This is a genomic window from Streptomyces sp. GQFP, assembly GCF_021545335.1.
Taxonomy (GTDB): domain Bacteria; phylum Actinomycetota; class Actinomycetes; order Streptomycetales; family Streptomycetaceae; genus Streptomyces.
Genome location: NZ_CP089312.1, coordinates 4,237,608 through 4,293,238, shown reverse-complemented (window position 1 = coordinate 4,293,238; position 55,631 = coordinate 4,237,608). Strand labels below are relative to the sequence as shown.

Annotated in this window: 55 protein-coding genes and 2 pseudogenes (2 of these 57 cut by a window edge); 30 read left to right on the top strand and 27 right to left on the bottom strand. The window is 70.6% G+C overall.

Annotated features, from left to right (window positions below; all coding sequences use genetic code 11):
* Both LUX31_RS37695 and LUX31_RS19110 read right to left on the bottom strand, forming a co-directional pair.
* Positions 1-1,007, bottom strand: partial view of a CaiB/BaiF CoA transferase family protein gene (locus tag LUX31_RS37695; protein ID WP_328285672.1) — the 5' portion only. It extends 259 nt beyond the left edge of the window; 1,007 of the gene's 1,266 nt are visible here — the first part of the coding sequence; its start codon is at positions 1,005-1,007; the stop codon falls past the left edge of the window.
* Complete coding sequence (locus LUX31_RS19110; protein ID WP_235475993.1) at positions 1,007-2,188, bottom strand: acyl-CoA dehydrogenase family protein; 1,182 nt, start codon at positions 2,186-2,188, stop codon at positions 1,007-1,009. Before LUX31_RS19110 ends, LUX31_RS37695 begins: the two co-directional genes overlap by 1 nt.
* Before the next feature lie 197 nt (positions 2,189-2,385).
* On the opposite strand from LUX31_RS19110, the gene LUX31_RS19105 reads away from it, so the two are divergent.
* The gene (locus LUX31_RS19105) at positions 2,386-3,075 is read left to right on the top strand and encodes a TetR/AcrR family transcriptional regulator (RefSeq protein ID WP_235475992.1); all 690 of its coding nucleotides are present in this window, start codon (positions 2,386-2,388) and stop codon (positions 3,073-3,075) included.
* On the opposite strand, the gene LUX31_RS19100 is transcribed toward LUX31_RS19105, so the two are convergent.
* Complete coding sequence (locus LUX31_RS19100; protein ID WP_235475991.1) at positions 3,051-4,550, bottom strand: carotenoid oxygenase family protein; 1,500 nt, start codon at positions 4,548-4,550, stop codon at positions 3,051-3,053. The genes LUX31_RS19105 and LUX31_RS19100 overlap by 25 nt on opposite strands.
* Before the next feature lie 292 nt (positions 4,551-4,842).
* Between LUX31_RS19100 and LUX31_RS19095 the strand changes: the two genes are divergently transcribed.
* The 6 genes from LUX31_RS19095 to LUX31_RS19070 are packed head-to-tail and all read left to right on the top strand — an operon-like array spanning position 4,843 to position 10,953.
* Positions 4,843-6,783, top strand: a complete 1,941-nt coding sequence (locus tag LUX31_RS19095) for a flavin-containing monooxygenase (protein WP_235475990.1) — start codon at positions 4,843-4,845, stop codon at positions 6,781-6,783.
* On the top strand, positions 6,780-7,274 hold the full coding sequence (locus LUX31_RS19090; protein ID WP_235475989.1) for a nuclear transport factor 2 family protein: 495 nt from the start codon (positions 6,780-6,782) through the stop codon (positions 7,272-7,274). The genes LUX31_RS19095 and LUX31_RS19090 overlap by 4 nt, the downstream gene beginning before the upstream one ends.
* A complete protein-coding gene (locus LUX31_RS19085) occupies positions 7,271-7,741 on the top strand; it encodes a Zn-ribbon domain-containing OB-fold protein (RefSeq protein WP_235475988.1) in 471 nt (156 codons plus the stop codon). The genes LUX31_RS19090 and LUX31_RS19085 overlap by 4 nt, the downstream gene beginning before the upstream one ends.
* Positions 7,738-8,931 (top strand): lipid-transfer protein, encoded by a 1,194-nt coding sequence (locus tag LUX31_RS19080; RefSeq protein WP_235475987.1) that lies wholly within the window; start codon positions 7,738-7,740, stop codon positions 8,929-8,931. Before LUX31_RS19085 ends, LUX31_RS19080 begins: the two co-directional genes overlap by 4 nt.
* Before the next feature lie 8 nt (positions 8,932-8,939).
* Complete coding sequence (locus LUX31_RS19075) at positions 8,940-9,896, top strand: hypothetical protein (RefSeq protein ID WP_235475986.1); 957 nt, start codon at positions 8,940-8,942, stop codon at positions 9,894-9,896.
* Positions 9,889-10,953: an ecdysteroid 22-kinase family protein gene (locus LUX31_RS19070; RefSeq protein WP_235475985.1), complete on the top strand. Its 1,065-nt coding sequence runs from the start codon at positions 9,889-9,891 to the stop codon at positions 10,951-10,953. The genes LUX31_RS19075 and LUX31_RS19070 overlap by 8 nt, the downstream gene beginning before the upstream one ends.
* 219 nt (positions 10,954-11,172) lie before the next feature.
* Here the strand turns inward: LUX31_RS19070 and LUX31_RS19065 are convergent, their stop codons facing one another.
* The 5 genes from LUX31_RS19065 to LUX31_RS19045 all read right to left on the bottom strand — a co-directional run bounded on the left by LUX31_RS19065 (position 11,173) and on the right by LUX31_RS19045 (position 17,289).
* Positions 11,173-12,087, bottom strand: coding sequence for a TIGR03619 family F420-dependent LLM class oxidoreductase (locus LUX31_RS19065; RefSeq protein WP_235475984.1), 915 nt, complete (start codon positions 12,085-12,087; stop codon positions 11,173-11,175).
* A 1-nt stretch (position 12,088) separates the two neighbouring features.
* Entirely contained in the window at positions 12,089-13,750 is a 1,662-nt protein-coding gene (locus LUX31_RS19060; protein WP_235475983.1) for an AMP-binding protein, read from the bottom strand.
* 167 nt (positions 13,751-13,917) lie between these two features.
* Complete coding sequence (locus LUX31_RS19055; protein ID WP_235475982.1) at positions 13,918-14,211, bottom strand: hypothetical protein; 294 nt, start codon at positions 14,209-14,211, stop codon at positions 13,918-13,920.
* Between the two features lie 86 nt (positions 14,212-14,297).
* Complete coding sequence (locus LUX31_RS19050) at positions 14,298-16,481, bottom strand: acyl-CoA dehydrogenase family protein (protein WP_235475981.1); 2,184 nt, start codon at positions 16,479-16,481, stop codon at positions 14,298-14,300.
* Between the two features lie 301 nt (positions 16,482-16,782).
* Positions 16,783-17,289 (bottom strand): PaaI family thioesterase, encoded by a 507-nt coding sequence (locus LUX31_RS19045; RefSeq protein ID WP_235475980.1) that lies wholly within the window; start codon positions 17,287-17,289, stop codon positions 16,783-16,785.
* Between the two features lie 206 nt (positions 17,290-17,495).
* Between LUX31_RS19045 and LUX31_RS19040 the strand changes: the two genes are divergently transcribed.
* On the top strand, positions 17,496-18,077 hold the full coding sequence (locus LUX31_RS19040; RefSeq protein ID WP_235475979.1) for a TetR/AcrR family transcriptional regulator: 582 nt from the start codon (positions 17,496-17,498) through the stop codon (positions 18,075-18,077).
* Positions 18,078-18,461: 384 nt separating this feature from the next.
* On the opposite strand, the gene LUX31_RS19035 is transcribed toward LUX31_RS19040, so the two are convergent.
* From LUX31_RS19035 to LUX31_RS19015, 5 genes are read right to left on the bottom strand one after another with little or no spacing between them, the layout of a single operon-like run.
* Complete coding sequence (locus tag LUX31_RS19035) at positions 18,462-19,289, bottom strand: alpha/beta fold hydrolase (RefSeq protein ID WP_235475978.1); 828 nt, start codon at positions 19,287-19,289, stop codon at positions 18,462-18,464.
* Positions 19,286-19,717, bottom strand: a complete 432-nt coding sequence (locus LUX31_RS19030) for a nuclear transport factor 2 family protein (protein ID WP_235475977.1) — start codon at positions 19,715-19,717, stop codon at positions 19,286-19,288. The genes LUX31_RS19035 and LUX31_RS19030 overlap by 4 nt, the downstream gene beginning before the upstream one ends.
* The gene (locus LUX31_RS19025; protein WP_235475976.1) at positions 19,714-20,718 is read right to left on the bottom strand and encodes an acyl-CoA dehydrogenase family protein; all 1,005 of its coding nucleotides are present in this window, start codon (positions 20,716-20,718) and stop codon (positions 19,714-19,716) included. Before LUX31_RS19025 ends, LUX31_RS19030 begins: the two co-directional genes overlap by 4 nt.
* Position 20,719: 1 nt before the next feature.
* On the bottom strand, positions 20,720-21,856 hold the full coding sequence (locus tag LUX31_RS19020) for an acyl-CoA dehydrogenase family protein (RefSeq protein ID WP_235475975.1): 1,137 nt from the start codon (positions 21,854-21,856) through the stop codon (positions 20,720-20,722).
* A gap of 21 nt (positions 21,857-21,877) precedes the next feature.
* Positions 21,878-22,816: a hypothetical protein gene (locus LUX31_RS19015; RefSeq protein WP_235475974.1), complete on the bottom strand. Its 939-nt coding sequence runs from the start codon at positions 22,814-22,816 to the stop codon at positions 21,878-21,880.
* Positions 22,817-22,925: 109 nt separating this feature from the next.
* Between LUX31_RS19015 and LUX31_RS19010 the strand changes: the two genes are divergently transcribed.
* Both LUX31_RS19010 and LUX31_RS19005 read left to right on the top strand, forming a co-directional pair.
* Positions 22,926-24,086, top strand: a complete 1,161-nt coding sequence (locus LUX31_RS19010; RefSeq protein ID WP_235475973.1) for a thiolase family protein — start codon at positions 22,926-22,928, stop codon at positions 24,084-24,086.
* Between the two features lie 55 nt (positions 24,087-24,141).
* Positions 24,142-24,924, top strand: a complete 783-nt coding sequence (locus tag LUX31_RS19005) for an enoyl-CoA hydratase (protein ID WP_235475972.1) — start codon at positions 24,142-24,144, stop codon at positions 24,922-24,924.
* Here LUX31_RS19005 and LUX31_RS19000 read toward each other — a convergent pair.
* Positions 24,848-25,168, bottom strand: coding sequence for an FAD-dependent monooxygenase (locus LUX31_RS19000; protein ID WP_235475971.1), 321 nt, complete (start codon positions 25,166-25,168; stop codon positions 24,848-24,850). The genes LUX31_RS19005 and LUX31_RS19000 overlap by 77 nt on opposite strands.
* 107 nt (positions 25,169-25,275) lie before the next feature.
* Positions 25,276-25,797, bottom strand: a complete 522-nt coding sequence (locus LUX31_RS18995) for a MarR family winged helix-turn-helix transcriptional regulator (RefSeq protein WP_235475970.1) — start codon at positions 25,795-25,797, stop codon at positions 25,276-25,278.
* Positions 25,798-25,998: 201 nt separating this feature from the next.
* Here LUX31_RS18995 and LUX31_RS18990 point away from each other — a divergent pair, with 201 nt between their 5' ends.
* Together LUX31_RS18990 and LUX31_RS18985 are read left to right on the top strand one after the other, a co-directional pair.
* On the top strand, positions 25,999-26,793 hold the full coding sequence (locus LUX31_RS18990; RefSeq protein ID WP_235475969.1) for a maleylpyruvate isomerase N-terminal domain-containing protein: 795 nt from the start codon (positions 25,999-26,001) through the stop codon (positions 26,791-26,793).
* A 162-nt stretch (positions 26,794-26,955) separates the two neighbouring features.
* The gene (locus LUX31_RS18985; protein ID WP_235475968.1) at positions 26,956-27,780 is read left to right on the top strand and encodes an aldo/keto reductase; all 825 of its coding nucleotides are present in this window, start codon (positions 26,956-26,958) and stop codon (positions 27,778-27,780) included.
* Between the two features lie 156 nt (positions 27,781-27,936).
* On the opposite strand, the gene LUX31_RS18980 is transcribed toward LUX31_RS18985, so the two are convergent.
* From LUX31_RS18980 to LUX31_RS18965, 4 genes are read right to left on the bottom strand one after another with little or no spacing between them, the layout of a single operon-like run.
* Positions 27,937-28,404: a MarR family winged helix-turn-helix transcriptional regulator gene (locus LUX31_RS18980; RefSeq protein ID WP_235475967.1), complete on the bottom strand. Its 468-nt coding sequence runs from the start codon at positions 28,402-28,404 to the stop codon at positions 27,937-27,939.
* A gap of 28 nt (positions 28,405-28,432) precedes the next feature.
* The gene (locus tag LUX31_RS18975) at positions 28,433-28,972 is read right to left on the bottom strand and encodes a MarR family winged helix-turn-helix transcriptional regulator (RefSeq protein WP_235475966.1); all 540 of its coding nucleotides are present in this window, start codon (positions 28,970-28,972) and stop codon (positions 28,433-28,435) included.
* 14 nt (positions 28,973-28,986) lie between these two features.
* Entirely contained in the window at positions 28,987-31,248 is a 2,262-nt protein-coding gene (locus LUX31_RS18970; protein ID WP_235475965.1) for an LLM class flavin-dependent oxidoreductase, read from the bottom strand.
* A 51-nt stretch (positions 31,249-31,299) separates the two neighbouring features.
* On the bottom strand, positions 31,300-32,379 hold the full coding sequence (locus LUX31_RS18965; RefSeq protein ID WP_235475964.1) for an ABC transporter permease: 1,080 nt from the start codon (positions 32,377-32,379) through the stop codon (positions 31,300-31,302).
* Positions 32,380-32,604: 225 nt separating this feature from the next.
* On the opposite strand from LUX31_RS18965, the gene LUX31_RS18960 reads away from it, so the two are divergent.
* Positions 32,605-33,129, top strand: a complete 525-nt coding sequence (locus LUX31_RS18960) for a hemerythrin domain-containing protein (protein WP_235475963.1) — start codon at positions 32,605-32,607, stop codon at positions 33,127-33,129.
* Positions 33,130-33,286: 157 nt separating this feature from the next.
* Here LUX31_RS18960 and LUX31_RS18955 read toward each other — a convergent pair whose 3' ends face one another.
* Positions 33,287-33,838: a MarR family winged helix-turn-helix transcriptional regulator gene (locus LUX31_RS18955; protein ID WP_235475962.1), complete on the bottom strand. Its 552-nt coding sequence runs from the start codon at positions 33,836-33,838 to the stop codon at positions 33,287-33,289.
* 388 nt (positions 33,839-34,226) lie between these two features.
* On the opposite strand from LUX31_RS18955, the gene LUX31_RS18950 reads away from it, so the two are divergent.
* The 8 genes and pseudogenes from LUX31_RS18950 to LUX31_RS18915 all read left to right on the top strand — a co-directional run bounded on the left by LUX31_RS18950 (position 34,227) and on the right by LUX31_RS18915 (position 41,357).
* Positions 34,227-35,345 (top strand): NAD(P)-dependent alcohol dehydrogenase, encoded by a 1,119-nt coding sequence (locus tag LUX31_RS18950; protein ID WP_235475961.1) that lies wholly within the window; start codon positions 34,227-34,229, stop codon positions 35,343-35,345.
* Positions 35,346-35,397: 52 nt separating this feature from the next.
* Positions 35,398-36,444 carry an MBL fold metallo-hydrolase gene (locus tag LUX31_RS18945; RefSeq protein ID WP_235475960.1) on the top strand — a complete coding sequence of 349 codons (1,047 nt, stop codon included), beginning with the start codon at positions 35,398-35,400 and terminating at the stop codon, positions 36,442-36,444.
* A gap of 106 nt (positions 36,445-36,550) precedes the next feature.
* Positions 36,551-37,117, top strand: coding sequence for an NADPH-dependent FMN reductase (locus tag LUX31_RS18940; protein ID WP_235475959.1), 567 nt, complete (start codon positions 36,551-36,553; stop codon positions 37,115-37,117).
* Between the two features lie 363 nt (positions 37,118-37,480).
* Positions 37,481-38,945 (top strand): annotated as a pseudogene (locus LUX31_RS18935) (aldehyde dehydrogenase family protein).
* Between the two features lie 33 nt (positions 38,946-38,978).
* Positions 38,979-39,611 (top strand): malonic semialdehyde reductase, encoded by a 633-nt coding sequence (locus tag LUX31_RS18930; protein ID WP_235475958.1) that lies wholly within the window; start codon positions 38,979-38,981, stop codon positions 39,609-39,611.
* A gap of 778 nt (positions 39,612-40,389) precedes the next feature.
* Entirely contained in the window at positions 40,390-40,713 is a 324-nt protein-coding gene (locus LUX31_RS18925; RefSeq protein WP_235475957.1) for a hypothetical protein, read from the top strand.
* Positions 40,713-41,006 carry a hypothetical protein gene (locus tag LUX31_RS18920; RefSeq protein WP_235475956.1) on the top strand — a complete coding sequence of 98 codons (294 nt, stop codon included), beginning with the start codon at positions 40,713-40,715 and terminating at the stop codon, positions 41,004-41,006. The genes LUX31_RS18925 and LUX31_RS18920 overlap by 1 nt, the downstream gene beginning before the upstream one ends.
* 36 nt (positions 41,007-41,042) lie before the next feature.
* Positions 41,043-41,357, top strand: coding sequence for a nucleotidyl transferase AbiEii/AbiGii toxin family protein (locus LUX31_RS18915; RefSeq protein ID WP_235475955.1), 315 nt, complete (start codon positions 41,043-41,045; stop codon positions 41,355-41,357).
* Between the two features lie 604 nt (positions 41,358-41,961).
* Here LUX31_RS18915 and LUX31_RS18910 read toward each other — a convergent pair.
* The 4 genes and pseudogenes from LUX31_RS18910 to LUX31_RS37890 all read right to left on the bottom strand — a co-directional run.
* Entirely contained in the window at positions 41,962-42,333 is a 372-nt protein-coding gene (locus tag LUX31_RS18910; protein WP_235475954.1) for a DUF6907 domain-containing protein, read from the bottom strand.
* A gap of 147 nt (positions 42,334-42,480) precedes the next feature.
* Complete coding sequence (locus LUX31_RS18905) at positions 42,481-42,726, bottom strand: hypothetical protein (protein WP_235475953.1); 246 nt, start codon at positions 42,724-42,726, stop codon at positions 42,481-42,483.
* A 7-nt stretch (positions 42,727-42,733) separates the two neighbouring features.
* Positions 42,734-43,192, bottom strand: coding sequence for a hypothetical protein (locus LUX31_RS18900; protein WP_235475952.1), 459 nt, complete (start codon positions 43,190-43,192; stop codon positions 42,734-42,736).
* 176 nt (positions 43,193-43,368) lie between these two features.
* Positions 43,369-43,478 (bottom strand): annotated as a pseudogene (locus tag LUX31_RS37890) (aldehyde dehydrogenase family protein); the annotation flags it as partial.
* 258 nt (positions 43,479-43,736) lie between these two features.
* Between LUX31_RS37890 and glnT the strand changes: the two are divergent.
* The 6 genes from glnT to LUX31_RS18870 all read left to right on the top strand — a co-directional run bounded on the left by glnT (position 43,737) and on the right by LUX31_RS18870 (position 49,861).
* A complete protein-coding gene (gene glnT, locus LUX31_RS18895) occupies positions 43,737-45,080 on the top strand; it encodes a type III glutamate--ammonia ligase (RefSeq protein WP_235475951.1) in 1,344 nt (447 codons plus the stop codon).
* A 104-nt stretch (positions 45,081-45,184) separates the two neighbouring features.
* Positions 45,185-46,042, top strand: coding sequence for a glutamine amidotransferase (locus LUX31_RS18890; protein ID WP_235475950.1), 858 nt, complete (start codon positions 45,185-45,187; stop codon positions 46,040-46,042).
* Entirely contained in the window at positions 46,030-46,707 is a 678-nt protein-coding gene (locus tag LUX31_RS18885) for a glutamate synthase (RefSeq protein ID WP_235475949.1), read from the top strand. Before LUX31_RS18890 ends, LUX31_RS18885 begins: the two co-directional genes overlap by 13 nt.
* A 119-nt stretch (positions 46,708-46,826) precedes the next feature.
* Positions 46,827-48,146 (top strand): FMN-binding glutamate synthase family protein, encoded by a 1,320-nt coding sequence (locus LUX31_RS18880; RefSeq protein ID WP_235475948.1) that lies wholly within the window; start codon positions 46,827-46,829, stop codon positions 48,144-48,146.
* Entirely contained in the window at positions 48,143-49,228 is a 1,086-nt protein-coding gene (locus LUX31_RS18875) for an FAD-dependent oxidoreductase (protein ID WP_235475947.1), read from the top strand. The genes LUX31_RS18880 and LUX31_RS18875 overlap by 4 nt, the downstream gene beginning before the upstream one ends.
* A gap of 9 nt (positions 49,229-49,237) precedes the next feature.
* Positions 49,238-49,861 (top strand): helix-turn-helix domain-containing protein, encoded by a 624-nt coding sequence (locus LUX31_RS18870; protein WP_235475946.1) that lies wholly within the window; start codon positions 49,238-49,240, stop codon positions 49,859-49,861.
* Positions 49,862-49,876: 15 nt separating this feature from the next.
* On the opposite strand, the gene LUX31_RS18865 is transcribed toward LUX31_RS18870, so the two are convergent.
* On the bottom strand, positions 49,877-50,464 hold the full coding sequence (locus LUX31_RS18865; RefSeq protein WP_235475945.1) for a TetR/AcrR family transcriptional regulator: 588 nt from the start codon (positions 50,462-50,464) through the stop codon (positions 49,877-49,879).
* Between the two features lie 100 nt (positions 50,465-50,564).
* Here LUX31_RS18865 and LUX31_RS18860 point away from each other — a divergent pair, with 100 nt between their 5' ends.
* Positions 50,565-51,497, top strand: coding sequence for an alpha/beta hydrolase family protein (locus LUX31_RS18860; RefSeq protein ID WP_235475944.1), 933 nt, complete (start codon positions 50,565-50,567; stop codon positions 51,495-51,497).
* Here LUX31_RS18860 and LUX31_RS18855 read toward each other — a convergent pair.
* Both LUX31_RS18855 and LUX31_RS18850 read right to left on the bottom strand, forming a co-directional pair.
* On the bottom strand, positions 51,395-51,766 hold the full coding sequence (locus tag LUX31_RS18855) for a hypothetical protein (protein ID WP_235475943.1): 372 nt from the start codon (positions 51,764-51,766) through the stop codon (positions 51,395-51,397). The two genes, LUX31_RS18860 and LUX31_RS18855, sit on opposite strands and share 103 nt — an antisense overlap.
* Positions 51,767-51,943: 177 nt before the next feature.
* Positions 51,944-53,701 (bottom strand): SpoIIE family protein phosphatase, encoded by a 1,758-nt coding sequence (locus tag LUX31_RS18850; RefSeq protein WP_235475942.1) that lies wholly within the window; start codon positions 53,699-53,701, stop codon positions 51,944-51,946.
* Between the two features lie 299 nt (positions 53,702-54,000).
* Between LUX31_RS18850 and LUX31_RS18845 the strand changes: the two genes are divergently transcribed.
* Together LUX31_RS18845 and LUX31_RS18840 are read left to right on the top strand one after the other, a co-directional pair.
* Positions 54,001-54,768 (top strand): maleylpyruvate isomerase family mycothiol-dependent enzyme, encoded by a 768-nt coding sequence (locus LUX31_RS18845; protein ID WP_235475941.1) that lies wholly within the window; start codon positions 54,001-54,003, stop codon positions 54,766-54,768.
* Positions 54,769-54,965: 197 nt separating this feature from the next.
* Positions 54,966-55,631 carry the 5' portion of a hypothetical protein gene (locus LUX31_RS18840; protein ID WP_235475940.1) on the top strand. Its footprint extends 432 nt past the window's final position, so 666 of the gene's 1,098 nt are visible here — the first part of the coding sequence; its start codon is at positions 54,966-54,968; its stop codon lies beyond the right edge, outside the window.

Genomic DNA, 55,631 nt, shown 5'->3' with positions numbered 1-55,631 from the left:
TCCTCCAGGAGCGTGCGCAGCCGCGCCCAGTCGGCCCGGTCGAACTGGTCGCCGACCGCTGCCGGATCGAGGCCGAGCGTGGCCACCAGCTGGGCGAAGAACGCGGGCTCCAGGGCTCCGACCGCGACGAAACCGCCGTCGGAGCAGGCATAGGTGTCGTAGAAGGGTGCGCCGCCGTCGATCAGGTTGGCGCCGCGCTCGTCGGTCCAGGTGCCACTGCCGCGCATCGACAGCAGGGGCTGCTGGAGTGCGACGATCCCGTCGACCATGGCGACGTCGAGCACGACCGGATCCTGAGAGCCTGTGTCACATCCCCGGCCGGGCGCCCGCCGCCTGGCACGCACGCTCGCCGCGTTGCCGAACCGCCCACGTGACTCCGCCACGAGGGCGCTCCGGCGCCTTGCGATCGCACGCACCAGACGACGTGCGCTGATCCGGCCGGGGATGTGACACAGGCTCTGAGCCGGCCGCCGTCCGACCAGGGCGGCGAGGATCCCGGTCACCAGGAACATCGAGCCACCGCCGAAGTCACCGATCAGGTTGAGCGGGACGGGCGGCGGGGTTCCGGGCCGGCCCATCGCGTGCAGGGCGCCGGTCAGGGAGAGGTAGTTGAGGTCGTGGCCGGCCGCCCGGGCCAGCGGACCGCTCTGGCCCCACCCGGTCATCCGTGCGTAGACGAGTTCGGGGTTGACCTTGTGGCAGTCGTGAGGACCGATGCCCAGCCGTTCGGCCACGCCGGGCCGGAAGCCCTCCACCAGTACGTCGGCCCCGGCGACGAGATCGAGCACCAGGCGCCGCCCGGCCTCGGCCTTGAGGTCCGCCCGGACCTGTCGGCGCCCGCGCAGCGTCGCGTCCTGCACATCGCTGAAGGCGTGGGCCACGGTCGAGACCGGGCGTGCCACGCGGACCACGTCCGCGCCCAGGTCGGCGAGGACCATCATCGCGTGCGGGACCGGGCCCAGAGCGCCGAGCTCGACCACGCGCACCCCGTCGAGCGGGGCGCCCATCAGTACGACCTCGGCAGGTTCAGGGTGTGCTCGGAGATGAAGTTGAGGATCATCTCGCGCGACACCGGGGCGATGAGCTGCAGCCGGGCCAGGAACCAGTAGTTGGCGAGCTGGTACTCCCGCGCCACGCCGTTGCCGCCGTGCGTCTGGATCGCCCGGTCGAGGCAGAACACGCCGGCCTCCGCGGCGGCCAGCTTCGCGATGTTGCTGGCCTCGCCCGCGTCGAGCCCCGCGTCGTACAACGCGGCGGCTCGCTGCATGGCGAAGCGGGCGAGGTCGTACTTCACCTTGGCCTCGGCCAGCGGGTGCGCGATCGCCTGGTGGGCGCCGATCGGAGTCGACCAGACCTTGCGGTCCCGGGCGTACTTCGTGGCCTTGTCCAGGGCGTAGCGCGCGACGCCGAGCGAGACGGCGGCGGAGAGGATCCGCTCGGGGTTGAGTCCGTCGAACGCGACGCGCAGCCCCTTCCCCTCTTCGCCTACGCGGTTCTCGGCGGGCACCTCGACGTTGTCGAAGAAGAGCGTGAACTGCTTCTCCGGCTCCTCGAGCACGGTCTCGATCGGCTGACGGGTCAGGCCGGGGGCGTTCGGGTCCACCATCAGCAGGGTGAGCTCGCCGCGGCCGTTCGCCGACCTGCCGGTGCGGACGACGAGGCAGATCAGGTCGCACTCGTCGACACCGGAGATGTAGTACTTCTGGCCGTTGACGACGTACGTGTCGCCCTGCCGGACCGCGGTCGTCTCGAGGTTGTGCGAGTTGGAGCCGGCGTTCGGCTCGGTGAGGCCGAAGGAGAACTTCATCGACCCGTCCGCGATCCGGCGCAGCCACTTGTCCTTCTGCTCCTGCGTTCCGTGCCGGGACAGGATCGTGCCGATGATCCCCGGCGAGACGAGCAGGCCCAGGAGCGGCACACCGGCGGCCCCGGTCTCCTCAAGGACCGCCGTCAGCTCCTGGAGACCCATACCGCCGCCCCCGTACTCCTCGGGAAGGTGGACACCGAGGAAGCCGCCGTCCGCCAGCGCGCTCCACAGCTCGACCGGCGAGCGCTTCTCGCGGTTCGCCTTCTCGTAGTACGCCGGGCCGAACGCCGCCGTCAGCGAAAAGACGGTCTCGCGCAGCGCGCGCTCCTCTTCGGTCATGACCAGGCGCAGCACGGGCTCGGCCTGCTGGGTGACGCTCATGGGTTCTCCTCGGATGGAATTCCGGCGTCGGACCACGTCCTCCGCTTTTTGAACATTACCGTCTCACTATCCGCTGGACAAGCAGTTCAGCGGTCGCTCTCCCGCTCCCGGCCTCCTCCGCGGGCCAGCGGGCCGGCCCGCGCCCGTCCAGGGTTAATGTGATCCTGACGAGCCAGGTCGACAGCGCAGGAGACACCATGACGGGACCGAGCCGGGACACCGCGCCCATCCCAGCCGACGACGACGCGCCTGTGTCCAAGCGCCCGGTCGGCCGGCCGCGTCGCGAGATCGACCTGGAGCGGGTCGCCGACGTCGCCGCGCGGCTCTACGCCGAGAAGGGGTACGACGCCGTCTCGATCGAGTCGGTCGCCGAGGAGCTCGGGGTCTCCCGCGCCACGCTGTATCGCACGGTGCGGACGATGGACGACCTGCACACCCTCCTGTTCGAGCGCAGCACCCGCAACGTCGAGGTCGGCGCCCGGCGTCTGCTGCGCGAGCACAAGGATTCCCGCGAGGCCCTGATAGCTCTGATCGCCTACCAGGTCGACGCGTCGATCCGGATGCGTCAGTACGTCGGCGTCTACTTCGGATGGGGCCTCCCCGCCGAGACCTACGAGCGGTGGCGGCACTGGGCCGCGGGCTACGAGAGCCTGTGGGCCAAGACGGTCGCGCGCGCGGTCGAGGACGGCCATCTGCACGCGCAGGACCCGCTGGTCGCCACCCGGCTGATCCTCGGGATGGTGAACTGGGTGTCGCGGTGGTACCGCTCGAGCGGCACGGACACCGCCGACTCGATCGCCCTCGAGGTGATCCGCCTCGTGCTCCACGACGGTCCCGTACCCGAACAGATCCAGAACGTCGATCAGTACCTGAAGTCCATCCAGTGACCGTGGGGCGTCCACCCCATCATGAACGGGATCTCGATGCGGCACACCGGACCCTTGGTGATGTCGTGCGTGTCGAAGATGAGGTACTCGCCCCGGCGCTCCGCCCACCACGACACGGGGACGATGATGTAGCCGTCGCCCTCGGGCGACTGCGGGTGACGGGGTGCGAACGTGGCCTCGAGCACGGCCGCCGCCTCCGTGGTGCGGATCTGGTAGACCTGCTCGGCCATGGTCGCCATGTCGGTCATCACCAGGCTGTTCATCGACATGCCGTTGCGCTTGACGACGCCGCCGACCTGGAAGCCGAAGCTGTAGCCCTTGCCGTAGAACCGCTCGTCGACCTTGGGCAGTTCGGACGGCCGGTCCGAGAGCTGCTCGGTCTTGGCGGTGCCCGTGTCGAGGTCGATGGTCCAGCGGCCGAGGAAGGACCGTGAGACCGAGAAGAACAGCGCGACGTCCTCGCCCTCGGCGAAGTCCTGGGGGAAGGGGAACGGCGGCCGGTTGAAGATCGGCGCGTCGAGCGTCAGCAGGTTCCCCTCGACGTTCGCCGACATCGTGTGCATCACGTACTCGGCCGGAAGGCCGGTGTTGATCCACCGGATCTCGCCGTGCAGGTCATGGCGCGGGATGAGCCCGATCACGATCGGCAGCGACTCGTCCCACCCCCAGATGCCGAGCTTCTTCTCGGTGATCTGCTTCCTGTCCGCCGTGAACGGCTGGAACGGCATCACGATCCACTCGGGAGTCAGCCAGATGTCGTGGGCGACGGTGTTGTAGGGCGCGTCGTGCAGATCGCGCGAGTCGACGGTGCCGTCGGGGCGGACGATGTGGATCGTGACGTACGGCGCCGTGTCGCGCCAGTTCCAGCCGTAGAGCGTGCCGGTGTCGTGGTCCCACTTCGGGTGCGCGGTGAACGAGGCGTCGCCGAAGGCCGACTTCTCGTGGATCCCGGCCGAGAGCTTCGACGACCAGTTGACGACCCCCTTGGTCTCCAGCGTGATCGGGTCGATCGCGATCGGCGGGCCGCCCTGTTCGCCGGAGGCGAGCATCTCGCCGGCGAACGGGAAGATGTTGATGTTGTTGGTGCCCTGGGGCACGCCGCAGGTGAACTCGTCGCGCTTGACGTCGCCGTACCCGTGGTCGCGCCAGTCGCCGAAGCCGCCGTCGGTCCACTCGAACAGCCCCCGGCCGGCCCGCTCCTCCGCGAGGAACTTGGGAGTGCGGATCCACCGGTTGCGGAAGTCGGCGCGGCCGTTGTCCAGGACCAGGCCCTGGACCATCCCGTCCATGCTGATCAGCGGCGTGGTGCCCTGCTTGCTGGGCCGCCGCCACGTCGGACCGGTGCGGTAGAACCCGCCGGAGAGCTCCTTGGGGATCTCGCCGTGGGTGACGATGCACTCCTCGACGGTCGCCTCGAAGCGCATCGGCTGAAACGGTCCGCGCAGTGAATTGCCCTTCGGCAACGGGTAGCCCATGACTCCTCTTTTCGTTCGTGAGACCGCCGTCGACGACTCCGTCTCCTCGGCGTCGCGGCGACGCTCGCATCCGCACCATTCGACGGAAACGATCGTTCACCTGACCGTCAGAATGGACGCTACCACCACCTACTTCAGTGCAACCCTCCCCAGTGAAGATTTCCTGCACGATCGTTCTCGCGGGCGGGGAGTACGTGGGGGATCGACCTCGCCAGGTTTATGACATAGGCTGTATCAAAACAGGTGGCCGGTCGTCCGCACAGCGGTCCGGTGTGCCCCATCGAGGAGTGCCATGAGCCATGAGGTCCCCCCGTTGTCGCCGTCCGAGGCCGCTTCCTTCCGCCGTGATCTGACCGCCGCCGTGCGCGAGGCGCACCTGCCGAGCCTGCTGGCGGTCATGGTGCAGCTGAGCGGCGACTTCACGCTGCTGGACGGCCCGTTCCGACCACGCCGGGTACGCGGCCCCGGCGACCACGACGGTGGCGGCCTGCCGGAGGAGGACCAGGAGCGGCTGCGCGAGCAGGCGGTCGACCTGCTGGTGGCCCACCGATGCGGCGAACTCGCCCCGGCTCCGGACCTGTCCCCCCAGGACGTGCTGACCGTCCTGAGCGCCTGCACAGGCGAGGAGGTCCCGGCGGAGGAGGCCGAGATGCTCGCCGAGGAGCTCGGCGTGCTGAGCCGCCAGGTCCCGGCCCTGGCGGCCGCCGAGGTCGAGGACGCTCCGCACGCCCTGATCATCGGAGCGGGGTTCTCGGGACTGTGCGCCGCCGTCCGGCTCGCGCAGGCGGGCTTCTCCTACACGATCGTCGAGAAGAACCCGGAGGTCGGCGGCACCTGGTTCGAGAACACCTATCCCGGCTGCGGCGTCGACACCCCGGTACACCTGTACTCGTTCTCGTTCACCCAGAGCGCGGACTGGCCGACGTACTTCGCCCGGCAGCCCGAGGTCCACAAGTACCTGATCGGCGTCGCCGACGAGTACGGGGTACGCGACCACATCCGCTTCGGCACCGAGGTCGAGGCGGCGACGTGGGACGACGAGTCGCAGCACTGGACCACCCGGCTCCGGCTCCCCGACGGGTCGACCGAGGAGATCTCGACGCCCGTCGTGATCAGCGCGGTCGGGCTGCTCAACCGGCCGGCGTATCCCTCGCTCCCGGGCCTGGACGACTTCGACGGCCCCGTCGTCCACACCGGTGACTGGGACAACAGCCTGGACCTCACCGGGAAGCGGGTGGCCGTGATCGGCACCGGGGCCTCGGCGATGCAGCTGGTCCCCGCGATCGTGGGCACTGCGGCACACATCAGCGTCTTCCAGCGCTCGCCCCAGTGGATCATCCCGAACCCCAACACGACCAAGAGCGTCACCGCGGCGACGCAGTTCCTGATGGCGGAGGTGCCCCACTACCTGGGCTGGTACCGGCTGCGGCAGGCGTGGACCTTCGGCGACCGGCTGCACCCGATGCTGCGCATCGACCCCGAGTGGCCGCACCAGGACCGCTCGATCAACGCCGCCAACGAGCGCCACCGGGTCTTCCTGACCCGCTACATCGAGCGGCAACTCGAGGGGCGCCCCGACCTCATAGCCGCCTGCGTGCCGACCTACCCGCCGTACGGCAAGCGCCCGCTGCTCGACCACGGCTGGTACGACGCGCTCAAGCGGCCGGACGTGACCCTGGTGGCCGACGGGGTGGCCCGTGTCGAGGGCAACACCGTCGTCGCCGCCGGCGGCGAGCGGGTGGAGGCCGACGTGATCGTCCTGGCGACCGGCTTCCAGACCCTCGACATGCTCGGTCCGATGGAGATCCGCGGCCGCAGCGGGGCGAGTCTGCGCGAGACATGGGGTCCCGACGACGCTCGCGCGCTGCTCGGCATGACGGTGCCCGACTTCCCCAACTTCTTCATCCTCTTCGGCCCGAACACCAACGCCGGGCACGGCGGCAGCCACGTGATGAGCGTCGAGATGCAGGTCCGCTACGTGCTCAAGCTCCTGGTCCGGATGACCCGCGAGCACCACGGCAGCGTGGAGGTCCGCACCGAGACATTCGAGGCCTTCAACGAGGAGCTCGACCGGGCCCTCGCCCGGTCGATCTGGTCGCACCCGGGGATGAACACCTACTACCGCAACGCGAAGGGCCGGATCGTGACGAATGTGCCCTGGACCAACGCCGAGTACTGGCACCGGACCCTGGAACCCGCCCCGGACGACTTCCGCATGACCGGCCCGCGATGACGGAGGACACCAAGGACACGGAGGACACCATGGACACGGCGGACACCCACCGGACCCGAGCACTGGTCGAGCGCTTCAACCAGGCGCGCGCCGCCAACGACGTGGAGGCCATCCGCGGCCTGCTCGCCGACGACGTGGAGTGGCACCCGCCGCAGAGCGTCAGGACCCGGCCGTTCCGCGGCCGAGACCGGGTGACCCTGGCGCTGACCGGCGGCAACACCAGCGGCGTCCTCGACGTCGCCTCGATCCGCCGCGAGATCGTCGATGTCGTCGTCGACGGGGACCGGGCCGTCGTACGGCAGCTGATGACGGCCACCCGGCTCGACGGCGTGCCGTACGCCAACGACTACTGCTGGGTCTACACGTTCCGCGACGGCCTGCTCGCCACGCTCGTCGAGTACGGCGACACGCTGCTCATCGCCCGCGCGGGCTTCATCCCCCTCGACGCGCCGCCCGCCCCGTCACCCGGCACCGAGAGGACCCCGGCATGACCGACGCCGCACTGCACGACCCCCTCGACCGGCCGGCCGCGAGCCGGTCCGCCAAGCCGGAGTGGTTCGACCCCGCCGGCCCCACCCTGCTCGGCCAGACCTGCACCACCTGCCGCGCGGTCTTCTTCCCGCCGACCTCGGAGTTCTGCCAGAACCCCGCTTGCGAGGGCGAGACCTTCGACATCGTCCCGCTGAGCCGGCGCGGCACGGTCTGGTCGTGGACGACCAACCACTACAAGCCGCCGGCGCCGGCCGTCAGCGCCGAGCCGTTCGTGCCCTACACGGTGGTCGCCGTCGAGCTGGCCGCCGAGGGCCTGGTGGTACTGGGCCAGCTCAGCGACACGACCCCCGCGGTCGCGGTCGGCGACGGCGTCGAACTCGTGGCGGAGACCCTGCTCGTCGACGACCTCGGTGAGCAACTGGTGTGGCGCTGGGCCCTGGAGCCGAAGGACGGTGGAGAGCGATGAACGCCGGGAACGACGTGGTGGTGGCCGGGATCGGCATGCACCCCTGGGGCAAGTTCGGCCGCAGCTTCGTCGAGTACGGCCGCACGGCCGCACGCGCGGCCCTGGCCGACGCCGGGATCGCCTGGGCGGACGTACAGATGGTCGCCGGGGCCAACACCTGGCGCGGCGGCTACCCCGGCCTGGTCAGCGGCTCGACCTTCGCCCACGCCCTCGGGTGGAACGGCGCCAGCATCAGCAGTTCGTTCGCCGCCTGCGCCTCGGGCGCCCAGGCCCTCGCGGTCGCCCGCGCCAACATCCTCGCCGGGCTGTGCGACGTGGCGCTGGTCGTCGGCTCGGACACCACCCCGAAGGGGTTCTTCGGCCCCTTCCAGTCCGGCGACGAGAACGACCCGGACTGGCTGCGCTTCCGCCTGCTCGGCGCCACCAACCCGACGTACTTCGGCCTCTACGCGCAGCGCCGGATCGCGCGGTACGGCGCCACCGAGCACGACTTCGCCCGCGTCAAGGCCAAGAACAGCCGGCACGGAGCTCTCAACCCCCTCGCCCGGTACCGCGCGGTCGTGACGGAGGAGGAGGTCCTCGCGTCGTCGTACGTCGCGCAGCCGCTGCACCTGCTCGACGTCTGCGCGACCAGTGACGGGGCCGCGGCCGTGGTGCTGACCAGCGCGGACTACGCGCGCACCAGGACCGGGCGTCCGGTGCGCCTGCGAGCGGTCGCCACCAACACGCCCGTCTACCCGAACACGCTGATCGAGATGCCCAACTTCGCCAGCGACTCGACCTCCGTCGTGGCGGCGCCCAAGATCGGTTTCAAGACCTCGCTCGCCACCACCGCTTACGCCGAGGCCGGCCTGGGCCCCGACGACCTGCATCTCGCGGAGGTCTACGACCTGTCCACCGCTCTCGAACTCGACTGGTACGAGCACATCGGCCTCTGCGCCGAGGGCGAGGCCGAGAAGATCCTGGCCGACGGACGCACGACCCTGGGGGGCAGCACCCCGGTCAACCCCAGCGGCGGGCTTGCGTCCTTCGGCGAGGCCGTCCCGGCACAGGCCATCGCACAGGTCTGCGAGCTGACCAGCCAGCTGCGCGGGGACGCCGGCGCCCGGCAGGTCGAGGGCGCCCGGGTGGGCCTGGCCGTCAACCAGGGCCTCTTCGGCCACGGATCCGCGTCGATCCTGAGCGTCTGAGGCCGGCGATGAGCACCCGGGCACCCGCACGGGCCGCGACACCGGCCGACGACGACCTGCACCCGCCGGCCACGGACGACCCGTTCTGGACCGAGACCGCGTGGTTCGCGTTCGCCGTGCCCGAGAGACGGCTGACCGGGTTCGTCTACCCCGTCTTCCGGGCCAACCAGCGGATCTGCTCCTCGGGGGTCTACCTCTGGGACGACACCGGGGAGACCGACCTCGACTGCCTGTACGCCCACAACTACTGGCACATCCCGCTTCCCGACTCGCTCACCTCGATGCGGCTCCCGAGCGGCCTGAGCTACGACGTCCTCGAACCGCTGCGCAGCTACCGCGTGCGGTACGACAGCCACGACCTGCGGGTGGACCTGACGTACGACGGCCTGGTCGAGCCGGTCCTGACCCCGCGGGCCGACCATCTCGACCAGCCGTGCCGTGTGCAGGGTGAGATCGTGCTGCTCGGAGAGCGGATCGAGGTGGACGGGTTCGAGTTCAGGGACAAGTCGTGGAGCGTGCGCTCCGACCACTCGCTGGTCCTGCCGGACGACGTCGCCCACGGCTCCTACATGTACGGCGTCACCGCGGAGACGGCCTTCCTGGCCCGGACGACGGGTGCCGACCCCGACCGGGACCAGGTCCGGCGCGGAGGCTGGTTGCTGCGCGACGGCGTGACCTCGCCCCTCGTCGAGGGCACCCGCCGGGCGGAGCGGGAGCCGGGTCGTCCTCCCACCCGCGTGGTGGTCGAGGGCCGCGACGAGCTGGGCCGGACCTTCACCGCGACCGGCGACACCGTCAACCACTTCGCCTTCCGCTCGACCCCTGCCATGAGCCCCTGGGTGAGCGGCGTCCAGTGGACGATCGACGGCGTACCCGCCTGGGGAGAGAACCAGGAGTGGAGCCTCACCGGCCGGGCGCGGCGCGCGCGACCCCCCGCGTCCCCGTCGAGGAGCCCGGATGCTTGACCTGACCACCGGCCTGCCCATGTCCGTGGAGGCGATCGACGCCGCCTGGCTCGGCGCGGCCCTGACCTCGGGTCTCGGCGAGACCGTCCGGGTCGACGACCTGCGCGTGACCCACATCGTGTGGGGGAACGCCACCAAGGTGTGCGTCGAGGCGACGTACGGCCGGGCTCCGGCGAGCCTGCCGGCCCGGCTGTGCGTCAAGGGCGGCTTCGACGACCGGGTCGCCGAGGTCGGTTCACCCGCCCAGCTGGTCCTGGAGGCGGAGTTCTACGGCACCGTCCGCTCCCACCTCACGGCCCGCCTGCCCCGCAGCTTCTACGCCGCCGGCTCGCCGTCCGGCGACCAGGGCATCGTGATCCTGGAGGACCTCACCACCCGCGGCGTCCGGTTCGTCGACGCCGGCCAGACCCTCGGGCCCGACGAGGTCGCCTCCGGCCTGGAGGCACAGGCGGCGTGGCACGCCTCGACCTGGGGATCGGTGCCGGGATCCATCCCGGGGGTGCGGGTCGGCGGCGCCGACCGCCGAGGGGCGCGGCTGTTCTTCAACGAGAAGTACTGGGCACGCCACTTCGCCGAGGAGGGCGCCCCGAAGCTTCCCGCCGGCCTCGACGACCGGGAGCGGGTCCGCGACGGCTTCCGCGCCCTGTGGGCGTACGACGACGCCGGCGTCCACTCGCTCCAGCACGGTGACGCGCACCCGGGCAACACCTACGTCGAGGCCGACGGGACGGTGGTGTTCCTCGACTGGGCGGCGTACTTCTGGGGCCACTGGGCCTACGACGTGGCGCTCTTCCTCACCGGTTCCCTGGAGACCGACGACCGACGCCGCCAGGAGGAGGGGCTGCTGCGCCACTACCTCGACGCCCTCGCCACGAACGGCGGACCCGCCCTGCCGTTCGCCGACGCGTGGCGCGAGTACGGCCGGCACCAGCTGCGGGGCCTGCTGTGGGCGGTGTCGCCCTCGGTCATGCAGCCGTTCGAACGCTCACGACCGATGTGCGACCGCCACGCGGCCGCCGTCGAGGACCACGGGACCCTGGCCCTGCTCGGCGTGTGAGGTCGCCGCACGGTCCCACGGCCGCGCGGGCCGTCTCAGAGCCTGTCGGGTGACCTCCGGTCTGGCGCCCGCCGCCTGGCACGCACTCCCCCAGAGGGGGACCCCCAGTCGCGTTGCCGAAACGCCCTGACAGCTTCGCTATGAGGACGCTCCGGCGCCTTGCGATCGCATGCACCAGCGCCCCGTTCGCCCAACAACCGGAGGCCGCCCGACAGACCCTCACAGTTGCGCGGCGACCGCGCCGGCGTAGTCGAGATGCTCCTCGACCGTACGGTGACCCATCCACGTCGTCTGGATGGTCGCGTGGGTGCCGCCGGCGTTGCGCCAGCGCTCCAGGGCCTCGACCGCCCGGTCGACCGACCGTTCGCGCTGCTTGGCCCACGGGTCACCGGCGGGCGCCTTCGGGAGCAGGACGAGGTCGGCACCGAACGCGTCGACGTCGCGGCCGGCGGCCGTCAGGAGCCCGCGCAGCTGCTCAAGACCGGCGATGCTGCGTCCGGCGGACCCGGCGAACATGAAGCCGTCGCCCCCGGCGACCGCACGGGGGTACGCCGCCTCCCCGCCGCCGATCCACACCGGGATCCGGGCCGTCGGGTGCGGGACGAGCCCGGCACGGTCGACGCGCTCGCGCCCTACGTCCGCGGTCACCAGGTCCTCGGTCCACAGCCGGCCGAGCAGGGCCAGCTGCGCGTCGGTCCGGGCGCCGCGGCCGCGGAACTCCTGGCCCATCGCGGCGTACTCCACGCTGTTCCAGCCGGTGCCGATCCCGAGCCGGAGCCGGTTGCCGGAGAGCAGCGCGGCATCGGCGGCCTGGCGGGCGACGAGCACGGTCTGCCGCTGCGCGAGGATCAGCACACCTGTCGCGAAGGTGATCCGCTCCGTGACACCGGCGAGGAACCCGATGAGCACGAAGGGGTCGAAGAACCGGTCGTGCTCGTCGTAGGGACCCCACACCTGCTCCTCGCGGTCGTGCGAGGCGCCCAGCACGTGGTCGAAGAACGACAGGTGGTCGAACCCGCGCCGCTCGGCCTCGACGGCGAAGGCGCGTGCGGCCGTCGGCGTGCTCGGGAGCTCGTAGCTCGGAAAGACGACACCGAGTCGCATGTCCCTCCTCATCTCGTCGACGTTCGTCACCTCATCGACGCTCGTCGCGGCCGACCGACAGGCCGAGCGCCTCGAAGTCCCACGTCCGGTCCGTGACGCCCCGCGAGCGCAGGGTGTGCTTGAGGACCCGGCCCAGATGGTTCTTGGGGATCTCGTCGAGCAGTTCGACGTAGCGCGGCATCGCGAAGTAGGGCAGCGCGCCGTGCAGCCACGCGAAGAGCTCACCGGGCTCGATCGAGGCACCGGGCGCCGGCACCAGGCAGGCCTTGATCTCGTCCTCCTCGTGGTCCGAGCGGACCGCGTGCACGGCCACTTCGAGTACGGCGGGGTGCTTTCCGATCGCGGTCTCCACCTCGATGCTCGAGACGTTCTCCCCGCGCCGGCGCATCGCGTCCTTCTTGCGGTCGACGAAGGCGATCGCGCCCGAGGGACGTCGGCGGCCGAAGTCGCCGGTGTGGAACCACAGGCCCGCAAAGGCCTCCAGGGTGTCCTCGGGGCGGTTCCAGTAGCCGTCGAACATGGCGAACCGGTGCCGTGGCCGGAGGCAGATCTCGCCGACCTCGCCGTCGGCGACCTCGGCACCGTCATCGAGGAGCCGCACCTGGAGATCGAAGACCGGAAGCCCGCTGCCGCCGCGGTCGCGAGGACCGGCCGGCGGGGTGCCGAACACCGGCACGCACTCGGTCAGGCCGTAGCTCTCGGCCCAGACGTCGGTGCCGTATCTCTCCCGGAAGGCCAGCTGGTTGTCCTCGGACAGCGGCGCGATGTTGCAGACCCGGAGCCGGTGGGCGCGGTCCCACTCGGAGGCGGGCGCGCTCAGCAGCATCGTCGCCATCGCACCGACACCGTTGATGATGGTGGCGCCGACCTCGGTCGCCCGACGCATGAAGCTGGTGGGGCTGAAGGCCGGTTCGTAGATGGCCGGCGCGCCCGCCAGCAGGCACGGCATCAGGACCTTGAGCTGCGCTCCGCCGTGGAAGAGCGGCATCGCGCAGAAGAAGACGTCCTCGGGGCCGAGCTGAGTGACCCACTGGTCGACGACACCGCAGCGGTGGTAGTAGCCGTGGCTGAGCATGCAGCCCTTCGCCAGGCCGGTCGTGCCCGACGTGTAGAGGATGCCGGCGAGATCCTCGGGGAGCACGTCCGGCGCGACGAAAGCCGGGTCGTCCGGCAGCTCCGAGACGTGCCGGACCATGGGGGAGGCGTCGTCGGGACGGTCGTCGAGGGTGACCACCGCGCGCACCGACGGCAGGTCGGGAAGGAGCGCCTCGACCGCCCGCCGGCCGGCCTCGTCGACGATCACGACCGCCGGGCCGGCGTCCACCAGCTGGTGCCGGAGGAACTCGCCCTTGAGGTAGGGGTTGAGCGGGACCTGCACGGCACCCAGCCGGGCCAGGCCGAAGAACAGCTCGAACCACTCGCGGCGGTTGGGGAACAGGATCGCGACCCGCTCTCCCGGCACGACGCCGAGGCGGTGGATACGGGAGGCGAGGCTGGTCGCGAGGGCGTCCAGTTCGGCGTACGTCGCGGACCAGTCGCTCATGGCCACGGCGAGGGCGCCCGGACGCCGCCCGGCCTGCTCGGCCAGCATCGCGCCGATCGTCATCGCCGAAGGCATCGGATCGGGCGGCACGGGGACCGCGAGCTGCGTGGAGTTCGGGTGGGTGATCACGATGTCCGTTCCCGTCGTCACGGCCGATGGCGTACGCCGGGCCGGCCCGGCCACCAGAATTAGATTCCGACTGTCTCAAAACACTGGGGCGCCGTCAACAGATTATGAGATCGCCCTTCGCTTAACTCGATGGCGACGGGTCGCCCGACACCAGGGCGATCGGCTCGCAGCACGAGATCGAGTTCGTCTCAGGCACCCGGGAGTGGTCGGAGCTGACCTACCGGTTGGCGCCGGGGGGTGGCTCCGAGACGCTCCTGTCCGGCACGGGTCTCGGCCGGGCGTAGGCCTCTCGCGGCACGGGCTGCGCCGGCGGGTACGCCGACGAGCGCGGCCTCGGCGCGCCACACCCGGTCACCGTCGAGTGGGACGCGCTCGACCTGAGCGTCCCCGGACAGGTCACCCGCGGCGGAGAGCCGTACGCGCCGGGCCACCGCGAGCAGCCTGCCCGGGTGGTCATCGACGGTCGGCCGGGCGCGGGGCACCTCGCCGTGATCTCGTCGGGCACGATCGCCTGCTGCGGACTCCGGCCGCGCCGGGACCGCCGACCGGCACGGTGTACGGCGGCGGGTCAGCGGCCGGTCGTGAGCCGAGGCGGGGCTACGCCGAGGTCGGGGCGTTCGTGGACCAGCCAGTCCCACATCGGGTCGAGGCCCGCCTCCAGCGTCGCTGTCCCGAGGGCGGCGCCCAACTGTCCCTCGGTTCCGAGTTCGTCGCGCCAGGCCCAGATCCGCAGTGAGCGCCGGTGCAGCCCGTGTTCCTGGGTCGTTCCCATGGCGCCGAGCACCTGGTGGGCCGACTTCACGACCGCGCTCGCGGCCCGCGCGGTCACCAGGGCCCCGGCGACCGTGCGCCAGGCGGGCCCGAGCTCGGCACACTCACGCAGGGACTCCTCGGAGGCCGTCTCGGCGAACGTCACGTCCGCCTTCATGCGGGCCAGGTGGTGGCTCACGGCCTGGAACCGGTCGATCGTGCGACCGAACTGGGTGCGGGTGCTCGCGTGTTCGAGCGCCAGGCCGCAGGCACCCCGCATCGCACCACACAACGCGGCGTTCCGCAGGGCGAGCAGCTCGCCGCGTGCCCTGCCGAGCGCCGACTCGTCGGCGACGAGCGCGGCGACGGGCACGCGCACCTGGTCGAGCAGCAGCGCGTCGCGCGGCTCGCCGGCGATGTTCACGCCCGGCTCCCAGCCCACCCCGCGGGCGGTCGTCGGCACCCGCACGAGGATCTCCCGGTCGCCGTCCTGGGCGCGCACGAGTAGCGTCGCCGCCGACCGGCCCCACGCGACCCGTTCCTGCCGACCGGCGAGGACCACCTCGCCCTGCTCCACGTGCGCCGTGACGCCGGCCCCGAACGCGGTGACCGCGAGCGCGGCCGGGTCGAGCGGCTCCTCGGGAGTCGCCAGGACGCGGTACGCGACGACGTTCTCCGCCAGCGGCAGGGACCAGCCCGCCTCGGCGACCTGGGCGACGACGGCCGCAAGGTCCCCGAGCCCCCCGCCGGAGCCGCCCCGTTCCTCCGCGACGGCGATCGAGTTCCATCCCAGCCCGGCGAGGTCGGTGCGGTGCTGGTCGTGGTCCTCGACCGCGGACCCGGCGTGCTCCCACCCGGCGAGGACGTCGCTCACGAGGCCGCGGAGCTCCGCTCCGGGGGGCGCCGCGGTGGCCGCCCTGGAGATGATCGACAGCAGCATCTCGGTCGTCCCACCGCGGATCGTCGCTCCCGGCGAGCGCACGAGGCCCTGGGCCAGGAGGCGCTCGGCGATCGATCCTGCCGGGTCGGGCGGGCCGACGACGCGACGGGCGAAGTCGACCACGTCACCCTCGAAGGCGGTACCGAGGAACTTGAGCATGCTCGACTCGGCGACCGGCGCACGGCCCCTGTCCATCGCGTCGGCGACGGTCCTCGCCATCGCGCGCAGTGTGTGCAGGCGCGCGACCAGGACGCCGAGCTCGGCGTCCGCGGTGTCCGGGACCAGGCCGTCGCGCAGCAGTACGGCGAGGAGCGGGAAGGTGCTGAGGACGCGCTCCATGCCGCCGCGCTCGAAGGACAGCTGCTCGGTGACCTGGCGCCAGCCGCCGCCGACCTCGCCGATCACGTTCTCGCGAGGCACGAGGACGTCGGTGAACGTGACCTCGTTGAAGTGGTGCTCGCCGCCGATGTCCAGGATCGGGCGGACCTCGATGCCGGGGGTCGCCATGTCGAGGACCATCTCGACCAGTCCGTCGTGCTTGTCCTCCGACGTCCCGAGCCGGGCCAGCACGTAGGCGTGGGTCGCGTGGTGCGCGTGGCTGGTCCAGATCTTGCCGCCGTTCATCCGGAAGCCCCCGTCGACCTCGGTGAGCCGGGTGCGCACGGCGGACAGGTCGGAGCCGGACTCGGTCTCGGACATGCCCAGGCAGAAGCTGATCTCGCCGGACCGGATCCGCGGGAGGACGGCCTGGCGCAGCTCGGGCGAGCCGTGGCGCAGGAGGGCCGGGCCGATCTGCCGGTCACCGATCCAGTGCGCGGCGACCGGGGCACCGATCCGCAACAGCTCCTCGGTGACGACCTGTCGCTCGGCGTTGGTCACCGCGCGACCGCCCACCTCCTCGGGCCACGTCAGCCCGATGAAACCGCCGGCCCCGAGATGACGGCTGAAGGCCGGGTCGAAGCCGAAGAGCCACGAGTCGATCGTGGTGTACGACGCCGTTCCCGACTCCTGGATGGCGGCGCGGATCTCCTTGCGGATCGACACGGTCTGCTCCTGGCTCATGCGGCGCACCGCGATCGGGTGTCCGCTGCGGCGACATCGAGGTGTTGCACGAGTTCTCCTCCCGGCCGCGCCGCTGCCCGGGTGTGCGAGAGCCCGGCGCCGACGCCGGGCGCACCGGGGTCGGAGGCGGAGAGCGCGGATCTTGTCCATCTGGCCGACCTGCGGTGGCGCCGGGTCCGCAGCCCGTTCGGGCGATCCCGACACCAACCCAGTAATTTGAGAATCCTAGGCTCATAATTATGGCCGGGGGCTCCGATGTCAACGCCGACGAGGAGCCGGAGGCGGAGTCGGGCCGCCTGCGTCAGGCCGGCTCGACGGGCGTACTGACGGGCGTACTGACGGGCGTGCCGCGTGTCGGCACCCAGGTGCCGTGGGCGGCGGTCGTGACCTGGCCGCCCGAGGTGATCGTGACGTCGACGAAGACGAGCGACCGCGCGAAGCGGGCCACCCGGGACTCCACCGTCAGCGGGAGGCGCGCCGGACGGAAGTACTCGAGGTGGAGCGTGCCCGTGACGGCCGAGACCCCCGGCTCGAGCTTCGGCAGGATCGCGAGCGCCCCGGCCTGGTCGGCGATCGCCGCCAGCAGGCCGCCGTGCACCGCGCCGTTCGGGTTCAGGGGCACCACTGACCGCGTCACCTCGACGACCGCCACACCGTCGCCCACGTCGAGCGGGGTCATCGCGTAGGCCACGCACCCGGGATTCTCCGCCATCCAGGTCAGCCACTCGTCGCGATCGCGCGACGTGGGCGGGGCCACGTGGCGGTGCCCGTTCGGACCGAGCAGCAGGTCGACCTCGGTGTCACTCACCGGCAGCACTCCCTCGCGTATGCCTCTGACGAGACAGAACGATCGTTCACAACCTGGACCGAAAGTAGCACGGTCATGCCCCGTCGAGCGGGGCGACCGTGCGTGGAGGGGGCGCCTGTGGGCCTCCGCAGGTGCGTGACCGGTCGTAGACGACCGGAGTGCGAGGGCGGTGCCGCGAGAGGCCGGGCGGTCATTAGACTCCGACCATGTCCCGCGAACATCCGACCACGTCCCGCGAACAGCAGATCCTCGATGCCGCCCTGTCACTGTTCGCCGAGCGCAGCTTCGACGGCGTCGGCGTCGATGCCATCGCCGCGAAGGTCGGGGTCACCGGGTCGGCGATCTACCGCTACTTCTCCAGCAAGGACGAGATCCTCGCCGCCGCCTTCCAGCAGTTGACCGACCACCTCCTCGTGCGCCTCGGCGACCCGCTCGACGATCCCCGCGCCGAACTCGCCCGTCTGATCGACGTGTACGTCGACGTGACCCTGGCCAATCCCGAGATGACGACGGTGTGGAACCGCGAGCAGCCCGCCCTGTCGCAGGCCTACCAACGCTCACTGGCTCGCCGGCAGCGTCTCTACACCGATCGGTGGACCGCCGCCGTGAGCAAGGTCTATCCCGGGCACAGTCACGCCAAGGTGGCCGCGACCGTCCGTGCGGTGCAGTCGCTCGCGATGTCCGACATCCTCCGCCCGGCGTCGGTCCGTCGCCTGGACGACCTCGCGGACCTGCTGAAGTCGATGATGACCCAGGCGCTGGAGGCCCTCGCGAAATCGCCGGCCTGAGGCCCCGCCCGGGGCCAGGCCCTGTCGTCGAAGTCCCTCGCCCCGGACTCCGTCCGGGAGTTGCCCCCAGCCCCCCAGTCCCGCGGCGTTTGGCACCACACCACACCACACCTCGCCTCGCCCCGCCTCGCGACGCAACGCCCGCCGCGCCGACGGCTGATGTCACCGCGACGCCGCGGGCCCCGCCCTTAGGGCCTGTTCTGAGTTGCCCCGCGGCGTCGCGACACCCGGTACGCACTCCCCCAGAGGGGGACCCCCAGCCGCACCGGCCAAATGCCCAATTAGCTCCGCTACTAGGGCATTCGTCCGGCATGCCGATCGCACGTACCGAACGCCGCTCCTTCTCCCACGGGGCAACTCAGAACAGGCCCTAGGGCGCCGGCGCTACTTCGACGACAGGCCCTGGGGAACGTCTCGCAGGAAGTCGAGCAGCGCGCGATCGAACTCGTCGGGCCGCTCCAGCATCGGGTAGTGCCCACACCCGTCGAGCACCACCGACCGCAGCCCCGGGATCCGTTCCCGGAGCCAGGCGGCACCCCGCATCGAGAACACCGGGTCCTGGGTCCCGTAGATCTGCAGGGTCGGCACCCGCAGCTTGTCGAGCCGATCGGCCGAGCACGAGCGCAGCAGGGTCTCGGAGATCGCGAGAGAGGTCCACGACGGCATCCGCAGGGACAGGTGCAGCAGCCACGTCACGACATCCGGGTCGGGGGGTGATCCGAACGACATCGTCAGTCCGGCCCGACGTGCGTCGAGGCGGTCCGCATGTTCGGCGGCCAGCAGACCGGGCAGCAGCGCGTCGGCGGTCGCCCCGAACGGGAACGCGTCCGTGCGCGCCGCCGCGACACCGTTCGAGCTGACGAGCACGAGCCGCCCGATCCGCGGCTCGCCGTCCACCGTGAGCCGCAGGGCGACCTGGGCCCCGAGGGACCAGCCCACCACCGTGGTGTCGCGCAGGTCCAGGGCGGCGAGCACGGCTGCGAGGTCGCCGGCCAGGACGTCCAGCCCGTATCCGTCGAACGGCTTGTCGGAGGCCCCGTGCCCCCGCTGGTCGACGCAGACCACCCGGTGGCCGGCCGCCGCGAGGACCCGGACCTGCCGGTCGAAGACGGCGTGCGTCATCCCCACACCGGGGACCAGCACGACCGGCGGGCCGGCGCCGACGTCCTGCACGTCGAGCCGGATCCCGTCGGCGACCTCCAGCAGGGTCATGCCGGCGGCCCGGCGAGCATCGCGGCGGTGTCCCAGTAGTAGGCCGAGAGCGTCTGGAGGCGCCCGTCGCGGAAGGTCCACCACTCGACGGCGGTCGTGGGCGTCGCGTCGTAGGTCAGGGCGAGCCGGACCACGACGTCGACCTGGTCCTCCTGCCGGCCCGTGGTGACGGACTCGACGCGCATCTCCGTGGCGTCGACGGGGCCGTCGACGACGGTCGCCGCGAAGGCGAAGAACCGCCCGATCCGGCGCGCCGAGACGGTGCGGCCACCGCCCGGGAGGCTCTCGGGCCGGTGCAGTACGGCGTCCTCGTGGACGTGCGCGGCCACGAGCTGCCCGAGCCGTTCCACGTCGCGCTCGCGCAGGGCGTCGTAGAAGGACCGTACGACGCGCTCGCACGTCTCCTGCGTCTCGGCTGCGTCGGTCATGACGCCACCGGGGCGTCGAGCAGGTCGCGGGCCACCCGCTCGCGATGCTCGTCGGTGCCGCCCCACGCGTTGAGAAGGCTCCAGATCCGCATCAGGTAGAGATGCAGGTCGGCCTCCATGGTGTACCCGATCGCGCCGTGGCACTGCAGCGAGGTCTTGGCGGCCAGCCGGCCCGCCTTGTTGGCGCTCACCTTCGCCATCGAGCAGAGCCGCGACGCGTCCGGTGCGTCCGTGCTCATCGCCCAGGCGGCCGCCTCGACGAGCGGCCGCGCGAACTCGACGGCGACATGGGCGTTGGCCAACTGGTGCTTGACCGCCTGGAAGCTGCCCACCGGGACACCGAACTGGAGGCGCACCTTGTCGTAGTCGACGGTCATCTCGATCGCGCGGGCCGACAGCCCGACCAGCAGGGCGGCGGTGCAGAGCGCCGCGCGGTCACGGGCACGGGCCAGTTGGGCGGCCACCTCGGCCCCGGACGCCAGCACCCTGGCTCCCGCGCGCTGGTCCGGCGAGATCCGCACGAGCATGCGGGAGCCGTCGAGCGAGTCCACCACGGAGGCCGCGGCGTCCAGTGCCGACCCTTCCACGAGCAGCAGCCGCTCGTCCTCGAGGAGCAGGACGCCGGACGCCCGCGCGGCGTACGGCACCAGGTCGGAGGTACTGGCCGTGAAGACCCCCGATGTGTCGGCGAGCAGCTCCGGTGCCAGTGCCGCCAGGAGAGGCACGGCGACCGCCGCGTGCTCGACCACGGGCCCGGGGGTGCAGGCCCGGCCCAGCTCCTCGATGGCGCTGACCAGTTCCAGCTCGCTCCCACCCCCGTCCGGGGCGAGGAGGGAGAGCAGGCCGACGTCGTCGAGGGCGGCCCAGAGAGCCGCGCCGGCCGGCTCGTCGGACGCGGGTGCCCAGGCCCGGCGTACCTCGTCGGGACCGGCCAGCCGGGCACTCAGACCGGCCACGACCTCGGCGAAGAACTGCTGCTCGTCGGTGCGTGCGAAGCGCATGTCAGCTCCTCGGCAGGCCGAGCACGCGCTCGGCGATGATGTTGCGCTGGACCTCGTTGGTGCCGGCGAATATGGGCGTGGCCATCGAGGTGATGAAGCCGTGCGACCACGGCCCGTCCAGCTCGGCCTCCTCGCCCAGCAGGTCGAGCGCCGTCTCGTGCATGTGGACGTCCATCTCGGACCAGAAGATCTTGTTGCCGCTCGACTCGGCCCCGATCGACCCGCCGTCGGCGAGCTTGGTCACCGTCTTCATGGACGAGAACCGGTAGGCCTGAGCCGCGATCCAGGCGTCGGTCACGGCCGCTCTGGATGCTCCGGAGGGGGCCTTCTGGCCGCGGTAGAGATCCACGAGGCGGTCGGCCGCCGCGACGAAGCGTCCCGGCGAGCGCAGGATCAGTCCGCGCTCGGAGCCGGTCGTCGCCATCGCGACCTTCCAGCCGTTGCCGGCACCGCCGAGCACGTCGGCGTCGGGCACGAACACGTCGTCGAAGAAGATCTCGCCGAACCCGACCTCCCGGCCCAGCTTCTCCACGGGTCGCACCGTGACCCCGGGAGCGTGCAGGTCCATCAGCAGGTAGCTCAGGCCGCGGTGACGGGTGGAGCCGGCCTCGGTGCGTACGATCGCGAAGAGACGGTCGCAGAAGGGGGCGCGGGTGCTCCAGGTCTTCTGACCGTTGACCCGCCAGCCCCCGGCCTCGTCGTCACGGTCGGCGCGGACCCGGATCCCGGCGAGGTCGCTGCCCGCCTCCGGCTCGGACCACCCCTGGGCCCACATGTCCTCGACGCCGGCGATGCGCGGCAGGAGCTCCGCCTTCTGGGCGTCGGTGCCGAACTCGAACAGCGACGGAGCGAGCAGGAAGAGGCCGTTCTGCGCGGCACGCGGGCCGAGCCCGGCGGCGAAGTACTCCTCCTCGAAGATCATCCACTCCCACAGGCCAAGCCCCCGCCCGCCGTACTCGACGGGCCAGGAGACCGCCGCCCAGCCGGCCTCGAAGAGCTGTCGCTCCCACTCACGGTTGCGGGAGAACCCGTCGGCCGTGTCGGGCGATCCCAGCGGCCGGTCCGGCTTGTGGCTCGCCAGCCAGTCGCGCGCTTCGAGGCGGAACTGCCCGTCCCGCGGGCTCTCGCTCAGATCCATGTGAAACAACGTATCTCAAAACTATGAAGAGCGGCCAGGGCCGGTACGACCGCTCACCGCGACCACCTCGAAGGGCACGCCCCCCGTCGCCTTGGCGGCCACGAGGAGGCGTTCGTCCCCGGGCCCCCTGGAGACCCGGGCGACCCCGGCGCCGCGGGAGGCGAGGTCCGCCTCGACGCCGGCGAGGTCGCCGCTCCCGAGCACGATGGCGTGCGGCCCCGGGCCCCACTGCCCGGCGTACCGGCCGAGGTCGCTGTCGGCGTCGAGCGGCTGGACGAGTTCGAGGCTCGCGCTGCGCGACATCGCCATCTCGTACGTCGCCACCACCGAGTCCCGCCCGCGCGTGACCGATGTCGCCACCAGCCCGAGGTTCGACTCGAGCGTCCGCGCGGACGCCTCCGCGTCGACGACCAGGAAACGTCTCGCCACGACGCGGTCCAGGAGGCCGGCCGGCGCCTCCTCCTCGGCCGGCCGGACCGGGACCCCGGAGTGCGCGGTCGGCACCACCTCGGTCCACAGACCCGCGTCGGTGCCCGGGTCGTATCCGAACGGGTCGTCGTCCGTGACGCCGACCCATACGCGCGGGAAGTCGAAGTCCTCCGACGGGGGCGTGACCCGGTGACGGACCCGGCCGCGACGGAGCCGGTCGAGGACCGCCTCGACATCTCCGGCGAGAACGGTCGCATGCGTGCGGACCGGACGGTCGCCCTGGGCGAGGACGCGCTCCTCGACGTAGTCGTGAGCCTCGGCCCTGGGGCGGTGCCCGATCAGCTCGATACGGGTGGGAGCGTGCTTGAGCGACGGTCGGATCCGCAGCCACACGGCACGGAATCCGTGCCCCTCGGGCTCCAGATACGCCTGTGGGCGGGGCTCCGGCAGGCCGAACAGGTCGATCAGGACCCGCGCTTCCTCGTCGGGCCGCGCGGTCACGATGTCCGCCGACACAAGGGCGTCATACATCCCCGGTCCACCTCTCCTGACGGTCGGAGCGAGGGTCGGACGACACCTCGACGTGAACGACCGTTCTCTTCTTGTGGCTACTATGTCAAACCCGAGCCGAGGAGTCGCCATGCCTGACGCCGTCATCGTCGCCGCACACCGCACCCCGATCGGGACGGCCTTCAAGGGCACGCTCCGCGCCACGGAACCCGCCGACCTGGCAGTCCCGGTGCTGCAGGCGGTGCTGCGGTCCGCCGGCATCGCGCGCGACCTGGTCGACGACGTGGTGCTCGCCGAGTCGCTCCACGGCGGCGGCGTCATCGCCCGGTACGCCGCCCTCGAAGCCGGGATGACCCAGGTGCCGGGGCTCGCGGTCAACCGGCACTGCGCGGGTGGGCTCAGCGGCATCATCACCGCCGCGGCCGGTCTCCACCTCGGCGACCGCGCCGTCGTCGCCGGCGGCGTGCAGTCCTCGTCGACGGCCCCGGTCCCGATGAACCGCGCCCACCCCGACCGGCCATGGCTGTTCGAGTCGCACCGCCCCACTCCCGACGCCCCCGCCGACGACATGTCGATCACGGTCGGGTGGAACGCCGCGCGCACCCAGGGCATCAGCCGCGAGGAGCAGGACGCCTGGGCGCTGCGCTCGCATCGGCGTGCGGTCGCGGCGATCGCGGACGGGCAGTTCGACGACGAGCTCGTGGCCCTCCACCTCAAGGGGGAGGACGGATCGGTGACCGACTTCTCCGTCGACGAGCACCCCCGGGCCTCGACCAGCGCCGACAAGCTCGCGTCCCTGCGGGTGCTCCACCCGGAGATCGAGGGCTTCAGCATCACCGCCGGCAACGCCAGCGGGATCAACGACGCGGCGGCGGCCGTGCTGGTCGCGCGCTCGGACGTGGCCGCCGCCCACGGCCTGCCGGTGCTGGCCAGGATCGTCACCGGCGCCTCCGTCGGCGTCGATCCCGCCCAGACCGGCACCGCCGTCCCGGCGGCCGTCCTCAAGGCCCTGGACCGCGTCGGCCTGACACCCGCCGACATCGACCTGTGGGAGATCAACGAGGCGTTCGCCTCCGTCCCGATCGCCGCCTGCCGGACACTCGGGCTCGACGAGTCGATCGTCAACCCGTTCGGGAGCGGGTGCTCGCTCGGACACCCCGTCGCCGCCACCGGCGCGCGCATGGTCACCACCCTCGCCCACGAGCTGCGCAGGCGGGGTGGGGGCACCGCCGTCGCCGCGATGTGCGCGGGCGGCGGGATGGCGAGCGCGGTCGTCCTCACGGCCGCCTGAGCACCGCCCCCAGGACCCGCACGACCGTCCGACGACCCCTTTGGGAGAGATACCAGTGGCTGACATCCGACTGACCAGTGACGACGGCGGCATCCGCCACCTGACCCTCGACGCGCCCCAGCGCCGCAACGCCCTCGACACCACGATGCTCGCGGAGATGGCCGCCGCGGTCCGTGAGGTCCGCGACGACCGGGACGCGCGGGTCCTGGTGGTGAGCGGCAACGGACGGTCGTTCTGCGCCGGGGCCGATCTCTCCAGCCTCTTCGGCGATCCCACCCGCGCACCCGCGGCGATCCGCGACGATCTCAAGCAGGTCTACGCGAGCTTCCTGGGCATCACGGACCTCACGATCCCGTCCATCGCGGCCGTGCACGGCCAGGCGGTCGGCGCCGGCGTGAACATCGCTCTCGCCTGTGACGTCGTCGTCGCGGCGCCCGACGCGTCGTTCGCCGTCACGTTCGCCGAGATCGGCCTGCACCCGGGAGGCGGCTGCAGCTGGTTGCTGACACGGCGGCTCGGCCCGGGCAAGGCCCTCGACGTGATACTCAGCGCCGATCGCCTCAGCGGGACCGAGGCCGCCCGCCTGGGTCTCGTCACCCGGCTCTCGGACGATCCCGTCGGGACGGCCCAGGAGATGGCCAAGGTCTACGCCGGCCGCGAGCTAGGGATGCTGCGGAACATGAAGCGGGCGGTGACGATGTCCACGGAAGCGAGCCTGGCGACCGTGCTCGAGTTCGAGTCCTGGGCCCAGGCCTCCTCGGTCAACGGCGAGCGGTTCCACGACTTCCTCGCCCGGTTCGCCCCCACCCCGAGCAGCCCGGCTCCCTCTGCGCCTTGACGTAGCTGTTGATGTGCGCGGCGTCGCCCGCGAGGTGGACCCGACCGATCCGGTACCGGTCGGCCGGCACGCCTTCGAGGATCCAGTGGCTGACGGTGTGCACGGTCAGTTCGAGGTCGGGCAGCTTCAGGAGCGCGCGCAGCCGGGGAAGGGTCGCTTCTTTGTCGAAGCGTTCCGGGTCGTCGGGCCTGAGGGTGAAGTGGATGACCCACTCCTCGGAGTGCCGGCCCCACGTGGGTCCCATGGTCGCCATGGCGCCGCTGCCACAGGACCCGGCGCCCGTTCACAGCCGGGGTATGCCTGACCGTCCGGTCACCGGCTCCGGCGGAGTCCGGCCGCCGCCCGCGCCTGTCAGGGCCTGGTGTTCGCGCAGCCGCCGTCCGGCTCGATGCGGCCGAGGATCTCCTCCGTGATGGCGTGCAGCTGGCGGAGCTGGGTGGGGGTGAGGGCGTCGATCACGAGGTCTCGGACGGTTTCGACGTATCCCGGGGTGGAGGCGGCCATCTTGGCCTGTCCCTCGTCGGTGAGGATGGCGTTGGTGCAGCGGGCGTCCTGACTGCAGATCTCGCGGCGGACCCAGCCGCGCTGCTCCAGCCGCTTGACCACGTGCGACAGCCGGGACAGCGAGGCCCTGGCGAGGACGGCGAGGTCGCTCATGCGAAGCGTCTCCCCCGGGGATTCGGACAGCCCGGCCAGGACCAGGTACTCGAAGTGGGACAGGCCCGCCTCGCGCTGCAACCGGGTGTCCAGCGCGGCCGGCAGCTTGAGGAGGACGCCCGCGAGTGAGATCCAGGCGTCCCGCTCGTCCCCGGCCAGACACCGGGGAGCGGCCTTCATCGCATCGGCGTCGGCGTGCCCGTCGGTCCGGTCCATGAGACGAGTATAGGCAATCGCTTGACGCTTCAACTAGTCCCGCCTAGCTTAGTTGAAGCGTCAAGCGTTGCGCCCGGAACGGTGCGGTGTGCGGTGGCGAATTCGCTTGCCAGCCCTTCGCCCGCAGCTCGTGCGCCCTCATAAGACCGTCGGATCCCGCACGAGACCCGTCGGATCCCGACACATACCTGGAGACCACCGATGACCGAACGCGCCGACCAGACGATCAACGCCCTGCGCAGCGGCCATGACGCACTCGCCGAGCTGGTACGAGGCTTCGCCGCCGACGACCTCACCCGCCCCTCCGCCGCATCGGAATGGGACGTGTCGCAGGTCCTGAGCCACCTGGGCAGCGGCGCCGAGATCGGCCTCGCCACCCTCGAAGGCGCTCTGAACGGCACCGGCAACCCCGGCGGGGACTTCAACAAGACCGTCTGGGCGCGGTGGGACGCGATGTCACCCGCCGAGCGCGCCGAGGGCTTCCTGACCGCCGACGAAGCCCTGGTGCGCCGCTACGAGGACCTCGACGCCCGGACCAGGGCAGACCTCCGTATCGACCTGGGATTCCTGCCCGCGCCGGTGGACGTCGCCACCTCCGGTGGCCTGCGGCTCAACGAGTTCGCCCACCACTCCTGGGACGTCGAGGCCACCTTCGACCCGGCGGCGACGCTGGCCCCGGCCGCGACCGAGCTGCTGTTCGACACACTCGCCATCCTCATCGGGCACGTCAGCAGGATCGACGCCCTGGACGGCCGCCGGGCGACCCTCGCGGTGCGGCTCACCTCCCCGGAGCGCTCTTTCGGACTCGCACTGCACGACGCGGTCGCACTCACCGACGAACCCTCCGAGTCCGACGGCGTCCTCACCGCCCCCGCCGAGTGGTGGCTCCGCCTGGTCACCGGCCGCCACGCCCCTCGGTACACCCCGTCGACGGTGGCACTCACCGGGGACACCATCACCCTCGACGACCTGCGCCGGGTCTTCCCCGGCTTCTGACCCGGGCGCCAGGACTCCACCGGCCTCTCCCACGCCACACCTCGGCGTGGGACGCGGAGCCCGGGGTGCCGAACCGGCCGCACTCGGCCCCAGGGGCGCTGCCCGCCGTCGTGAGTCCCGTATGACAGCCGCCGATACGAACAACCTGAGGATCACCTGATCATGAGCAACGTCCCCGTCATCACCCTGAACAACGGCGTCCGGCTGCCGCAGCTCGGTTTCGGCACCTGGCCGGTCCCCGCCGAGGCCGTCACCACCGCCCTCGAAGCCGGCTACCGCGGCATCGACACCGCCGCGATCTACGGAAACGAGAAGGAGATCGGAGGGGCCATCGCCGCCTCCGGCGTGCCCCGCGAGGAACTCTTCGTCACCTCCAAACTCTGGAACGCCGACCAGGGCTACGACTCCACCCTGCGCGCCTTCGACGCCTCGCTGGACAAGCTCGGGCTCGACCACGTCGACCTCTACCTGATCCACTGGCCGCTGCCCGCCCGCGGCCTCTACCCCGACACCTGGCGCGCCTTCGAGAAGCTCTACGCCGACGGCCGTACCAAGGCCATCGGCGTCTCCAACTTCCCCGTCGCCCAGCTCCAGCACCTCCTCGACGAGGGCTCCATCGTCCCGGCCGTCAACCAGATCGAACTGCACCCCAACTTCCCGCAGGCCGAGCTGCGCGCCTTCCACGCCGCCCACAACATCGCCACCGAAGCCTGGTCCCCGCTCGGCCAGGGCAAGGGCCTCCTGGAGGACCCGGCACTCGCCGGCATCGCCGCCAAGCACGCGAAGACGCCCGCGCAGATCGTGCTCCGCTGGCACATACAGCTCGGCAACATCGTCATCCCGAAGTCCGCCACGCCCACCCGGATCGCCGAGAACCTCGACGTCTTCGACTTCGAGCTCGACGCCGAGGACCTGGCTGCCATCGACACCCTCGACACCGGCACCCGCATCGGCGAGGACCCCTCCACCTGGGACTACGTCGGCTGACGAGCACGATCTCCCGGGCCGGCCTCGCCCTCGGCAGCGCCGGGGCGACCGGCCGGCCCGCCGGGGCAGAACAACACCTCGTGAGGACTGGGCAGTTGCGTGCCGGCAGGCCTACCCAGGACTTACTGCCGTTCAGCGCTCAACGTCACCACCTGGTCAGGAGGAGTCCTTTTCCAGCTGGTCGAGGATGCGGTCCGAGATCCGGCCGAGCATGCTGATCTCCTCGGGGGTGAGGTGGTCGATGGCCAGTCGGCGCACGGCTTCGACGTGGAGGGGCGCGGCGGCTGTGATGGCCTCGCGGCCGGCCGGAGTGATGACCGCGAAGAATCCACGTCCGTCGTCCAGGCACTCCTCCCGGATGACCAGGCCCCGCTTGGTCATCCGGCCGATGTGGTGGGACATCCGGCTCTTCTCCCACTCCACCGCCTTGGCCAGTTCCAGGAAGCGCAGTCGGCCGTCGGGCGCGTCGCTGAGGTGGGCCAGGACTGTGTAGTCGGCGGTGGACAGGTTGGAGTCGGCCTGGAGTTGGCGTCCCAGACGTCCGAGGAGCTTGCCCTGCATGTCGACGAAACTGCGCCAGGCATGCCCCTCCGCCGCGGTGAGCCAGCGCGGTGTCTCGTTCATACCCTCAGTGTAGTTAGTGGTTGATGTGTCATCTATCACGCGTGCCCACCTCCGGTCCCCGCCGGGCCAGGTCGGCCGGGGGGTGGCTGCCGTGGGCAGGTGGGAGACCCTGGCCGATGATGTCGAAGATTTCCGCCAGGGATGTCACTTGTTCGGGCGTGAGGCGGTCGAACACCGCCGCTCGGATCTGCGCGGTGTAGCCGGGTGCCGCGTCGGCGATGGTCCTGACTCCGTCATCGGTCAGGACGGCGAGCCGTCCGCGGAGTTCGTCGGCCACGGTCTCGCGGGCCACCCAGCCCTGTTCCTCCAGGCGGGACACCGCGTGCGAGAGGCGGGTGCGGGTGATGTTCAGGCGCTGGGCCAGTTCGCCCATGCGCAGACGTCTCCCGGGAGCCTCCGACAGGATCAGCAGCAGGTGGTAGTAGAGGTGGGACATTCCCGCGTCGCGCTGCAGTCGGCGATCCAGGGCGTACGAGACGAGCTGCGTGCTCGCGGTGTAGGACCGCCAGGCGTGCTCCTCTTCGGCGCTCAGTCCGCATGGTTCAGGAGTCGGAGCCGAAGTCGTCATGGGTCCGGGGCCGTTCATGCGAGGGGGGCGGGCGCGATGGGGAAGTTGTTGCGGAAGACGTTGTCGGGGTCGTAGGCGGCCTTGACGCTCCGCAGCCGCTCCAGGGTCGGGGACGGGAAGGCGTTGGCCAGCGCGATGTCGTCACCGTGGGACTCGAAGCTGAGGTAGATGCCGCCGTCGGCGAGCGCGGACCATGCCTTCTCCGTCGTCTCCCGGTGGCTTTCGTTGACGTTGGCGGACAGGGCGAAGTTCTGGGTGCGGTGGGCGTAGGCGGTGGCGTCGGCGGGGGTGTCGTTGACGGCGCCGCCGACCGAGCGGACCTGGAAGAAGCTGATGCCGCCGTCGGCGAACAGGCCGGCCACGACGTCCGCGGTGCGGGCGTCCAGGTGCTCCACGAGTGCGGAACGGCTGCGCATCCGGGCCTGCCCGTAGTGCGCGTTGTTCGCCCGGGCCATGATCCCGGCGTAAGGGGTGAGCATGGCCTGCTGGCTCAGGACAGGGGCGAGCTCCAGGAACGGCTGGATCGCCGCGGTGGCCGCATCGGCGTCGTCGCCCGCCCACACCACGTACGTCTGGGCGATGTTCCTGCCCTGCTGGCGTACCAGGGTGAGGAACGCGGTCAGTTCGCGTGGGCTGTTCTCCACCAGCCGCCCCCACTTCCGCAGGAAGTCGGAGGTCCGGGAGGCGTCGTGGGCGAAGACGGCGAAGACGACGTCGCCGATCTCGGCGGCCTCGATGTCCAGGGAGGTGACGATGCCCATGTTGCCGCCCGCGCCGCGCAGCGCCCAGTACAGGTCGGGGTGGTGCTCGGCATCGGCGCGTACGGTCCGGCCGTCGGCCAGGACGACCTCGGCGCCCCGGACGTGGTCGATGGTCAGCCCGTAGGAGCGGGCGAGGAATCCCTGTCCGCCGGTGGTGGCGAGTCCGCCGACGCCGACGTCGCCGTAGTCGCCGGAGCTGATCGCCAGTTGGTGCGGGGCGAGCGCCTGGGCGATGTCGCCCCAGCGGGCGCCGGCCCCGACGCGTACCAGGCGGCGTTCGCGGTCGATGACCTCGACGTGGTCGAGGGCGCCGAGATCGATGACGATCCCGCCGTCGTTGGTGGAGCGTCCGCTGATGCCGTGGCCCCCGCTGCGCACCGCCAGCGACACGTCCTGCGTACGGGCGAAGGCGAGGGCGTCCGCCACCTGCCGCGGGTTCTGCGGGCGAAGGACCACACCGGGCGAGCCGGCCCACACGTAGGTCGAACGCAGACCGTCGTACGCGCGGTCGCCGGGCTCCACGGCCCGGTCGGCGAGGGAGGCGGGTACGGCGTCGTAGTCGATGCCTTCCCGGCGGCGGGCGAGAGCCGCGGCCGGGCGGACGGGGGCGGTGGGTACGCCGAGGGCGGTGCGCTCGGCGGCGACGGCTTCGCGCAGTGCGGGCGCGACCTCCTGGGCGAAGGTCTCCAGTGCCGCCGGGTCGTCCGAGCCGAGGATGAAGGTGCTCACCCCGTCCTCCAGAACCAGCGGCAGCAACTGCGCGACCCATTGCTCCGGCGGGCCCTGGAACGGCCCGCCGGTGGAACGGAAGTCGCCCGTGACGTTCAGCAGCCGCCGGATCTCGCGCGGGTCGCGCCCGGCGGTCTCGGCCTCCTCGTCGATGACCTTGTTGCCCTCGCGCAGGGCCCCCGCGGACCGCAGATAACTGAGGCTGGGCAGCCAGCCGTCCGCCTTCCGGCCGATCAGCCGCAGCATGCGCGGCTTGTAGGCGCCGAGCCAGATCGGCACCTCGTGCGCCGGCGCGGGGCCGCGCTGGGCGCCGTCGACGGAGTAGAAGTCGCCTTCGACCCGCAGGGGGCCGCGCTCGTCGGCGGCCCAGATCCCGCGGATGACGTCCATGGCCTCGCTCAGCGCCTGGACACTCTCGCCCGGGGTGAGCCGAGGGCCGCCCATGGCGGCGATGGCGTCCCAGAAGGCGCCCGCCCCCAGCCCGAGGTCCACCCGCCCGCCGGACAGCAGGTCCAGGCTGGCCACCGAGCGGGCCAGCACCGCCGGCGGCCGCAGCGGCAGATTGGTCACGTTGCCGGACAGATGGATGGTCTCGGTACGCGCGGCCACCCAGCTCATCAGCGTCCAGGTGTCCAGGAAGCCGTTCTGGTACGGGTGGTCCTGGAAGGTGACGAGATCCAGGCCCACCCGCTCCGAGTGCAGCGCCAGTTCCACCACGGCCTCGGGGTCGCGGTTCTGTGGGGTGAGGAACGACCCGAACCTCAGCTCGTGACCGTAGTCAGCCATGGCATCCTCCAAGTAGTTGATGCGTCAACGATACGCCTGATAGGTGATACGTCAACTATTGGCCTGGGGCCGGGCCCCGCCAAGGGACCGGCCACCGTTCCGGTCGAGCGCGTAGAGCAGGCCGGCGGCGACAGCGGTCCACGCGCCGAGGACGGCGATGCCGCTGACCAGGCCGTCGTTGTGGAGGTACGCCAAGCCGTTGACGGCACGCACACCGACCCCGACCGGCAGGACGGACGAGAGCGGATGCAGCCAGGCGGGCAGGAACTCCGGGGGGAGACTGCCGCCGCTGGTCGCGTTGCCGAGGGTCATGAACACCACGGCGCCGATGCTGGACCCGGCCACACCGAAGGCGCGTAGCAGCAGCATCGTCGAGGATCCAACGGCCATGGCCACCAGGGTGACCAGGCCGGCGATGCCGAAGAACGGCGCAGGCAGAGCGTCGAACCCGAGACGGACGATGCCGGCGATGACCAGACCCCCGAGGACGCCGAACGTGGCCAGGCTGGCCAGCCGCTGTCCGATCGTGATGCGGGGCGCCAACTGGTACGTCATGAGCCCGAACAGGTACCCGGCCAGCACCAGGCCGAAGGTGGTGTAGAAGACGACCAGTCCGCGGGTGTCGGCGGGCGATGCCGGTACGACGTCGACCGCGTCGAGTCGCTGGCCGCCCGCTCGCGCCACGTCGCCGAAGGTCTCGCCGACCAGGGAGGTGACGGAGGGGCCGTGGGCGCCGGCGTAGAGCAGCTTGGGCGTTCCGTCGCCGGGGATGTAGGCCGCGAAGAGATCCCCGTGCTCGATCGCGGAGCGGGCGGACGCTTCGTCGGGCAGTGCCCGGACCTGGAACGCGTCCGCCGGGTCGGTGGGCAGTTGCGCCCGCACCTGCGCCGCGCGGGCCTCGCTTCCGACCACCCCGACCGGCAGGTCGTGCGGCCTCGGTGCGTGGAACGCGGCGAGGTACACGCTGATGAAGATGGCACCGACGGCCAGCACGATGGCCACGGGTGCGAATATCGCGGCGCCGCCGGCAAGCCCGCTGCGTGCGGGGACGGCGTCCGGCGGGTTGATCCGGTGCGACGGCGAGTGCCCCTTCGGGCCGACCAGGTCGACGGGGGCGGGCGTCTTGGGCATGTCGGGATTTCCTCGCCTCTGTGTGTGGGCCTCTGTGCGTGTGGCCACGAAGGGGTACGGGCCGATGCGCATCCATGAGTGAATATGGTTCGTTGAGCAACGAACCATATTGAGATACGGTGACGCGGTCAAAGGGCTCCCCCAGGGAGCCGGGCTCACTCCAGGCGATCCGCCCCGACGACCCCGACCGACCCCGACCGGCTCCGCAGGAAAGGCTGGCTCTCAGTGCCCAAGTACGACGCTCTCGCGCCCAACCCCCAGGGAGAGGCGCTGGTAAAGGAGCTGAAGTGGGTCCACGACATGATCCGGGGTGATCTCGCGACCCTCGGCACGCTGGCCGGAAAGATCCGTGACGGCCTGGCGCCCTTCGACGCGGCGGCCACCGTCCGGGGGCTCGCGACGAACGGACCGCTCTGGCAGATGCGATCGAACTGCCTTCGGCACTGTCAGTTCGTGGAGTCGCACCACATGGGCGAAACGCATCACTGGTTCCCGGAGCTGCGCCGCTCCAACCCCGCGCTCGGCCCGGTGATCGACAAGCTGGACGCCGACCACGTCGTGATCGCCGATCACCTCGAGGAGGTCGAGGCGGCGGCCAAGGCCCTCGGCCACCTGAAGACCGCCAAGGAGCGGTCCCGGCTGATCAACGCCATCGAGTCCCTCTCGCGGGACCTGCTCGCGCACCTGGCCTTCGAGGAGGAGCAGGTGAACCCAACCTTGCGCACCTGGACTCGCTGGCCGCACATGTAAAAAGCGCCGTTCCCGTCCATGCACGTGCTCAGCAGGCATGCCGGCGCCTGAACGACCCGTTCACCACCCTTGCGCGACTGGTGCCGCAGACCCGCCGGGGTCTGCGGCACCAGTCGCGCACAGCCGCCCGGGAGCGGCCGGCCATCCGTCCGCCGGGCTACTCCGGTACGGTTCCGGGCTCGTCGAGACTGACCGCCGCCCAGATCTCACCGAGTGCGGTGAGCTGCGCGTCGCTGAGTTTGTCGAGGAAGCTCTCCCGCAGGTGGGTCAGGAAGACCTTCTCCGCGCGGCGGAACACCTTCCGGCCTTCGGGTGTGAGTACGGCTTCGAGCCCCCGCCCGTCCTCGGTGCACTTGTGGCGTTCGACGTAGCCGCGGCGCTCGAGGTCGTGCACGATGCGGGTCAGCCCGCTGCGGCTGACGAGCAGCATGGACGCGATGTCCTTCATCCGTAGCCGGTGCCCGGGCGCCTCGGCGAGCTTCATGAGGACTTCGTAGGACGAGAGCGGGATCCTCTCGGTGGCTTCGAGCTCCTCGTCGAGCTTGCGCAGCAGTTGCGTGTGCGTGCACAGGAACCCGGCCCAGGCATCGCGTTCAGTCGCGACGAAGGGGCGGGAAGACGCCCCTCTCCGAGCCTGAGCCCGGCCTCCTGTCCCGTCGGGCAGCTCTTCGACGCATGCGATGGCCTGATCGCCGGTGGGCGCGCTCACGGTCCCTCCTGTCATTCGTTTCATTCGTTCTGCAAGCAACAATTTTCGTCTCCCGAGTGTATCCGTGCCGCGCGGTCGAGCGGGGCGGGTGACGTATGCCGTATCGCCTGCGGTCGGGCAGGCGCGACGCGGCGTTCCAGTGAGTCGACCGGGGTGGCCGCCGGGTCCGTCGCCACGCATCAAATTCGTTCGCCAACTAACTATATCTGGTTGACGGAGCTCTCGGGGTGTGCATATTGTTCGTTGCGCAACGAACGAGTTGCTGGAAATCGGATCGCACCCCAACCCCGTGCGATTGATCGAAAAGCCGCGCACAGTCGCCGCTCGCTCTTCGCGAGACGGCTCGACACAGCCGAAGACGGCTGCCGCGGGAGAGGCAGGGAAAGAAATGGCCATCGACATCAGGGCGGCCGTCGCCGAGGAGAAGGGCAAGCCCTTCACGTTCGACGAGCTGGAGCTCGACGAACCCGGCTCCGGCGAAGTGCTGGTCAAGATCGTCGCGTCGGGAATCTGCCAGACGGACGCGCACGTCTGGCACCAGCACCTTCCGACCCCGCTGCCGGCGGTGCTGGGGCACGAGGGTTCGGGCATCGTCGAGCGCGTCGGTTCCGGGGTCACGTCCGTGCGGCCCGGTGATCACGTGGTCCTGTCGTACCAGGCGTGCGGACACTGTGAGCCGTGTCTCGCCGGGCGCTACCCGTACTGCGACCAGGCGATGGCGGCCAACTTCTCCGGCGCGCGGCTCGACGGAACCGTCGGGGTGCACCGCCGCCCGGGCACGCCGCAGGGTGAGCCCGTCCACGGGCACTTCTTCGGGCAGTCGTCGTTCGCCACGTACGCGCTCACCACCGAGCGCAACACCGCGAAGGTTCCCGGCGACCTGCCGCTCGAACTCCTGGCGCCGCTCGGGTGCGGACTGCAGACCGGGGCCGGAGCGGTCCTGAACTCCCTGAAGGTCGAGGCCGGTTCGGCGTTCGCGGTGTTCGGCACCGGCGCCGTCGGGCTGGCGGCCGTCATGGCGGCCGGGATCGCGGGCGCGAGCACGATCATCGGCGTCGACGTGAACGAGCAGCGGCTCGAACTGGCGAAGGAACTGGGCGCCACCCACACCATCAACGCGCTCAAGTCGGATGTGACCGAGGAGATCCGGCGGATCACCGGACGCGGCGTGAACAACTTGCTGGACACCACCGGCCGCAACGACATGCTGCAGCACGCCGTCGAGTCGCTCGCCCCGCTGGGCGAGCTCGGGCTGGTCGCCTCGGCCGGCACGGACGCCACGGTGCCGGCTACGGCGCTCTCGTTCGGCAAGTCGGTACGCGGCATCGTCCAGGGCGACGCCGTCCCGCAGCTCTTCATCCCCCAGCTCGTCGAGCACTACCGGGCGGGCCGGTTCCCCTTCGACAAGCTGGTGCGCTTCTTCCCCTTCGAGGAGATCAACGAGGCCTTCGCCGCCGCGAGCAGCGGCGAGGTCATCAAGCCGATTCTCCGCATCGCACAGCCCTGACGACGCTCCCCCCGAGCACTTTCAACACCCGTAAGAAAACAGGAGCAAGACCATGGACGAGACCAAGTTCAACCCGGCCGGCCCCTTCGGCTTCCCCAAGGCGGACGTCGCCGACCACCCCGCGGAGCCGGCGCACGCCCGCCCCGAGTACCTGGAGCGCGGCGAGATAGAGAAGAAGGGCTACCACGTCGAGGAGATCGGCAGCGGCAGCGGCTTCTACTGGGTGACCAACAGCTTCTACGACGCCGCGTTCGTCCGCACCGGGCAGGGTGTCATAGCCATCGACGCCCCGCCGAACCTCGGTGAGTTCATGCTGTCCGCCATCGAAGAGGTCACCGACGAGCCGGTGACCCACGCCATCTACAGCCACTGGCACTCCGACCACATCGGTGCGGCGGCCATGTACGGGCCCGACGTCAAGATCATCTCGCACCAGATCACCCACGACCTGCTCAAGCGCTGGCCGGACCCGCTGCGCCCGCTGCCCACCGAGACGTTCACCGACGAGGCCACCCTGGACGTGGGCGGCGTCAAGCTCGAACTGTCGTACAAGGGCGAGAACCACTGCCCCGGCAACATCTTCATCTACGCCCCCGAGCAGAAGGCCCTCGCGGCGATCGACATCGTGAGCCCCGGCTGGTCGGTGTTCTTCCACTGCGACGCCTCCGAGAACATCACCGGCTGGATCGACGCGCACGACCAGATCCTGGACTACGACTTCGACGTGATCGTCGGCGGTCACCAGACGCGGTACGGCACCCGCGAGGACGTCCTCGCCCACCGGGAGTACGTCCACGACATCGTCGACCACTCCTGGGACGTCCTGCGCGAGGAGCTGGGCAACGAGCTGATGGCCGAGGCCGGCCCGCTGAACCGCTGGACGTGGGCGGAGAACCAGTTCAACCACATGGCGAACCTGGTCACCCACCGGACGCTCACCAAGGACACCTCCACCGGGCAGAAGTGGAACGAACGGCTCGGCGGCGCGAGCAACATGACGAAGTACCACGCCTGGACGATCATGGAATCGCTGCGCCTGCACCGCGGACACGACGACTACCAGCGACGCGGCCCCGAGCAGCCCAAGTTCATCTGGTAACCGCTGCCGCCCTCCCCGCCCCGCCCTTCGCGGAACCCGGCATGCCCCAACTTCCCCGACTTCCCCAACATCACCCTGACAAGGAACAAAGGAACAGCAGACCGACATGACCAGAATCGCCGTCATCACCGGCAGCACCCGCCCCGGCCGCAACAACGCCACCGTCGCCCATTGGATCCACGACATCGCGGCCAAGCGCGGCGACGCGCAGTTCGAGGTCGTCGACATCGCCGACTTCAACCTGCCGCTGTTCGACGAGGCCATGCCGCCGTCCTTCGGCCAGTACGCCAACGAGCACACCAAGGCCTGGTCCGCGACGATCGCCGAGTTCGACGGATTCATCATCGTCACGCCCGAGTACAACCACTCCACCTCCGGCGCGCTGAAGAACGCGCTCGACTACCTCAGCGCGGAGTGGAACAACAAGGCCGCCGGATTCGTCGGCTACGGCAGCGTGGGCGGCTCCCGTGCCATCGAGCACCTGCGGGCCATCATGGCCGAGCTCCAGGTGGCCACGGTGCGCAACACCGTGATGCTGTCGATCTTCACCGACTTCGAGAACTTCTCGGACTTCAAGCCCGCTGCCTTCCAGGAGGAGACGGTGAACCCGATGATCGACCAGGTCATCGCCTGGAGCGACGCACTCGCTCCGCTGCGCGCGTCCGCCGCCTGAGCGCTCCGCCGGAAGCACAGTCATGAACCCGCGGGCCGGTGGGGGCTGGTCGCTCCCGCACTCTCGGCTGCGCTCGAGCGGGGGGACCCCCATCGCGGCGGAGCCGCATATCGATACAGCCCCGCGCTCCTACGGGGCGCGAACCGGGGCCGCCCTCGCGGACCCGCTACGTCCTCGCGGCCCGCGGTGAGGCCATGGGCCCAGCGCTTCAGGGACTGTCCCGCTGGGCCCGCGCACAGCCGGCCGCCCGCCACGCGACCCCGGCCGGGCAGCCGGCCCACTGACAAGGGATCCGCGTCGTCCCACCCCAGCAGCCCATCGCTCGGCTCCCCGAAGGGGCCCGGCACATTGGAGACCACCCCTATGTCCCCCATCTCCGGTACCCGGACGGGCACCCGCAACTTCATCGGCGGCGCCTGGCGCGACTCCGCCAAGCACACCGAATCGATCAACCCCGCCACCGGCGAGGTGCTCGGCACCTTCGCCGACGGCGGCACCGACGATGCCCGCGCGGCCGTCGACGCGGCCCGCGCTGCCTTCACGACCGGTGACTGGGCGCGCAACCGCGATCTGCGCGCCAAGGTGCTGTTCGAGATGGCCGACCGCCTGGCCGAGCGACGCGACGAACTGGTCGCGCTGCTGTCCCGGGAGAACGGCAAGACCCTTCCCGAGGCCGGTTTCGAGGTCGACGCCGCCATCCCGAAGCTCCGTTACTACGGGGCCCTCGCCCTCACCGAGTCCGGCCGCGCCGCCGAGGTCAAGCCGCACGTACTCGATGACGCTGAAGCAGCCGGCCGGTGTGGCCGCCGTCATCGCCCCCTGGAACTCACCGGTGGTCCTGGCCGTCCGCTCCTTCGCCCCCGCGCTCGCCGCGGGCTGCACGGTCGCGATGAAGCTGCCGGGCCAGACCGGCCTGACCAACGGCCTGCTCTACGAGATCATCGCCTCCACCCCGTCCCTGCCCCCGGGGGTCCTCAACGCCTTCACCGAATCCGGCAGCGCCGGCGCCCGGTTGATGGTCTCCGACCCCGACGTGGACGTGATCAGCTTCACCGGCAGCACCAGGACCGGACGGAGCATCATGTCCGATGCCTCCCAGACGCTGAAGGGCATGTCCCTGGAGCTGGGCGGCAAGACGCCGATGATCGTCTTCGACGACGCCGACCTCGATGCGGCCGTCCCCGTCCTGACCCGGGCGATCACCACCTTCACCGGCCAGTTCTGCATGACCGGCAGCCGCGTGCTGGTCCAGCGCGGCATCGCCGACGAGCTGCGCGGCCGGCTCTCCGACGCCCTGGAGGCTGTCCGCGTCGGCCCCGGCGACGATCCCACCATCCACATGGGCCCGCTGATCGACCAGGCCAACGCCGACCGCGTGGACCAGTTCGTCGCCGACGCCGCCGACTACGCCAAGATCCTCGTCCGCGGCGGCCGGGTCACCTCGGGTCCGCTGGCCGCCGGGGCGTTCGTCCGGCCCAGCCTGGTGGAGGTCGACGACGTCAGCGCGCCCATCGTCCAGCAGGAGGTCTTCGGCCCCGTCGCCACGTTCGAGGTCTTCGACGACGAGGCGGACGCCATCTCCCGTGCCAACGCTACCGATTACGGCCTGGCGGCGAGCGTGTGGACCCGCGACGTCGAGCGCCCGCTGCGCGTGGGTCGCGAGTTGGAGGCCGGCACGGTCTGGACCAACACCTGGGCCGCGATCTTCGACCAGATGGAAGAAGGCGGCTTCAAGCAGAGCGGCGTAGGACGGCTCCACGGAATCCGTGCCCTGGAGGAGTTCCAGGAGATCAAGCACTTCGTCCAGCCGGCCCCCCGCCACGGCTGAAGCACCAGCCCCCCACCGACACAGAGACGAATCATGACAGCCGAAATCAGCGCCCCGCCCGTCGACGCCGAGGACTTCCTCGCCCTCGACCCCGCTGCCTGCCGCTTGCTGTTCACCGGCGCCCGCACGGCGAACACCTTCAGCGACGAACCGGTCCCGGACGAGCAACTGCGGGCCATCTGGGAACTGGCCCAGTGGCCGCCGACCTCCGCGAACACCAACCCCCTGCGGGTGCTCTACCTGCGCACCCCCGAGGCGCGGGAGCGACTGATCCCGCTGCTGGCCGAGGGCAACCGCGCCAAGGGCGCCTCGGCACCGGTGAACGCCGTACTGGCGTACGACACGCGGTACACCGAGCACACTCCGCGCCTGCTGCCCTTCCGTCCCGAGATGAAGGAGCTGCTGGAGGCCGACCCGGACAACCACCAGTCCCAGGCCCGGTTCAACTCCGCCCTTCAGGCGGCGTACTTCCTGCTCTCGGTGCGGGCCGCCGGCCTGGTCGCCGGTCCGCTGGGCGGCTTCGACGCCGAGGCGGTGGACCGCGAGTTCTTCCCCGACGGCCGCCTGCGCTCCTTCCTCGTCGTCAACATCGGCAAGCCGGGTGAGAACCCCTGGTTCGAGCGGCTTCCCCGCCTGGACTACGAGGAGGTCGTCAGCCTGATCTGACCCGCCATGGGGCAGCCCGGCCCCACCGCTGAACGGAGTCAATCCCGCAGGGCCACGACCGGACAGGTTCTCGCCGTGGCTGATGGTCCATCGATCCGCCGCGTCATGGCCACGTCGGTCGTCGACCAGGTCACGGCGGAGATACGGCGGTCGATCCTCTCGGGGCGCGCTGCGCCCGGGGCAGGAGTTCTCCCTGCGTGAGGCCGGTCTTGGTGCTTCATCCGGCCGGTGAGTGTCTGAGCGACGTTGGGCGAGGTCGTGACCGGTGAGGCGTACGGGATCTTGTCTCCTGGGCAACCTGTACGGGTTCGACAACCGCTGCGTGCCAGAGTTGAGGTGCAGCGGAGCCGGCCGGAGTGGCCAAGGGGTGGCCGGACGCCTTTGGACGGTGCAGCACGAGGTACTGATGTTGAGCATGGTGCAGGTGGTCTGATCAGGCACAACATCATCCCGCAGGATCAGTCGTCACCAGGCGACACGATCACTCGTGACCTCGTAATGCGTAGGTCTCGGGTTCGAATCCCGAAGGCGGCTCTGTGGAAGCCTCAGGACTCACTCGCCGTGACCTGGGGCTTTTGCTTTTCCTTGGCCTTTGGGAGCCTGCGGCTGAGAGGTCACAGAGCCTCTTGCGTGAGCGATGAGTGGCTTCCGGGGACGCACCGGGGACACAGTGCATCAGCTTTGTCATGATCTATCCGCTATGCGTAGATCATTGTGGAGACCGGCCAAGAGGCGTATGCGGTACCGCCCGGTTCGCGGGTAGGGCATGCTGGTGAACATGAGCAGCAGGTACGCCGAGGCGAAGCCGTACGCATTGCCGACGTCGCTCGCCGACCTGGATGGCCCGACGAGTGGCTCTGTCGAGCTTCCCCGGTACATCGACTGGGGTCCTCGCTACCTTTACGACCTTGCGGACGAGGCCGACGTGTTGTTGATGTACGAGCGGGTGATCCGCGAGGCTCCGGCACAGGGCGATCTGCAGGCGTACCTGAACGCGGGGCTGCTGCGGCGCCTGTGGACGGATCTGTTCCTTCCGCTTTCGTTGCGTGCCGCCTGGCAGGCGAGGTTTCCCGAACTCGGCGCCATGGGGGCTGCCGCGTAGTGGACGCACTGCACCGCCGCCTCATCCGGATCGGACTGGACGCACTGGCGGAGGACTTCGGCTACGCGTTGGCCGGCGGCTACGCGGTCCAGGCTCACCAGTTCACCAACCGCATCAGTGACGATGTCGACTTGTTCGCGCCGATCGATCGGGCAACTGGTGAAATGACGGCCGCCGCGGCGCGCGTGACTGCCGCCTACGAGGCCGCCGGGTACCTGGTCGAGATCACCCAACAGGTCCCCACGTACACCCGGTTGAGCGTCACGGACCCGGCCACCGGCTCACACAGCTAGGTCGAACTGGTCGCCGAGTTTCTGCACCACCCGCCAGTGGCCTCCGAACTCGGCCCTGTGCTGCACCCGGATGACGTGGCCGCAGGCAAGACCGGAGCTCTGTTCAGCCGGGCGGAGGTGCGGGACGCGGTCGATGTCGACGGACTGCTCAGGGCCGGGTACACCCGGGAGCAACTGATCGAGCTCGCCGCACGGAACGATGCAGGGTTCGACCGGCGTATGTTCGCCGACGCGCTTGCCCGCATCCAGCGATACAGCGACAGACAGTTCGCCGCGTACGGCCTTGACTCTCATGCCGCAGCAGCCATCCGCGAACAGTTCGCCCACTGGCACCAAGAACTCACCCGCTGATCGCGGTGGCGCTGCGCGGACGGGGCAGCTACTGGTCCTGCGACGGCAGCCGTGCCCGGGCTGCGGCAGCGCGTCGGTCGGACACGCCTGCTAGGCAGCAGACTTCCGGGGACACGGAAGTACGCAGCGCCCGAGTGGCAGTGCGTAGGCCCCGAGAACCGCACCACGCCCGACAGCCGCGGCGTCGGCGGGACTCCTTCCCGGCAGGCCATCGCTCCCGGTTCCACGCGGGACCGTCGGGGATGCTCCGGGGACAACGGGACCCACGGAGACACCCCGGGGACGGAGTGTTCGAGAGCGGCCAGGAGCGATAGGGATCGGCCGGGCACTCAAGGGCTGGAATAGCTGCAGGTCAGCGGCATGGTGGGGGTTCAGATCGGCAAAGCCGCAGGTGAGCCCCATGATGGGGTCCGGCGACAGAAGCGGAGTCTGTGCGCGGTGGTGGCTCCGTGCTTGTGGCTACTCGAGCAGCTCGTGCGAGGGTCGTGCGACCTGGCGGAGGATGCCGACCTCCGCGTGTTCTATGAGAGCGTCATTCGATCCCGATGAGTGCCGCCGTGTTGCATGCGCGGGCTCGGATCGGATGCGCAACGCTCTCTGGCCTTCACTGCTGGTGCTCCTGGACGAGCGTGGCAAGCTCATCGCCTAGGACGCGGAGTCGCTGTGCGTGGTGGTCGAGGGCAGCGGCGAGTCGGTGCAGTTCGTCAGGATCGTGCGGGTAGTGGTCGCCGTCGATCTCGACGTTGATGAATACGCCTCGTCCCGGATGCCGTTCGGTGAAGGGGCGCTGTTCGAGAGCCGTGGTCATGGCGGTGACGCGTCCGCGGCTCGTCTCGATGGGCAGCGGCACATCGGGCCCGTAGTGGCTGATGTCGATCCGGTAGCCGTCGCTGGGGTGCTCTCCTGCGCACCATGGCGGTTCGGGGATGGTGACCTCGCCGTAGTCGACCGTGGAGATCGTGACTGTCCGGTTCATCGCTCGCGCCCTTCTGACACCTGGGCGATGCTGTCCACGTTCTGCCTTTCTTGTGTGTGCGTGCCATTGAGTGAAGTGGCACCTGCGTTCCGAACAACGCGTCGGAGGAGGCTCGGTGGAGCCTCATGTCTGGCTCCACCGAGGCGATCACATGCGTTCGGGTTTCCCCTTCTCTGTTCTCGTGATCCAGGACTGGCAGCCCCATTGAGCAAGTCCGCCCACTGCGAGGGACACGAGAATTGCTCCCCAGTCAATGACGTGCGGTAGCCCGGGGAAGAAGGCGAAGAAGGCGAGTGTGGCAATGAGGCCGACGAGGAACGCGGCGATACCGGCCCGGCGCCGCCGTGTTTTCCACGCCTGGCCGGAATCTGGTCCCTGTTGATGCGCGATCATGAACAACTCACTTCGTGATGTGGTGGCACTGCTTCACACGCCGCACTCCGCTGACGTAGAGGTGGGCGCATGCCTTGCCATAACGAGGCAGCGTCTGGGGAGAGTTGTTCCGCATCGGGTCGATCTTGCACTCGCTGTGCGTCTTGCCGCGAGATGTACGGTAGGGCCGATTGTCGGTGTCGGCATAGGTGAAGTCGATACGCCAGTTGCAGAAACCGCTGCTCAGCGCTCCGACGAAGGCACAATCGACTCCGGCGTTCTGGTACGTGATCTTCCTGCCGCTGCCTCGGATGACGTGCGTGAACATACAGCCCGTCGGAACCTTCATCGTGACACCGCCCACGCTGTACTCGAATGTGCGCACGGGAGTTGACCCGATCGCGCCAGCATGCGCGCCGGTGGGCGTGCCGAGGACAAGTGCCCCTGCGGCGGCCAGAGCCGTGGTGAGGCGCGTGACGTACTGCATGGCCAACGCAGTCCCTTTCGGTGATCTTTTGAATGAGTACCTGGGACAACCACGTCCTTAGCGGCCAGTTACAGGATTACTTATCGATTCACTGCCATGTGTGATCAGAGAACGACAGGCTGACCAGAAGAAACGTTCACGGCCTCCTGGATTTGCGGTTCAGCTCTCATCTCGACGGACATGGCCCGGTACGTGCTGACCCAGACCGTTCCGCGTCCAGGCGCGCCGCCATCCGGTGCGCCCGTGAGAGGTTCGTCGTCCACACGCCCGCCGCGAGCCCGTACTCATCGAGGGCGCCGCCGCCCGTATCCCCGCCTGGCGTGGCCGTGTCGCGGAGATCGACCTGCTCGGACGCAATCTGCGCGAGGCCGACGAAGCGGTGGCCCGGACGGCCGGGTGGGGGTTCGCACGCCTACGGTCGATCGAGCTGGGGCGTCACCAGGCTCACGGGGAGCTTCCACGGCGGAAATCTCTCCGTAACGCCGCAGAGGTCTACTCGTATGCAACAAGGATTCACCACAGTGGACACCCTAAGGAGGGGCCCATGGTGACCGCAGCCCCCGATCCCGCCGAACTCCCCGAACTCCCCGATCTCGCCGAACTGGTCCGCGCCGACGGCATCGAGTTCGTGCTCGCCGTCTTCGTCGATCTGACCGGCAAACCGTGCGCCAAGCTCGTCCCGGCCCAGGCCGTCGAGGAACTCCGTGACGAGGGCGTCGGGTTCGCCGGGTACGCGGCCGGTGCGCTCGGCCAGCAGCCCAGCGACCCCGATGTCATCGCCCGCCCCGACGCGTCCTCGTACACCCCCGTCCCCTTCGTCAAGCCCGGCCTCGCCCTCGTCCACTGCGACCCGTACGTGGAGGGGGAGCCCTGGCCCTACGCCCCGCGTGTCATCCTGCGCCGGCTGCTGGAGCGGGCCGCCGCGCAGGGGCTGTCGCTGTCCGTGGGCGCCGAGGTCGAGTACTTCCTCGTCAACCGGGACGAGCACGGTGTGCTGCGGGTCGCCGACTCCAGGGACACCGCCGCCCAACCCTGTTACGACGCACGCGGGTTGACCCGGATGTACGACCACCTCACCGCCGTGTCCAGCGCCATGAACTCCCTCGGCTGGGGCAACTACGCCAACGACCACGAGGACGGCAACGGCCAGTTCGAGCAGAACTTCAAGCACGCCGAAGCCCTGACCACCGCCGACCGGGTCATCACCATGCGGTACCTGGTGTCGATGCTGGCCGAACAGCGGGGCATGACGGCCACGTTCATGCCGAAGCCGTTCACCGACCGCACCGGCACCGGCATGCACATGCACATGTCGCTCTGGCGGGGTGACCAACCCGCCTTCCCCGACGCCGCCGACGAGCGCGGCCTCGGACTCTCCCCGCTCGCCTACTCCTTCGTCGCCGGGATCGTCGAGCACGCGCGGGCGTTGCAGGCGGTCATCGCGCCGACCGTCAACTCCTACAAACGCACCGGCGCGGTCAACACCCGCTCGGGCGCCACCTGGTCACCGCGCGTCGCCGGGTACGGCGGCAACGACCGCACCCACTTCGTACGCGTCCCCGACGGCAACCGCATCGAACTGCGCGGTGGGGACGGCGCCGCCAACCCCTACCTCGCCGCTGCCGCCGCCCTCGCCGCAGGCCTCGACGGCATCGAACGCGGCCTCGACCCGGGCGAGCCCGGCGCGGCAGGCAAGGGCCCGGAACTCCCGCCGACCCTGCTGCACGCCGTCGAGGCACTCCAGGCGGACGAGGTGATCAGCGGCGCGCTGGACGCGGTCGGGGCCGGGGTGAGCCGGTACTTCGCCGATCTCAAGCGCGAGGAGTTCTTCGAGTGGCACGCGACGGTCGGGCCCTGGGAGCTGGACCGGTATCTGACCGCCTTCTGACCTGACTGCCTTCTGACCTGACTGCCTTCTGACCCGACTGCCTTCTGGCCTGACTGCCTTCGGACCGACTTCCGTCTTCTGGCCGCCTTCTGAAGGGACTTGAGATGTGCGGAATCGTCGGGCTCCACCTGCGAGAGCCCGCACTCGAACCCCGGCTCGGCGAACTGCTGGCCGCGATGCTCGGCCAGGTCGTCGAACGCGGCCCCGACTCGGCGGGCGTCGCCGTCTACGGCGACCCGCGGCTGTCCCCGCCGGGACGGACCGTCGTGTCGCTGCTGGGCACCTCGAAGGCCGAGGTGGAGGCCGTGCTGCCGGGCACGGTGGCCATCGACGCCGACGCCACGACCGTGGTGCATGCGGGCGTCGGCCAGCTCGCGGCCGCCTTGCCCCACGCCACGGTCATCGGCTCCGGCGAGGGGTTCGCCGTGCTCAAGGGCACGGGAAATCCGGTGCAGTTGGCGGACGCCTTCGGGCTTGCCGACGTCACCGGCTGGCAGGGCGTCGGCCACACCCGTATGGCCACCGAGTCCGCCGTGACGCCCGAGGGCGCCCACCCCTTCTCCGTCGGCCCCGGACAGTGCCTCGTGCACAACGGCTCCTTCGCCAACCACGCCACCATCCGGCGTCAACTGTGCGCCCAGGGCGTCGAGTTCGACAGCGAGAACGACTCCGAGGTCGGTGCGCGGTTCGTCGCCCATCAGCTGGAGCAGGGCGCCGATCCGGAGAAGGCGCTGCGGTTGTTGTGCGAGCGGTTCGACGGTTTCTACACGTTGCTGGTGTCCACCGGTGACTCCTTCGCGGTCGTCCGTGACGCCATCGCCTGTAAGCCGGCGCTCGTCGCCGAGACCGACGCGTGGGTGGCCATGGCGTCCGAGTACCGGGCCCTCGATGTCCTCCCAGGCATCGAGAACGCCCACATCTTCGAACCCGAGCCGGAAGAGGTGTACGTATGGCGACGTTGATCGACCTGGCGGAGTCCCCGGTACGGGAGTTGAACCAGGCGTTGCATTCGCCTGGCGGCGTGGATGTCTGGCGGGTGGTGAATCCGCGCGGGGCGCACGCTGTTGCGTGCGGTATACGGGAGGAACTCACCGTCGATGTCGAGGGGCACGTCGGCTATTACTGCGCCGGGATGAATCAGCGGGCGACGGTCACTGTTCATGGCAACGCTGGTACGGGGGTTGCCGAGAACATGATGTCCGGGGTGGTTCGGGTGCGGGGGAATGCGTCGCAGTCGGCCGGGGCCACGGCGCATGGGGGGCTGCTGGTTGTCGAGGGGGACGCTTCTGCTCGGTGTGGGATCTCCATGAAGGGGGTGGACATCGTGGTGGGGGGTGATGTCGGGCATATGAGTGCGTTTATGGGGCAGGCGGGGCGGTTGGTTGTTTGTGGGGATGCGGGGGAGGCGCTGGGGGATTCGCTGTATGAGGCTCGGATTTATGTCCGGGGGGCGGTGAAGTCGCTTGGGGCGGATTGTGTGGAGAAGGAGATGCGGTCCGAACATCTTTCGGAGTTGGGGGAGTTGCTCAAGGCGGCTGAGCGGGACGAGGATCCGGTGGAGTTTCGGCGGTATGGGTCTGCTCGGGCGCTTTATCACTTCAAGGTTGATAATTCTGCGGTGTATTAGCGATTTTTTCGGCTGTCGGCCGGTGGGGGCTGGTCGCGCCCGCGCGGCGGAGCCGCAAATTGACACAGCCCCGCGCCCCTGAAAAGCAACCACTCGCCCCCTACTCAGAGGAGTGAACCTTGGAAGCCGCATCCCGTGGTCTGCGCGAGTCCGCTACCTTCGACCGCGCCACCATCCATGCCATCCAGCGTGCCGCCGAGACCGGGATCTATGACATTCGGGGGTGGGGCGCGAAGCGCCGACTCCCGCATTTTGACGACCTGTTGCTGCTCGGGGCCTCCATGTCCCGCTATCCCCTTGAGGGTTACCGGGAGCGCTGCGACACCGACGTCGTTCTCGGGACCCGGCATGCCAAGAACCCTCTCCGCCTCTCCACGCCCGTCACCATCGCCGGAATGAGCTTCGGGGCCCTCTCCGCGCAGGCCAAGGAGGCCCTCGGGCGGGGTGCCAGCGAGGTGGGTACCTCCACCACCACCGGGGACGGGGGCATGACGCCCGAGGAGCGAGGCCACTCCAAGCACCTCGTCCACCAGTACCTCCCCTCCCGCTACGGCATGAACCCGGACGATCTGCGAGCCGCCGACGCCATCGAGGTCGTCCTCGGGCAGGGGGCCAAGCCCGGTGGTGGGGGCATGCTGCTCGGGCAGAAGATCACCGAACGGGTCGCCGGTATGCGGACGTTGCCCGTCGGGATCGACCAGCGCAGCGCCTGCCGGCACCCCGACTGGACCGGCCCCGACGACCTCGCCATCAAGATCCTCGAACTGCGCGAGATCACCGACTGGGAGAAGCCGGTCTATGTGAAGGTCGGTGCGACCCGGACGTACTACGACGTCAAGCTGGCCGTGCATGCCGGCGCGGACGTCGTGGTCGTCGACGGGATGCAGGGCGGTACCGCCGCCACCCAGGACGTCTTCATCGAGCACGTCGGTATCCCCACCCTCGCCGCTCTGCCCCAAGCCGTCCAGGCGCTCCAGGAGTTGGGTGTTCACCGCGAGGTCCAGCTGGTCGTGTCCGGCGGTATTCGCTCGGGCGCCGACATGGCCAAGGCCCTCGCTCTGGGCGCGGACGCGGTCGCCATCGGCACGGCCGCGCTGATCGCACTCGGCGACAACCATCCGAAGTACGACGCCGAGTACCGCGAACTCGGCTCCGCGGCGGGCTACTTCGACGACTACCAGGACGGCCGCGACCCCGCCGGCATCTCCACCCAGGACGAGGAACTCGCCGCCCGCCTCGACCCCGTCGACGCCGGACGCCGCCTCGCCAACTTCCTGCGCGTGATGACCATGGAGGCGCAGACCCTCGCCCGCGCCTGCGGCAAGTCCCACGTCCTCCACCTGGAGCCCGAGGACCTGGTCGCGCTCACCATCGAGTCCGCCGCCATGGCCCGTATCCCGCTCGCCGGCACCAACTGGATCCCCGGAGCCGGCCTGTGATCGCCGTCCTCGGCGCCGGGCTCATGGGCGCGGCCACCGCCTGGCAGTTGGCCCGCGCCGGTCACGAGGTCACCCTCATCGAGGCGTACGACATCGGCCACCGGCACGGCAGTTCGCACGGCACCTCCCGGATCTTCCGGCGGGCGTACGCCGACCCCCTCTACGTCGGGCTGACCGGGCAGGCGTACGAGCACTGGCGCGAGCTGGAGCAGGACAGTTCAACTCCCTTGCTGCGTACGACCGGTGGGCTCGACCTGGGGGAGGGGCGCGACCCGGAGGGGCTGGCCGCCGCACTGGGCGCCGCCGGAGTCCCGTACGAACTCCTCGACGCCGAAGCCGCCGCCGAGCGCTGGCCCTACATCCGGTTCACCGGCCCGGCGCTGTACCACCCGGACGCCGGTGTCGTCGACGCCGACCAGACCGTCGCCGCGTGTGTGCGGCGGGCCGTCGAGCACGGCGCCGACGCGCTGATCGGCGTACGGGTCGAGCGAGTTGAGGTCGGGGAGAGGGTTCGTCTGCACACCGACGACAGGCGGGAACTCGTTGCCGACACGGTGGTCGTCGCCGCCGGTGCATGGCTGCCCGATCTCCAACTGCCCGTCCCTCTCCCGCCGTTGCGCGTCACCCAGCAGCAGGTCTTTCACTTTCCGCAGCGGGAGCGGGACGTGCGGTGGCCGATCCTGGTCCACAAGGACGAGGCCATGCAGGTGTTCGGGCTGCCGTCCGGTGCCGACGCCGGGCCGCTGCCCGCGGTCAAGGTCGCCGAGCACGACCGGGGGACCGTCACCACCGCCCGTACCCGCACCGGTGTCGTCGACCCGTCGTCGCGTGCGCGGGTGAGCGACTTCGTCCGGGAGCGGCTCCCCGGACTTGTTCCCGAACCGGTGGCCGAGACGACCTGCCTCTACACCACCACCCCCGACGAGGACTTCGTCCTCGACCGCCACGGCCCCTTCGTCATCGTCTCCCCGTGCTCCGGCCACGGCGCCAAGTTCGCCCCGCTCATCGGCGCGATGGCCGCCGACCTCGCCACCGGCCGCATCGAGCCCCACCCACGCTTCCGCCTGGAACGCGCGAGCTAATATGCGCCGATGACCGAGCACCACGAAGACGGCGGCGACTCCGGCGACCCCGACGACAAGGCGCTGGAGCGGATCATCGCGGTCCGGGCCCGTGAGTACCGGCAGGCGGCCGGGCTGTCGGTCGGGGAGATGGCGCAGCGGGTCGGCATCTCGAAAGCGATGCTGTCGAAGATCGAGAACGCCCAGACCGCGTGCAGTCTCACCACGCTCTCCCGGCTCGCGCGCGGTCTCGACGTCCCGGTCACCGCTCTGTTCCGGGGCATGGACGACGAACGCGAGGCCGTCTTCGTCCCGGCGGGACACGGCGCGCGGATCGTGCGGCGGGGTACGAAGGTCGGCCACGAGTACGCCCAGCTCGGCTCGCTCCGGGGCACCCACAAGCGGATGGACGCCCTGCTCGTCACGCTCACCGAACAGAGCGAGGTCTTCCCGCTCTTCCAGCACGCCGGCACCGAGATCATCTACATGCTGGAGGGCGTCATGGCCTACGGCCACGGCAAGTCCAGCTACACCCTGCGCCCCGGCGACGCCCTCCAGTTCGACGGCGAGGCCCCGCACGGGCCAGAGCGACTGCTCGAACTCCCGATCCGCTTCCTGACGGTGACGGCCTTCGGGGACAGCCCCCAGCACTGAGGCGCGCTCCCTGCGTCAGTTCTTGGCCAGCCCCCGCAGGAGCAGTTCGACCAGGCGGCGCGGGTCGTAGCGCGGGTCGTTGTCGTGCCCGATGCACAGGTTGCCGATGCCGCGCATCAGCTCGTACGGCTGTGTGCCGGGCCTGATCTCGCCCGCCCCGGCCGCCGCGTCGAGCAACTCCCCGCAGACCGGCACCAGTCGGTCGAGGAAATAGGTGTGCAGGGCCTCGAAGCCGCTGCTGTCGGACTGCATCGCGTTGGCCAGGCCGTGCTTGGTGACCAGGAAGTCGACGAACAGGTCGGCCCACCGGCGCAGTGCCGTGAGCGGCGAGTCGGCCTCGGCCAGCAGGGTCGGGCCCGCCTCGGCGCAGGCCTCGACCTGGTGGCGGTAGACGGCGACGACGAGATCCGCCCGCGTCGGGAAGTGGCGGTAGATCGTGCCCATCCCGACGCCGGCCCTGGCCGCGATCTCGCGGATCGGCGCGTCGACACCCGAGGTGACGAAGACCGCGGCGGCGGCGGTGAGCAGGGTCTGCTGGTTGCGCTGCGCGTCGGCCCGCTTGCCCCGGGCGGGTACCTCCCCGGACTGGCCTGAGCTGGCCATCACGTCTCCCTCCGGCTCCCGTTGACTAAACGGAACAGTGCTCCGTATATTAAGCGGAACGTTGTTCCGTTTATTGCCTCAGTCTAGGGGAAGCCGCATCATGAGTGAAACTCCGATCCTGTCCGTCGCCCCGATCGTGCTGCCGACTCCCGACCGAGCCGTTGACCTGCGGTTACGGGTGACAGCTCCCATCGAAGGGAGCGAACTGCCCGTCATCCTCCTCTCGCACGGCCAGGGCTACTCGAACAACCTCTCCTCGCTCAACGGCTACGCGCCCCTCGTCCACCACTGGGCTGCGCAGGGCTTCGTCGTCATCCAGCCCACGCATCTCAGCTCGACGACCCTGGCCTCGACCCTGCCTCCGGACACCCCCGGCGCGCCCCTGTACTGGCGCTCCCGCGCCGAGGACATGACACGCGTCCTCGACCGGCTCGACGAGATCGAGGCCGCCGTCCCGCAGCTCCCCGGGCGCCTGGACCGCGCCAGGGTCGCCGTGGCCGGGCACTCGATGGGCGGCCACACCGCCAGCCTGCTGCTGGGCGCCCGGCTCACCGACCCGGACGACGGGACGGAGGTGGACCTCACCGAGCCCCGGATCAAGGCGGGCGTCCTGCTCGCCGCGCCCGGCCGAGGCGGCGACGCCCTCACCGGGCACGTCACCGCGAACTGGCCCTTCTTCTCGACCACCGACTTCTCCCGGATGACCACACCCGCGCTCGTGGTCGCCGGTGACAAGGACACCTCCGCCCATCTGACCGTCATGGGCCCGGACTGGCACACCGACCCGTACGTCCTGGCCCCGGGCCCCAAGTCCCTGCTCACTCTGTTCGACGCGGAGCACGGACTCGGCGGGATCTCCGGGTACGACGTCGCCGAGACCACGGACGAGAACCCCGCCCGGGTCTCCGTGCTCCAACGCCTCACCTCGGCCTACCTCCGCACCGAGCTGTACCCCGGCGACCCCGCCTGGCGGACGGCGCGCGAGGAGCTGGCGGCCGGGCCCGACCCGCTGGGCCAGGTCGAGTCCAAGTAGCAAGCAAGTAGGGCGAGTTCAAGTAAGCGGGTGGGTCGGCGGCGACGCGTCGCCACCGTGGAGGGCCAGCCCGAGGCCGACATCGTCGTACCGAACGCGCCTTTGCCGTTGCCCGGGATGTAGCTGATGACACCGGACGGCTTGAGGCCGACCACGTCGCCGATGCCGTCGGCGGGCGGGGCCGTCAGCTTGAACGTGTACGCGCCGTTGGGGACCATCGCGCCCGCGCCGTCGCGCAGGTTCCAGCGGACCGTCGGCGCGCTGTCCACGAGGCGGCGGGCTTGCTCAGCACTCCGCGGCTGTGTCCCCCAGGACAAGCACGTCACACACGACAAGCACACAATAAGCGCCACGAGATTAACAGCAGTCCCACGGCCATCAGGGTCAGGGACTGGCCAAACATCATCCCGGAACCGCTCGTGGACGCGGCTCCGCTACCAGCTCCGCTACCCGCCCCGGCTGTACCGCGCCGCCACCAACGCGATGTCGTCCTCCGGATCGTCGGGGGCGACCCGGTCGAGGACCAGGTCGAGGAGGTCCTCGGGGGCCGGGCAGCCGCGGATGCGGGTCAGGCGGCGCAGGGAGGCGTCGATGTCCTCGTGGCGGCGTTCGATCAGGCCGTCGGTGTAGAGGAGCAGGGTGTGGCCGGGCTCGCAGGGGGCCGTGAAGGAGACGTACCGACTGTGGCCGGTGCCCAGGGGCGGGCCGGGCGGGACGGGGAGGAGCGTGGCGCGGCCGTCGGGGCGGAAGACGACGGGCGGGAGGTGTCCGGCGCTGGCGTAGGTGCAGGTGCCCCGGCCAGGGTCGGCGATGGCGATCACGCAGGTCGCGGGGCGGTCGGCGGCGGTGGTGTGCAGCAGGTGGTCGAGTTCGAGCAGGATGCGGTCGGGGCTGGGTTCGCGGGCGGCGACGACGCGCAGCATGGCCTGGTAGCGGCTCATCGCGACGGCGGCCTCCAGACCGTGGCCCATCACGTCGCCCAGGGCGAGCAGGGTGCGTCCGTCGTCGAGGGCGACCGTCTCGTACCAGTCCCCGCCGACCAGGACACCGCGTCCGGCGGGCCGGTAGCGGTAGGCGACGTCGACGTCCGGGTGTGGCTGCCCCGGCTCGGCCAGCAGGGCGCGCTGGAGCTGGACGACGGCGTTGTGCTCGGTGGTGTAGCGGCGGGCGTTGTCGAGGCTGATCGCGGCCCGCCCGGCCAGGTCCTGGGCGATCACGGCGTCGGTCTCGCCGAACAGGGGTGAGTCGCCCGCGCGGACCATGGTGACGGTGCCCACCTGCTGGCCGCGCGCGGTCAGCGGCACGATCAGGGCCGAGTGGATACCGGCGGCCAGATAGGCGGCGACGTTCCCGGTGTGGGGTGCCGAGCGGGCCATCTCCTCCTCGTCCATCAGGTTGTCGATCACCGGGCGTCCGGACTCCAGACAGCGGACGAGGGACGAGCCGGGCCGGTGGTCGACGTACTCGCCGGGCCGGCCCAGTGACCGCATCGCCGGCTCCAGCTCGGGCGTCGCCGCCAGCGAGGCCCGGCGCAGCCGCAGCGAGCCGTCGCGGGGCGCCCGGCTGGTGCCGTGCTCGGGGAGGATCTTCACGGTGGCGGCGTCGGCGAGCTTCGCCACCAGGAACTCGGCCAGCTCCTGGCAGGTGGTGTCCATGTCGAGGGTGGTGCCGACCCGGGTGGCGGCCTCGTCGAGCAGCGCCAGCCGCTCGCGGGCCCGCTCCAGCTCCCGCTGTTCCTGCCGGGCGGCCGAGATCTCCAGCGCGACGCCGACGATGCCCAGGGTCCGGCCGTCCTGCCGCAGCCGGTGGTAGGCGCCGTGCCAGTAGCGGCGTTCCAGTGGGGAGTCGGCCTGGGTGTGCCCGCTGGAGATCGTCTCGCGCGGGATGCCGTCCGCGATCACGGCCCGCAGCACGTCCTCGCGGGGATCGACCCCCGGGACGACCTCGGCGACGGTACGCCCGATGTGGTCCTCGGCCGGTACGCCGTTCATGTCGGCCAGGGTGGCGTTGACGTACCGGAAGCGCAGCTGGGTGTCGAGGACGGCGATCGCGGCGGGCGTCCCGTCGAGAAGCTGCCCGAGCAGCTCACGCACTTGCGCGGACCAGGCGTGCGGGAAGCCCTGATCGCCCTCCGGCGGCCCCACGCCGGTGGCCTCACGCTCACCGTTGCCCGCGCCCTCGTCGCCGGCCCGCTGCCGGTCCACCCAAGCATCCGACCACGAGTCGGGGGCGAGCGCATGCGGAGTTACGGAGGGCTGCTCCGGTTGTGGGGGCCGGGGGCCGGGGGCCGGGGGCCGGGGGCTCGGGAGCCCTGGAGCCGGGGCGCCGGGGGCGGCTCGACGACCTGGCCGCCGAACTCACTGCGGCGCACGGCATCGAGGCCACGGCCACGGCCATCCTCCTCGATCTCGGCCCCTCGATCTCGGCCTGCCCGCACCGGGGCGCAGCGGCGTGCTCCGAAATTCGCTGCCTGATTGTCGGATCATGGTGATAGACAGCCGGAGTGGAAAAGACTCTGGCCTTCCCCGACCTGCTGCGGCTGATCGACGAACGGTCGGCCGCCTTCCGTACGGCGGTCGCCTCCGCGCCCAGCCTCGACGTGCGGGTGCCGACCTGCCCCGAGTGGACGCTGTTCGATCTGGCGCAGCACATCGGCGAGGGGCGCCGCGCCTGGGCCGCCACCATCGCCGCAGGCCCTGCCGCGACGGCCAAGTCCGAACCGGAGAACGCCCCGGCGGCCCCTCGGGAGCGCGAGGCACTGTCGGCCTGGCTGGCCGCGTCCACGCAGGAACTGGTGGACGCACTGCGGGAGGCCGGCCCGGATCGCGGTTGCTGGACATGGTGGGGCGCGTCGCAGTCGCCGAAGACCTGTGGCGCCGTAGCCCGACACCAGCTCCAGCAGATCACGGTGCACACGTACGACGCCCAGGTCACCGTGGGTACCCCGCAGCCGCTGCCGGCCGAGGTGGCCCTCGACGGTGTCGAGGAGTTCCTCTCCACCTGCGTCGCCACGACGAGCGCCTGGCCGCACAAGCCCACGGCTTTCGACTTCCACGCCACAGAGGGCCGCTCCTGGCGCCTCACGCTCGACGGCAACGGCGCACGCGTCGCCGTCGCCGACGAGACCCCGGACTCGCCCGGCGTCGCCGTCCACGGCACGGCCAGTGAGCTGGTCCTCTTCGTGTACGACCGCATCCCGGCGGACGCGGTGCGGATCGACGGAGACGCGACTCTGTTCGACCTGCTGCGCGAGTGGGAGCCGGAGGAGTAGGACGCGGTCAGGCCCGGGTGGAGCGGCCGAACTCCTCGGACCTGGCACCACAGAGGAGCCGTACCGACTGCCGGGCCGAAGGTGAGCATCGGGCGGGCGGGTCTCCGCTGTCAGTGCTCTGTGCCATCATGCGGACGCGTCTCAGGGGAGCGGGCCGCGGTCTACGGGTTGCCAGGGGGTTGGGGTTGGGGATGGGGATGGGCGGGGGCAAGGAGCCGGATGGCTCGTCCAGGTCCGACGAGGAGTGGGACCGGTTTCTGCGCGAGTCGGTGGCGGGTACCGCCGATTCGCCCAAGGAGCCGTCGGCGCGGGCCCGCGAGGTGACGAAGCGGCTCCGCGCGGAGCCCGGCCCCGGCCCGGAGGGCTGGCGCAGCTACACGCCCGCGCGGCCGAAGCGGCGCACGGGCTGGTACGTGGTCGGACTGCTGGCCTCGTTGATGCTGCTCGTGGTGGCGCTCGCGCCGGGACGGATAGTGGACCTGTTCGCCGGCGACGACTCTGCCTCCCCGCCGCCGGCGCCCGAGACCGCGAGCCCGACCGAGGCACCCTCGGAGGTGGCGGCCCAACGCCCCACCCTGGACGAGCCGTTCCGTGGTTCGCCGGCGGCGAGCTGGGCGAGCGGAGCGGCGGGGATCACGGTGCCGAAGGCCGGGGCGGTCGGCTGGATGAGCGCGGCCGATGTCGGGCAGGCCCTCGCCCAGAGCCGGGACTTCCTCGTCGAGTCCGGCCTGGACAGCGGGGTGCTGCGGGGCGAGCGCCCCGAGAAGGCGATCGCACTGATCAACCCGCACCAGAAGGACGTCCAGGACTTCCTGAAGACCTCTTTCCGCACCCCGAGCGAGAAGAACGACCCCCTCTTCCTC

Excerpts from the sequence above, each read along its gene's own strand:
- LUX31_RS19110 (WP_235475993.1), bottom strand. The coding sequence starts at position 2,188 with ATGAGCGTCACCCAGCAGGCCGAGCCCGTGCTGCGCCTGGTCATGACC.
- LUX31_RS19105 (WP_235475992.1), top strand. The coding sequence starts at position 2,386 with ATGACGGGACCGAGCCGGGACACCGCGCCCATCCCAGCCGACGACGAC.
- LUX31_RS19100 (WP_235475991.1), bottom strand. The coding sequence starts at position 4,550 with ATGGGCTACCCGTTGCCGAAGGGCAATTCACTGCGCGGACCGTTTCAG.
- LUX31_RS19095 (WP_235475990.1), top strand. The coding sequence starts at position 4,843 with ATGAGCCATGAGGTCCCCCCGTTGTCGCCGTCCGAGGCCGCTTCCTTC.
- LUX31_RS19090 (WP_235475989.1), top strand. The coding sequence starts at position 6,780 with ATGACGGAGGACACCAAGGACACGGAGGACACCATGGACACGGCGGAC.
- LUX31_RS19085 (WP_235475988.1), top strand. The coding sequence starts at position 7,271 with ATGACCGACGCCGCACTGCACGACCCCCTCGACCGGCCGGCCGCGAGC.
- LUX31_RS19080 (WP_235475987.1), top strand. The coding sequence starts at position 7,738 with ATGAACGCCGGGAACGACGTGGTGGTGGCCGGGATCGGCATGCACCCC.
- LUX31_RS19075 (WP_235475986.1), top strand. The coding sequence starts at position 8,940 with ATGAGCACCCGGGCACCCGCACGGGCCGCGACACCGGCCGACGACGAC.
- LUX31_RS19070 (WP_235475985.1), top strand. The coding sequence starts at position 9,889 with ATGCTTGACCTGACCACCGGCCTGCCCATGTCCGTGGAGGCGATCGAC.
- LUX31_RS19050 (WP_235475981.1), bottom strand. The coding sequence starts at position 16,481 with ATGAGCCAGGAGCAGACCGTGTCGATCCGCAAGGAGATCCGCGCCGCC.
- LUX31_RS19040 (WP_235475979.1), top strand. The coding sequence starts at position 17,496 with ATGTCCCGCGAACATCCGACCACGTCCCGCGAACAGCAGATCCTCGAT.
- LUX31_RS19035 (WP_235475978.1), bottom strand. The coding sequence starts at position 19,289 with ATGACCCTGCTGGAGGTCGCCGACGGGATCCGGCTCGACGTGCAGGAC.
- LUX31_RS19030 (WP_235475977.1), bottom strand. The coding sequence starts at position 19,717 with ATGACCGACGCAGCCGAGACGCAGGAGACGTGCGAGCGCGTCGTACGG.
- LUX31_RS19025 (WP_235475976.1), bottom strand. The coding sequence starts at position 20,718 with ATGCGCTTCGCACGCACCGACGAGCAGCAGTTCTTCGCCGAGGTCGTG.
- LUX31_RS19020 (WP_235475975.1), bottom strand. The coding sequence starts at position 21,856 with ATGGATCTGAGCGAGAGCCCGCGGGACGGGCAGTTCCGCCTCGAAGCG.
- LUX31_RS19015 (WP_235475974.1), bottom strand. The coding sequence starts at position 22,816 with ATGTATGACGCCCTTGTGTCGGCGGACATCGTGACCGCGCGGCCCGAC.
- LUX31_RS19010 (WP_235475973.1), top strand. The coding sequence starts at position 22,926 with ATGCCTGACGCCGTCATCGTCGCCGCACACCGCACCCCGATCGGGACG.
- LUX31_RS19000 (WP_235475971.1), bottom strand. The coding sequence starts at position 25,168 with ATGGGACCCACGTGGGGCCGGCACTCCGAGGAGTGGGTCATCCACTTC.
- LUX31_RS18995 (WP_235475970.1), bottom strand. The coding sequence starts at position 25,797 with ATGGACCGGACCGACGGGCACGCCGACGCCGATGCGATGAAGGCCGCT.
- LUX31_RS18990 (WP_235475969.1), top strand. The coding sequence starts at position 25,999 with ATGACCGAACGCGCCGACCAGACGATCAACGCCCTGCGCAGCGGCCAT.
- LUX31_RS18985 (WP_235475968.1), top strand. The coding sequence starts at position 26,956 with ATGAGCAACGTCCCCGTCATCACCCTGAACAACGGCGTCCGGCTGCCG.
- LUX31_RS18980 (WP_235475967.1), bottom strand. The coding sequence starts at position 28,404 with ATGAACGAGACACCGCGCTGGCTCACCGCGGCGGAGGGGCATGCCTGG.
- LUX31_RS18975 (WP_235475966.1), bottom strand. The coding sequence starts at position 28,972 with ATGACGACTTCGGCTCCGACTCCTGAACCATGCGGACTGAGCGCCGAA.
- LUX31_RS18970 (WP_235475965.1), bottom strand. The coding sequence starts at position 31,248 with ATGGCTGACTACGGTCACGAGCTGAGGTTCGGGTCGTTCCTCACCCCA.
- LUX31_RS18965 (WP_235475964.1), bottom strand. The coding sequence starts at position 32,379 with ATGCCCAAGACGCCCGCCCCCGTCGACCTGGTCGGCCCGAAGGGGCAC.
- LUX31_RS18950 (WP_235475961.1), top strand. The coding sequence starts at position 34,227 with ATGGCCATCGACATCAGGGCGGCCGTCGCCGAGGAGAAGGGCAAGCCC.
- LUX31_RS18945 (WP_235475960.1), top strand. The coding sequence starts at position 35,398 with ATGGACGAGACCAAGTTCAACCCGGCCGGCCCCTTCGGCTTCCCCAAG.
- LUX31_RS18940 (WP_235475959.1), top strand. The coding sequence starts at position 36,551 with ATGACCAGAATCGCCGTCATCACCGGCAGCACCCGCCCCGGCCGCAAC.
- LUX31_RS18930 (WP_235475958.1), top strand. The coding sequence starts at position 38,979 with ATGACAGCCGAAATCAGCGCCCCGCCCGTCGACGCCGAGGACTTCCTC.
- LUX31_RS18925 (WP_235475957.1), top strand. The coding sequence starts at position 40,390 with ATGAGCAGCAGGTACGCCGAGGCGAAGCCGTACGCATTGCCGACGTCG.
- LUX31_RS18910 (WP_235475954.1), bottom strand. The coding sequence starts at position 42,333 with ATGAACCGGACAGTCACGATCTCCACGGTCGACTACGGCGAGGTCACC.
- LUX31_RS18905 (WP_235475953.1), bottom strand. The coding sequence starts at position 42,726 with ATGATCGCGCATCAACAGGGACCAGATTCCGGCCAGGCGTGGAAAACA.
- LUX31_RS18900 (WP_235475952.1), bottom strand. The coding sequence starts at position 43,192 with ATGCAGTACGTCACGCGCCTCACCACGGCTCTGGCCGCCGCAGGGGCA.
- glnT (WP_235475951.1), top strand. The coding sequence starts at position 43,737 with ATGGTGACCGCAGCCCCCGATCCCGCCGAACTCCCCGAACTCCCCGAT.
- LUX31_RS18890 (WP_235475950.1), top strand. The coding sequence starts at position 45,185 with ATGTGCGGAATCGTCGGGCTCCACCTGCGAGAGCCCGCACTCGAACCC.
- LUX31_RS18885 (WP_235475949.1), top strand. The coding sequence starts at position 46,030 with ATGGCGACGTTGATCGACCTGGCGGAGTCCCCGGTACGGGAGTTGAAC.
- LUX31_RS18870 (WP_235475946.1), top strand. The coding sequence starts at position 49,238 with ATGACCGAGCACCACGAAGACGGCGGCGACTCCGGCGACCCCGACGAC.
- LUX31_RS18865 (WP_235475945.1), bottom strand. The coding sequence starts at position 50,464 with ATGGCCAGCTCAGGCCAGTCCGGGGAGGTACCCGCCCGGGGCAAGCGG.
- LUX31_RS18860 (WP_235475944.1), top strand. The coding sequence starts at position 50,565 with ATGAGTGAAACTCCGATCCTGTCCGTCGCCCCGATCGTGCTGCCGACT.